Annotated in this window: 44 protein-coding genes and 3 pseudogenes; 22 read left to right on the forward strand and 25 right to left on the reverse strand. The window is 68.4% G+C overall.

Annotated elements, in window-relative coordinates; genetic code table 11:
- A partial coding sequence (locus tag BM228_RS27415; RefSeq protein ID WP_139234228.1) for a transporter occupies positions 1-642 on the forward strand: 642 nt, incomplete at its 5' end.
- Positions 643-970: 328 nt separating this feature from the next.
- Here BM228_RS27415 and BM228_RS27420 read toward each other — a convergent pair.
- Positions 971-2,407, reverse strand: coding sequence for a YncE family protein (locus BM228_RS27420; protein WP_092045614.1), 1,437 nt, complete (start codon positions 2,405-2,407; stop codon positions 971-973).
- On the reverse strand, positions 2,404-2,856 hold the full coding sequence (copM, locus tag BM228_RS27425) for a CopM family metallochaperone (RefSeq protein ID WP_092045616.1): 453 nt from the start codon (positions 2,854-2,856) through the stop codon (positions 2,404-2,406). The genes BM228_RS27420 and copM overlap by 4 nt, the downstream gene beginning before the upstream one ends.
- Positions 2,857-3,037: 181 nt before the next feature.
- Between copM and BM228_RS27430 the strand changes: the two genes are divergently transcribed.
- The 5 genes from BM228_RS27430 to BM228_RS27450 are packed head-to-tail and all read left to right on the forward strand — an operon-like array spanning position 3,038 to position 6,044.
- Positions 3,038-3,430: a COG4315 family predicted lipoprotein gene (locus BM228_RS27430; protein WP_092045617.1), complete on the forward strand. Its 393-nt coding sequence runs from the start codon at positions 3,038-3,040 to the stop codon at positions 3,428-3,430.
- A gap of 43 nt (positions 3,431-3,473) precedes the next feature.
- Complete coding sequence (locus BM228_RS27435; protein ID WP_092045619.1) at positions 3,474-3,983, forward strand: RNA polymerase sigma factor; 510 nt, start codon at positions 3,474-3,476, stop codon at positions 3,981-3,983.
- Positions 3,980-4,789 carry an anti-sigma factor family protein gene (locus tag BM228_RS27440; protein WP_092045621.1) on the forward strand — a complete coding sequence of 270 codons (810 nt, stop codon included), beginning with the start codon at positions 3,980-3,982 and terminating at the stop codon, positions 4,787-4,789. Before BM228_RS27435 ends, BM228_RS27440 begins: the two co-directional genes overlap by 4 nt.
- Entirely contained in the window at positions 4,786-5,676 is an 891-nt protein-coding gene (locus BM228_RS27445) for a LysR family transcriptional regulator (protein WP_092045623.1), read from the forward strand. Before BM228_RS27440 ends, BM228_RS27445 begins: the two co-directional genes overlap by 4 nt.
- Positions 5,673-6,044 (forward strand): YidH family protein, encoded by a 372-nt coding sequence (locus tag BM228_RS27450; protein WP_092045625.1) that lies wholly within the window; start codon positions 5,673-5,675, stop codon positions 6,042-6,044. Before BM228_RS27445 ends, BM228_RS27450 begins: the two co-directional genes overlap by 4 nt.
- Before the next feature lie 4 nt (positions 6,045-6,048).
- On the opposite strand, the gene BM228_RS27455 is transcribed toward BM228_RS27450, so the two are convergent.
- From BM228_RS27455 to BM228_RS27485, 7 genes are all read right to left on the reverse strand, one after another.
- Positions 6,049-7,134: a molybdopterin-dependent oxidoreductase gene (locus tag BM228_RS27455; RefSeq protein WP_092045627.1), complete on the reverse strand. Its 1,086-nt coding sequence runs from the start codon at positions 7,132-7,134 to the stop codon at positions 6,049-6,051.
- A gap of 78 nt (positions 7,135-7,212) precedes the next feature.
- Positions 7,213-8,196, reverse strand: coding sequence for a beta-propeller fold lactonase family protein (locus tag BM228_RS27460; RefSeq protein ID WP_092045629.1), 984 nt, complete (start codon positions 8,194-8,196; stop codon positions 7,213-7,215).
- A gap of 185 nt (positions 8,197-8,381) precedes the next feature.
- A complete protein-coding gene (locus tag BM228_RS27465) occupies positions 8,382-8,720 on the reverse strand; it encodes a c-type cytochrome (RefSeq protein WP_092045631.1) in 339 nt (112 codons plus the stop codon).
- An 11-nt stretch (positions 8,721-8,731) separates the two neighbouring features.
- Complete coding sequence (locus BM228_RS27470; protein ID WP_092045632.1) at positions 8,732-9,955, reverse strand: molybdopterin-dependent oxidoreductase; 1,224 nt, start codon at positions 9,953-9,955, stop codon at positions 8,732-8,734.
- Between the two features lie 196 nt (positions 9,956-10,151).
- The gene (locus BM228_RS27475; protein WP_092045634.1) at positions 10,152-11,291 is read right to left on the reverse strand and encodes an adenylate/guanylate cyclase domain-containing protein; all 1,140 of its coding nucleotides are present in this window, start codon (positions 11,289-11,291) and stop codon (positions 10,152-10,154) included.
- A gap of 101 nt (positions 11,292-11,392) precedes the next feature.
- Positions 11,393-12,454, reverse strand: a complete 1,062-nt coding sequence (locus BM228_RS27480) for a YeiH family protein (protein WP_092045636.1) — start codon at positions 12,452-12,454, stop codon at positions 11,393-11,395.
- 195 nt (positions 12,455-12,649) lie between these two features.
- Positions 12,650-13,252 (reverse strand): 2,3-bisphosphoglycerate-dependent phosphoglycerate mutase, encoded by a 603-nt coding sequence (locus tag BM228_RS27485; protein ID WP_208612108.1) that lies wholly within the window; start codon positions 13,250-13,252, stop codon positions 12,650-12,652.
- A gap of 470 nt (positions 13,253-13,722) precedes the next feature.
- Here BM228_RS27485 and BM228_RS35585 point away from each other — a divergent pair, with 470 nt between their 5' ends.
- Positions 13,723-14,214 (forward strand): PAS domain-containing protein, encoded by a 492-nt coding sequence (locus BM228_RS35585; protein ID WP_244537328.1) that lies wholly within the window; start codon positions 13,723-13,725, stop codon positions 14,212-14,214.
- The gene (locus BM228_RS35590; RefSeq protein WP_167367845.1) at positions 14,208-14,729 is read left to right on the forward strand and encodes a sensor histidine kinase; all 522 of its coding nucleotides are present in this window, start codon (positions 14,208-14,210) and stop codon (positions 14,727-14,729) included. The genes BM228_RS35585 and BM228_RS35590 overlap by 7 nt, the downstream gene beginning before the upstream one ends.
- Before the next feature lie 345 nt (positions 14,730-15,074).
- Here the strand turns inward: BM228_RS35590 and BM228_RS27500 are convergent, their stop codons facing one another.
- Both BM228_RS27500 and BM228_RS27505 read right to left on the reverse strand, forming a co-directional pair.
- Positions 15,075-15,710, reverse strand: coding sequence for a glutathione S-transferase family protein (locus tag BM228_RS27500; protein WP_092045642.1), 636 nt, complete (start codon positions 15,708-15,710; stop codon positions 15,075-15,077).
- Between the two features lie 41 nt (positions 15,711-15,751).
- Entirely contained in the window at positions 15,752-15,961 is a 210-nt protein-coding gene (locus BM228_RS27505) for a hypothetical protein (protein ID WP_092045644.1), read from the reverse strand.
- Between the two features lie 218 nt (positions 15,962-16,179).
- Here BM228_RS27505 and BM228_RS27510 point away from each other — a divergent pair, with 218 nt between their 5' ends.
- From BM228_RS27510 to BM228_RS27520, 3 genes are read left to right on the forward strand one after another with little or no spacing between them, the layout of a single operon-like run.
- On the forward strand, positions 16,180-17,304 hold the full coding sequence (locus BM228_RS27510; protein ID WP_092045646.1) for a sensor histidine kinase: 1,125 nt from the start codon (positions 16,180-16,182) through the stop codon (positions 17,302-17,304).
- Positions 17,288-17,713 (forward strand): response regulator, encoded by a 426-nt coding sequence (locus BM228_RS27515; protein ID WP_092045648.1) that lies wholly within the window; start codon positions 17,288-17,290, stop codon positions 17,711-17,713. Before BM228_RS27510 ends, BM228_RS27515 begins: the two co-directional genes overlap by 17 nt.
- Before the next feature lie 8 nt (positions 17,714-17,721).
- A complete protein-coding gene (locus tag BM228_RS27520) occupies positions 17,722-18,888 on the forward strand; it encodes a hybrid sensor histidine kinase/response regulator (RefSeq protein ID WP_092045650.1) in 1,167 nt (388 codons plus the stop codon).
- A 137-nt stretch (positions 18,889-19,025) separates the two neighbouring features.
- Here the strand turns inward: BM228_RS27520 and BM228_RS27525 are convergent, their stop codons facing one another.
- The 3 genes from BM228_RS27525 to BM228_RS27535 form a co-directional block, all read right to left on the reverse strand.
- Positions 19,026-19,940 (reverse strand): molybdopterin-binding protein, encoded by a 915-nt coding sequence (locus tag BM228_RS27525; RefSeq protein WP_092045652.1) that lies wholly within the window; start codon positions 19,938-19,940, stop codon positions 19,026-19,028.
- A complete protein-coding gene (locus BM228_RS27530; RefSeq protein ID WP_244537329.1) occupies positions 19,937-20,824 on the reverse strand; it encodes a cytochrome b/b6 domain-containing protein in 888 nt (295 codons plus the stop codon). Before BM228_RS27530 ends, BM228_RS27525 begins: the two co-directional genes overlap by 4 nt.
- A gap of 75 nt (positions 20,825-20,899) precedes the next feature.
- Positions 20,900-21,133 (reverse strand): hypothetical protein, encoded by a 234-nt coding sequence (locus BM228_RS27535; protein WP_092045654.1) that lies wholly within the window; start codon positions 21,131-21,133, stop codon positions 20,900-20,902.
- A gap of 325 nt (positions 21,134-21,458) precedes the next feature.
- Between BM228_RS27535 and BM228_RS34130 the strand changes: the two genes are divergently transcribed.
- The 5 genes from BM228_RS34130 (at position 21,459) to BM228_RS27560 (ending at position 28,714) form a co-directional block, all read left to right on the forward strand.
- Complete coding sequence (locus BM228_RS34130; RefSeq protein WP_167367846.1) at positions 21,459-21,644, forward strand: hypothetical protein; 186 nt, start codon at positions 21,459-21,461, stop codon at positions 21,642-21,644.
- Between the two features lie 135 nt (positions 21,645-21,779).
- Positions 21,780-21,968 carry a ribbon-helix-helix domain-containing protein gene (locus BM228_RS27545; RefSeq protein ID WP_092045657.1) on the forward strand — a complete coding sequence of 63 codons (189 nt, stop codon included), beginning with the start codon at positions 21,780-21,782 and terminating at the stop codon, positions 21,966-21,968.
- Positions 21,965-24,448 (forward strand): PAS domain-containing protein, encoded by a 2,484-nt coding sequence (locus tag BM228_RS27550; protein WP_092045659.1) that lies wholly within the window; start codon positions 21,965-21,967, stop codon positions 24,446-24,448. Before BM228_RS27545 ends, BM228_RS27550 begins: the two co-directional genes overlap by 4 nt.
- A gap of 1 nt (position 24,449) precedes the next feature.
- Positions 24,450-27,494 carry a PAS domain S-box protein gene (locus BM228_RS27555; RefSeq protein WP_092045661.1) on the forward strand — a complete coding sequence of 1,015 codons (3,045 nt, stop codon included), beginning with the start codon at positions 24,450-24,452 and terminating at the stop codon, positions 27,492-27,494.
- A 254-nt stretch (positions 27,495-27,748) separates the two neighbouring features.
- The gene (locus BM228_RS27560; protein WP_244537330.1) at positions 27,749-28,714 is read left to right on the forward strand and encodes an HWE histidine kinase domain-containing protein; all 966 of its coding nucleotides are present in this window, start codon (positions 27,749-27,751) and stop codon (positions 28,712-28,714) included.
- A 9-nt stretch (positions 28,715-28,723) separates the two neighbouring features.
- Here the strand turns inward: BM228_RS27560 and BM228_RS27565 are convergent, their stop codons facing one another.
- The 10 genes and pseudogenes from BM228_RS27565 to BM228_RS27605 form a co-directional block, all read right to left on the reverse strand.
- A complete protein-coding gene (locus BM228_RS27565; protein WP_092045664.1) occupies positions 28,724-30,952 on the reverse strand; it encodes a CHASE3 domain-containing protein in 2,229 nt (742 codons plus the stop codon).
- 169 nt (positions 30,953-31,121) lie between these two features.
- Positions 31,122-32,396: pseudogene (locus tag BM228_RS36165) on the reverse strand (ATP-binding protein); the annotation flags it as partial.
- A gap of 405 nt (positions 32,397-32,801) precedes the next feature.
- Positions 32,802-33,815, reverse strand: a pseudogene (locus tag BM228_RS36170) (GAF domain-containing protein); the annotation flags it as partial.
- Positions 33,812-34,339, reverse strand: coding sequence for a GAF domain-containing protein (locus tag BM228_RS27575; RefSeq protein ID WP_092045666.1), 528 nt, complete (start codon positions 34,337-34,339; stop codon positions 33,812-33,814). The gene BM228_RS27575 and the pseudogene BM228_RS36170, both read right to left, overlap by 4 nt.
- On the reverse strand, positions 34,336-36,252 hold the full coding sequence (locus BM228_RS27580; protein ID WP_092045667.1) for an ATP-binding protein: 1,917 nt from the start codon (positions 36,250-36,252) through the stop codon (positions 34,336-34,338). The genes BM228_RS27575 and BM228_RS27580 overlap by 4 nt, the downstream gene beginning before the upstream one ends.
- Positions 36,249-37,244 carry an ATP-binding protein gene (locus BM228_RS27585; protein WP_092045668.1) on the reverse strand — a complete coding sequence of 332 codons (996 nt, stop codon included), beginning with the start codon at positions 37,242-37,244 and terminating at the stop codon, positions 36,249-36,251. The genes BM228_RS27580 and BM228_RS27585 overlap by 4 nt, the downstream gene beginning before the upstream one ends.
- Before the next feature lie 2 nt (positions 37,245-37,246).
- A complete protein-coding gene (locus BM228_RS27590; RefSeq protein WP_092045670.1) occupies positions 37,247-37,651 on the reverse strand; it encodes an anti-sigma regulatory factor in 405 nt (134 codons plus the stop codon).
- On the reverse strand, positions 37,632-38,033 hold the full coding sequence (locus tag BM228_RS27595; RefSeq protein WP_092045672.1) for an STAS domain-containing protein: 402 nt from the start codon (positions 38,031-38,033) through the stop codon (positions 37,632-37,634). Before BM228_RS27595 ends, BM228_RS27590 begins: the two co-directional genes overlap by 20 nt.
- Positions 38,034-38,037: 4 nt before the next feature.
- On the reverse strand, positions 38,038-38,913 hold the full coding sequence (locus BM228_RS27600) for an STAS domain-containing protein (RefSeq protein ID WP_092045674.1): 876 nt from the start codon (positions 38,911-38,913) through the stop codon (positions 38,038-38,040).
- Positions 38,914-39,133: 220 nt separating this feature from the next.
- A complete protein-coding gene (locus BM228_RS27605) occupies positions 39,134-39,610 on the reverse strand; it encodes an SRPBCC family protein (RefSeq protein WP_092045676.1) in 477 nt (158 codons plus the stop codon).
- Between the two features lie 160 nt (positions 39,611-39,770).
- On the opposite strand from BM228_RS27605, the gene BM228_RS27610 reads away from it, so the two are divergent.
- The 6 genes and pseudogenes from BM228_RS27610 (at position 39,771) to BM228_RS27630 (ending at position 47,169) form a co-directional block, all read left to right on the forward strand.
- Positions 39,771-40,232 carry a MarR family winged helix-turn-helix transcriptional regulator gene (locus BM228_RS27610; protein ID WP_092045678.1) on the forward strand — a complete coding sequence of 154 codons (462 nt, stop codon included), beginning with the start codon at positions 39,771-39,773 and terminating at the stop codon, positions 40,230-40,232.
- A gap of 334 nt (positions 40,233-40,566) precedes the next feature.
- A pseudogene (locus tag BM228_RS27620) lies at positions 40,567-41,940 on the forward strand (ABC transporter substrate-binding protein).
- Between the two features lie 83 nt (positions 41,941-42,023).
- Positions 42,024-43,964, forward strand: coding sequence for a selenocysteine-specific translation elongation factor (gene selB, locus BM228_RS27625; RefSeq protein WP_092045683.1), 1,941 nt, complete (start codon positions 42,024-42,026; stop codon positions 43,962-43,964).
- 439 nt (positions 43,965-44,403) lie between these two features.
- Positions 44,404-45,462 (forward strand): hypothetical protein, encoded by a 1,059-nt coding sequence (locus BM228_RS34135; protein ID WP_139234230.1) that lies wholly within the window; start codon positions 44,404-44,406, stop codon positions 45,460-45,462.
- Positions 45,459-45,590, forward strand: coding sequence for a hypothetical protein (locus BM228_RS35940; protein ID WP_280142360.1), 132 nt, complete (start codon positions 45,459-45,461; stop codon positions 45,588-45,590). Before BM228_RS34135 ends, BM228_RS35940 begins: the two co-directional genes overlap by 4 nt.
- Before the next feature lie 226 nt (positions 45,591-45,816).
- Positions 45,817-47,169, forward strand: a complete 1,353-nt coding sequence (locus BM228_RS27630; protein WP_092045685.1) for an IS701 family transposase — start codon at positions 45,817-45,819, stop codon at positions 47,167-47,169.
- A 25-nt stretch (positions 47,170-47,194) separates the two neighbouring features.
- On the opposite strand, the gene BM228_RS27635 is transcribed toward BM228_RS27630, so the two are convergent.
- Positions 47,195-47,500, reverse strand: a 306-nt coding sequence (locus BM228_RS27635; RefSeq protein WP_139234231.1) for a transposase, incomplete at its 5' end; no start/stop codon positions are given.

The raw sequence follows: 47,500 nt of genomic DNA on the forward strand, positions 1-47,500 counted from the left end.
TTCATCTGGGCGACACCGGCAGAGGTGGTCGGCGGACGGCTGCAACTTGTCGTGCTACAGCCGATCACAGCTTCGAGCACACGGGGCGCGGCGTACCAGAGCGGGTTCGGCCAGACGCTGCTCGCTGCGCAAGTGGCCTGGAAGCTCGGTAACAATATCAACTTCAGCTACCTGCTCGGGGCCTACCTACCCAGCGAGACCAAGATCGTCATCCAAAATCCGGTTCTGCACCAACGTTTCGCCATCACATACAATGGCGATGGCTGGAACCTGACAGGCAACTTCCTGTACGGCACCTTCTTCGATACGCGATCGGCCAGCGGTACATTCTACCCCGACTTCCTCAACCTCGACCTCACGGCCACCAAGCATTTTGGCAAGTGGGAAATCGGGCCGGTAGCCTTCGGATCGACCGACCTTCCAACCAACAATCCGTCCTATGCTCGGCAAGGCCAGTTCGCAGTGGGCGGCCTCGTGGGTTACAACTTCGGCCCGGTCAATCTCCAGGCCTACGTTACGCGGGATGTTGTTCAGCGCAATTACGCAGGACTTGAGACACGCGGCTGGTTGCGCGTAACCGTGCCGATCTACCAGGATAAAGACGAGGCTCCTCAGCCTAGCCCGATCCTGCGCAAGTTCTGAAATCGTTTTGGACATGCGTTATGAGAGGCGTTCTCACCTGCGATGGATGCGCGAACGTCCCTTGCCGAGTCCTGCATGTCTGAATGGATCGGATCAAGCAGGACTCAGGGTTGGTCGTGAGCAGGAGCGGCGACCATATCCGCTTTTACGCAGTGTCGCCCAGAAGCGGGCCAGCCGAAATCTACCCTAACCAGCCCTCCCGCTTTCGACCCAACTGCGCCGTAGAAGCAGTCCGACGTCGTTCTCGAAAGCAGACATCGAAACTGGGCTCGCGCCGCCAAGGTACTCTTATGAGTGTTCGCCTTCCGAACTAGCGCCCCCCACTCGATCAATCCACAGTCTGCATCTGGACGACCCCGCCGAGTTCACCGGGCTTGCCCGAGACCACCACGAGGTAGCGCCGGCTAGCGCCGGCATCCGTGCGGGTGACCTGTCGGATCGGGCCGATCGCGTTGACGATTGCCGCGCCGGCCGGGTTGGTCATGAAGGCGGCGAGCGGCTCCAGGCCGGTCGCTCCCTTCGGATCGGCGGCGAGCGCCAGCACGAAGGGCATTTTCGCGGGCAGTCCCGTGACCGCGGCCTGCAGCGTCTGCAGCACGCCTTGGTCGAACAGGGTGACCTGCGTCGCCGGCTTGTCATCGGAACCGGTGAGCGTCAGCGCGCTGGTCTTGCCGGCAGCACCCAGCGGCTGGAGGTTCTGCTTTCCGTCGCCCTCCGGCACGGCGTTCGGGACGTAGGCGACGCCCTGCGGACCCTGCCCGATCGGCACCTCAGCGATCACCGTGTTCGACGCCGTGTCGATCACCGCCGCCATGTCGGCGTTCTCCAGGCCGACATAGACGCGGCTGCCGTCGCCCGAGGGCCAGAGCCCGTGCGGCAGGGCGCCGGTCGCGATGGTGGCGACCTGAGAGAAGTCGTCGGTGCGGAACACCTTGAGCTGGTTCAGGCCGCCGATCGTCACGTAGGCGAACTGGCCGGCCTTGGTCGAGACGATGTTGACGTGGTTGGTGATCGGCCCGGTCTCGATCGTCTTCAGCGGCGCGAAGGGCGGACGCGCCGAAAACACTTGGGTGCGGCCGACATCCTTGAGGGTGAACCACACCTGCTTGCCGTCCGGCGTCGCGGCGATGTCAGGGCAGAACGGGCTCTCCTGCTTCACGCGGCCGACGATGGTGTGGGTCTTGGTGTCGATGACGACGGTCTCGGGGCTGAAGCTGGAGCAGACGTAGCCGTAGGCGCCGTCCGGCGAGAAGATCGTCATGCCGGGCCCGTTCGGTACGGTGGTCCGGCGGGTCTCCTTGGCGGTGGCGGCATCGAGCACCGCGATATGGTCCTCGCCGCGCACGCTCACCCAAACCTCTCGGCCGTCCGGCGTGAAGAAGGCTTCGTGCGGCGAGCGGCCGACATAGGCGGTGTGGCGGACCGCGTTGGTCGCCGTGTCGATGAAGCTCACGGAGTTCGAACCGATCGAGACCGCGAGCAGGGTCCTGTGGTCCGGCGAGAAGCCCATGCCGTGAACCAGAAGCTGCCCGCGATAGAGCGGGCTCAGGTTCATCGGCGTCGGGTCGCCGAGCCGGATCACCCCGAGCAGGGTGTTGGCGGCGGGATCGACCACCGAGACCGTGTTGGAGAACTGGTCGGAGGTGTAGAACCGATCCTTGCCGCTAACCGGCACGTCCGGGGCGGAAGCTGCGCCCGGGGCCTGCCCGGCGAGCGCCGGGCCGGAGAGCAGCGCGAGGGCGAGGATAGTCAGGGCGGTCTTCATCGGCGGGTCTCCGAGGGCATGGCGGCGGGGGCCGCACCGTGGTCGTGGGAATGGGTCGCACCAGTCGATGGCTGCGGCGCTTTGGGAAGACTGGCGAGCGCACGGCGCATCACATCGATCTCCTGGCCCTGCTCGACGACGATTCCCTGCGCGAGGCGACGCAGGAACGGATCCTTGCCGTAGAGCAGCTCCGCCTTGGCCATCGCGATCGCGCCCTCGTGGTGGGGGATCATCATCGCGGCGAAATCGCGGTCGGGATCGCCCGAGGGCGGGACCATCATGTCGGCGTGCATCCGCGTCATCGACTGCGCCATCATCGCGTCGAACGACGTTGACGACGCGGCCGGAGGCTCGCTGGCGGCCAGCGTCGGGCGCATCATCATCCGGACGCCGACGAGGCCGCTCGCCATCAGCGCCGCCGTCACGGCAAATCCCAGTGATCCGCGCATGCGGCCTCCTCGCGATCCGGTATCGATGGAAGGGATGCCAGAGGACCGGCTTTATTCCGCGGCGGGGCCGAAAAAGCGTTCGCGCCGATGGGATCGCCTTTTTTCGTGTGTCAGCGGAATAAAGGCGCCCGTTCCGCATCCCTCCCGATGCGGTCATGCTCGACCGCGGGAGACTTCACCCATGCGCAATCTGCTGATCCGTACCGCCTTCGCGGCTGTCGCCTTCTCCGCCGTGGCCGCCCAGGCCGCCCAGGCCGCCGCGCCCGCCATCACGGCCGAGACCGCCAAGGGGCCGGCGCTCGTGGATGCCAAGAGCATGACCCTCTACACCTTCGACAAGGACATGGGCGGCAAGTCGATGTGCAACGGCCCCTGCGCCGCCAACTGGCCGGCCCTGACGGCTGCCTCCGGATCGGCGGCCTCCGGCGATTGGACGACGGTGACCCGGGACGACGGCACGATGCAGTGGGCCTACAAGGGTAAGCCGCTCTACACCTTCGCCAAGGACACCAAGCCGGGCGACACCACCGGTGACGGCTTCCTCAACGGTGCGTGGCACATCGCAAAGCCCTGATCGGTGAATGCCCGGATCGGCTCCCTCTGATTGGGACACGTCGTTGGACGAGATCGCCGCCCTGATCGAACCGCAGATCCCGGCCCTGCGGCGCTACGCGGTCGCGCTTCTTCGGGATCGCGAAGCGGCGGACGACCTCGTCCAGGACACCCTGGAGCGGGCATTGTCCGCCTGGTCCGGGCGTCGCCGCGACGGCGACCTGCGGGCGTGGTTGTTCACGATCGAGCGCAACCTGTTCCTCGCCGCCGTCCGACGCCGGGGCCGGCGCGGCGCCGATCTCGGCGCGGAAGCGTTGGATCAGGTGCCCGATCCGAGCGCCGACCCGGGGGCAGCTTTGGGAGCCCGTGACGTACTCTCCGGGCTCGACACCCTGCCCGAGGAGCAGCGCTCGGTGTTGCTCCTCGTGGCGGTGGAGGACCTGTCCTATGCCGAAGCGGCACAGGTGCTCGGGGTGCCGCTCGGCACGGTGATGTCACGATTGAGCCGGGCGCGCACGCGGATGCGCGGATTTTTGGAGACGGGCCGGACAGGCCTGCTGAGGAGGGTGAAATGAGCGGGGATCCGCGCCCGGTCGGCGAGGACGATCTGCACGGCCTGATCGACGGCCGCCTTGAACCGGAGCGGCAGGCGCTGGTCGAGGCGTGGCTCGCGGGGAACCCCGCGCGTGCGGCTGAAGTCTCGACGGACCGAGTTCTGCGCGAGCGCCTGCGCGCCCGCCTCGCGCCGATCGCCGAGGAGGCGATCCCGGCGCGACTGCGGGTGGCCAACATCCGCTCGCGACACCTGTACCCTGGCGCACGCTGGTTCCCCATGGCGGCTGCGGCCGTGCTCTGCCTCGCGCTCGGCGGTGCCGGCGGCTGGGTCGGCCATGCCCTGCACGGTGTGCCCGCGGCGGCGGCGGTGGCGGAGGCACCGGCGACGCAGGACGCGGTCGCAGCCTTCCGCACCTTCGTGGTCGAGGCGGTGCATCCGGTGGAGGTGCGCGCCGACGAGAAGCCCCACCTCGTGACGTGGCTCTCGAAGCGTCTCGGTCACGCGGTCGCGGCCCCCGACCTCTCGGCGCAGGGCTTCCGGCTGATGGGCGGGCGCCTGTTGCCGGCCGGCACCGAGCCCGCGGCGATGTTGATGTACGACGACGACCGCGGCACCCGGCTGACGCTCTACAGCCGCGTCGGTGACGGCGACGGCCGCACGCTCTTCCGCTTCGCCCGCGAGGGCGACATCGCTGCCTTCTCCTGGGTCGATGGTGGCATGTCCTACGTCATCACCGGCCGCACCGACGAGGCCCGGCTGCTCTCCGTCGCGCAGGCGGTCGATGCGCACGTCCGCGGCCTCGCGCCGGATCGACGGCAGCCATGACCCTCGATCAGCTTCGCATCTTCGTGGCCGTGGCGGAGCGGCAGCACGTGACCCGGGCTGCCGAGGCGCTGAACCTCGTCCAATCGGCGGTCAGCACGGCGATCGCCAACATCGAAGGGCGGCACGCGGCCAAGCTGTTTCACCGGGTTGGCCGCGGGATCGAGCTGACCGAGGCGGGGCGTGTGTTCCTCGTCGAGGCCCGCGCCGTGCTCGCCCGCGCCGAGGCGGCCGAACTGGTGCTCGCCGACCTCAGCGGCATGCGGCGTGGGACGCTGGCGCTTTTTGCCAGCCAGACCATCGCCAGCGACTGGCTGCCTCGCCACCTCGTCGCCTTCCGCCGGGCCTACCCTGAGATCGCTATCCGGTTGGCGGTGGGCAACACCACCGACGCCGCCGACGCGGTGCGCGCGGGGCAGGCCGAACTCGGCTTCGTCGAGGGGGCGCTGGACGACCCGACGCTCGCAAGCACGACCATCGCCCAGGACAAACTCGTCCTCGTGGTCGCCCCGGCCCATCCCTTCGCCGGGGCGGCTGCACTCGCACCCGAAGACCTCGCTGGGGCCGACTGGGTGCTGCGCGAAGCTGGATCGGGAACCCGCTCGGCCTTCGAGGCGACCCTGGGTGCGGCCGGCCTTGCCGCGGCCCAGCTCCGGGTTATGCTCGAACTGCCCTCGAACGAGGCAGTGCGCGCCGCCGTCGAGGCCGGGGGCGGGGCCGCCGTCCTGTCCGAGACCGTGGTCGCCGCATCGCTTCGAACCGGGACCCTGGTCCGGGCGGCGTTCGACTTACCGAGCCGGCCGTTCCGGGTGCTGTGCCACAAGGAGCGCTACCGCAGCCGGGCCGCCGACGCGCTTCTCGACCTGATCGCGACGGCGAACATCAAATGAGCGAGCCCGCGAAACTCGTGCCCCCCGACGACCCGCGGGTGAGGCTCGCCGAGGACCGGACGGTGCTGGCAGCCGAGCGTACGTTCGTGGCGTGGCTTCGCACCGGGCTCGCCTTCCTGGGCGTCGGCTTGGCCGCGCAGCGCTTCCTGCGTGAGGTGCTGGCGGTCTGGCCGCTGAAGGTGCTGTCGCTCACGTTGATCGCCTGCGCGCTCGCCTCGTTCGCCGGCGCCGCATGGCGGGACCGGGCGATCCGGGCGCGTCTCGCCCATGCCGAGATCCCGATGATGCCGCGCATCCTCACCATCGGGATCGCGGCCTTGCTGATCGCGATCTCGGGCCTCGCGGCCACCGCCTTGCTCTGGGCGTAAGGGGTCAGGCCACGGTGACCCGCACCCGGTGCCATGCGGCGCTGAGGTAGCCCTTGTAGTTCCAGGTGTCGTCCGGCGCCGCAGGCTGGGTCTGGCCGGCCGAATCCCAGGCACGCACCGCAAGTTCGTGCTCGCCGGCCGTCAGCTCGCGCTCGATCTCCCAGAACGTCCAGGCGTAGGGCGCGTCGGCATCGCGCTCGATCCGGGCCTGCGCCCAGCTGCGGCCGCCATCCGTCGAGACGTCGACGCGGGCGACCGCGCGGTCGCTGGCGATGGCATAGCCGCGGATCGCGTGCCGGCCGGCCTTCAACGCCGCGCCGCGGGCGGGCTCGCAGATCGCGCTGTTGAGCGGCATCGCCTCGATGGTGATGCCGTGGGCCGGGTCGGCGGTCTCGGCCGTCACGTCGGGCGGAAACAGCTTGTAGTCGTCAGCCTGCATCGGGTTGTCGGAGGGCCGGTCCTGAACCGAGATGCGGGCGAGCCACTTCGGGCTGCGGATACCGGCAAATCCCGGAACGACCACGCGCAGGGGGTGGCCGTGCTCGGGGGCGAGAGGCTCGCCATTCATCGCGAAAGCGAGCAACGTCTCGGGGGCCAGCGCCTTGGCGAGCGGGATCGAGGCGCCGAAGCGCGTGTCCGTGTCCGCGATCCGGTCGTGGCTCTCGAAGGCGACGTGCCGCTCGCGGCTGGCGTCGATTCCAGCGGCGCGCAACACGTCGGCGAGCCGCACGCCGGTCCATTCCGCATTACCGATGGCGCCGGGCGCCCACGGATCGCCGGAGACCGGGGCCACCGCCAGCATGTCGGCCCGGCGGTTGCCGGCGCATTGCATCACCGCGGTGACGGTGACGGGCTTGAAGCGCGCCTTGAGGTCGGCGACGGACAGTTCGAGCGGCGCGGCGACCATACCGTCGACCGTCAGGCGGTAGCTGTCGGTATCGAGGTCCGGGATATCGCCGTGGCTGCGGACGTAGAAGTCGGCCTGATCGGTGAGGAAGGCCGCGCGCAGGCGATCGAGCGGCGGCTCGGCGTTGTAGGGCGCCTCGCCGTGGACGATCAGGCGGTCCTTGCGCTGGAACAGGCCGAGCATGGGGTCTTTGTCCTGCGTTCGTGACGTGTCGACGACGAGAACGCGCCGGGGGCGATAAGGCCCCCGGCACGCGTCGTTTCACGGCTTCATCGTCGAGACGACTACGTTCTTCGCGCGATCGACCACGGCGACGCTGAGGTCGCGGTTGAGGACGTAGGCATGGACGTTGTCGGCCGAGAACGCGATCGCCTGGCGCGGCTCGTTCAGGCCGGTCACCGTGGCGACGACCTTGAGCGTGCCGGTGTCGATCACCGAGAGCGAGTTGTCCTTGAGGTTGCCCGAATAGACGAAGCGCCCGTCCGGGGTCAGCGCGGCGCCGTAGGGGTCCTTGCCCACCGCCACCTCGGAGGTGACCTTACGGGCGGCGACATCGACCACACCGATGGTGTTGCGGCCGCTGTTGGCGGCAAACATCGTCCTGCCGTCCTTGGTGATCGAGATGGCGCGCAGCTTGTCGAACCCGGCGATCTCGCCGGTGATCTTGTTGGTGGCGGTGTCGACCAGGGTGATCTTGTCGCCGAGGAAGTTCGTCACGAACACGGTCTTGCCGTCCGGCGATAGCTTCACGCCCTGGCGCGGCTGCGCGAAGCCGGGGATCACGGCCTCGGCGAGCATGGTCTTGGTGTCGAACACGGTCAGCGTGCTCGCCGCCTCGTTGTTGACGTAGAGCTTGCCCCCGTCGGCCGAGAGCACCGTGCCGAAGGCCCCGGGCCCGGCGGCCAGAACGCCGGCCTCCTTGCCGGTGGCGGTCTCGTAGGCCGTGATCCGGCCGGTGCCGCTGTCGGAGACGTAGAAGCGGGCGCCGTCCGGTGCGAACACGATGTTGCGCGGGGTCACGAAGCCATCGAGGCGGCGCAGCACGGTGCCCTTGGCGACATCGTAGACGATGACGCTGCTCTCCTCGCTGTTCGACACAGCGGCGACGGTCCCGGCGGCGTTCAGGGCCAGCGCGTTGTTCTTGATCGCGCCGTCGAAGCCGGCGGCGAACCCGGGCTGGCCCTGGGCGAGGAGCAGGGCGGCTCCGGCGAGGAGGCCGCGGAGGCTGGTACGGACGTGGGTCATGAAGCGTGTCTCTCGGGCATGCGCCCTCGTTCGGCGGCCTGGGGCCGGCCGTGCGGGCGGGTTCGAAATCGGATTGCGTCCTGCGGGACCGGTCAGGCCCTGCATCGCCTTAGAGAGATGCCAGCGAGCGCGGTCTATTCCCCGAGGCCGGCGGAAAAAGCGCGGCGGCCTCGGGATTCGGGGGTTCAGGGCGTCGGCTTCAACGCCGTGAGGTAGTCGACGATGGTCTGCACGTCGGCCTGATCGACCGGAGCCTTGTAGACGTGAACCATCTTGTTCACGGTCTCGGTCCACTGCGCCTTCGAGAGCTTGGGCTGGGTCAACACCATCCCGGCCGAGTGGCAGGCGAGGCAGTTGTTGTTGACCGCCTCGGCCCCGGGCCCGTCGGGGAAGATCCGGTCGGAGGTCGGCATCTCGATCGATTGCGAGGTGAAGCGCATCGGCTCGGGAGCCGGGGTGGCGAGCGCCACCAGGGGAGACAGTATGAGCGCGACGCTGAGGGCCGCAGAGCGGATCGGGGTCATGGCTGTTCTCCTCAAGCGGCCTGGAAGGACACGGCCTCGATGCCGTTCTGCATGAAGCCGGCCCCGTTCCAGACCCGTTCCTTGGGCTGTGCGACGCCGTTGGTGTTGGTGCAGCGGACCCTGACCGTGTGGGTGCCGGCGGCCGGCGCCGGCAGGCTGCCCTCGAAGCGACGGAAGCTGTAGGGGCCCTCGTCCACGCCGAGCTGTGCTGGAAACCACGTCGCCCCGCCGTCGCCTGAGAACTCGACCGTCTTCACCCCACAATCGCCGCCGAAGGCGATGCCGCGAACGACCACGGGCGTTCCAGCCGCCACCTTTGCGCCGTCCTGCAGGTTGGTGACGAACGAGCGTGGCACCATCCTGTTGATCGGCACCGTCTTGAAGCCGGTCTGGCCGGGCTTGATGTTGGCGCCCGGCACGTCCGGGATGCGGTAAGCGGTCTTCATCCAGTACTGGTCGTCGGGCTTGTCCAGCACCTCGATGTCGGACAGCATCTTGACCCAGTAGGTCGAGTACCAGCCCGGCACCACGAGGCGGAGGGGGAAGCCGTTGAGCAGCGGCAGCTGCTCGCCGTTCATGGCGTAGGCGATCATCACCTCACCATTGTTGGCGAGGTCGAGATCGAGCGACTTCTTGAAGTCTGGCGCGTCGTCGACCACAGGCTCGTCGAGGCCGCTGAAGCGAACCTGCACGGCGCCGGCCTTCACCCCGGCCCGTTCGAGCACGTCCTTGAGGCGCACGCCGGTCCATTTGGCGTTGCCCATCGAGCCGTTGGCCCATTGCGCGCCGGGCACTCGCGGCTCGAACAGACCGCGCGAATTGCCCGAGCACTGGTTGACCGCGGCGATCTCGAAGCGGGGAAGGCCGGCGATGGCGTCGAGGGAGAGCGAGAGTTCTTTCTCGACATGGCCGTGGACCTTCAGCCGGAAGGTGCCGGCGTCGACCTCGGTCGGGATCGAGGCCCAGTGCCAGCGCACGTAAAAGCGGTCGTTGGGGGTGAACACGCCCTCGTCGAACACCGCAAACGGCGTCTCCAGCAGCGGCGGATGGGTGCGCTGGAGGATCATCTCGCCTTTGCCGGGAAAGGCCGTGGTCAGATCCCGCACATCCGGGCCGCCGGGTAGCGGCAGCTTCACCGAGCCCGCGGCCCAGGCCGGCATCGCGGCGGCGAGGCTGCCGAGCCCGAGCCCGCCTAACAGGAGGCGGCGGTTCGTCGGTCTGTCCAATCCGTGCATGGTCTCTCCCTTCAAAGTTCGTCGGCGTCGATGCGTTCGAGGGCACCGGACCCGTGGCGATTCCTTGCGACTAGGGAGATGCTACGGGATGCGTTTTATTCCCACCAACGGTCTTTCGCGATGCGAACGATCTCCCAACGCGATGATTTGAGAATTTTGGATCTCCGCGCCGGTGGTGCTAGATATCGTCTCGACGTCAAACCGCCGGTGCTTCGACAGGCGCGGCCCTGCGATGCCCGAACAAGGCGTGACGCTCGGCGAAACCGCGAAGGGCGACAATGCCGAGCGGTTCGAGGGCATGCGCCAGGCCGTGGAGGAAGGTGTCGGTGGCGATCAGCGGCGTGTCGTAGGTCTTGCACAGGCGCTCGACGCGAGCGAGCACGTTGAGATCGCGGCCGATCGCCGTGAAGTCGACCCGGTCGCCGCCGCCGATATTGCCGTAGGCGACCTCCCCAACATGAAGTGCGACGCCGACCTCAAAGGCAGCCCTGTCACCGTCGCGCAGGGTCGCAAGCGCATCGAGTGCGGCCTCGGCGGCACGCAAGGCGGCACGGCGCGCCTCGGCCTCGTCGCGATCGGCATCGAACACGGCCAGCAGCCCGTCACCAATATACTTTAGCACCTTGCCGCCTTCCGCCTCGACGGCCGGCACGATGGCATCGAACATCCGGTTGAGGGCGGCCACGATATGGTCGGGGCTTTGCCGGTCGGACAGTTCACCGAACCCGCGCAGGTCGGTCAGCATCATCGCGGCCCGCATGAGGCGCACGTCTCCGCGCCGCACCGTGCCGGCCAGGATCTGCCGCGCCGGGTCGCGCCCGACATAGGCGCTCAGCACCGCGCCGAGCATGTCGTCGAGCGCCTTGATCTCGAACAGCAGCGAGAACGGCTCGACCAGCGCCAGCAACGTGTCGATCTCGATCGGCGTGAAGCCGCCCGGTCTCACCGTGGCCCAGGAGGCGGCGCCCATGCGTCCACGCGCGGCGCGCAGCGGCACGAGGAGGTAGTCGGTCAGACCCTCGTCGCGAAGCTCGCCGAGCACGGGAAACGGCAGCAGCCCATCCCCGTCGAGACGGTATCGGAACGGGGTACGAGTCTCGACCACGTGCTCGACGGTGTTGCCGTGGAAGGTCGGCGTCCCCTCGATGCCGTGGCGGCGACGCAGGGCTATGCTCGGCGCTCCTGGATGCCAGACGCGCATTACCCACTGGAACGAGGGATGCAGGGTCGGCGCGTGGGTGGTGGCGCGGGCCAGTTGCAGGCCGAGCCCCGAGAGGCACGCACTGAAACCGTCGAGAAGGGCTGCCGCGTCCGCCGCTTTGCGACCCGGCCCCATCAACCATCCTGTCGCCTGCGCGACCGCCTCGGACGAAGATTGGGACGAACGTGTCACGGCAGTTCTCCCATCGAGAAGTCAGATCGATGCCATAGCGCGGATCAGACAAGGCCGAGCACATGGATCAGGCCGAGGCTGACGGCGGCGATGGCAAGGAGCGAGGCGACCACCGCCAGGGTCACCCGCGCCCCGGCCTTGGCGACGCTACGCACGTCGACCCCGAGGCCGAGCGCCGCCATCGAGACCACGGTCAGCACGTTGGCGGTCTCCGACATCGGCGCGAGGGCGACCTGCGGGATCAGCCCGGCCGAGCGGAGCCCCGCGAGCGCCAGGAAGGCGAGGATGAACCACGGCACCAGGCGCTGGATCGCAAGGCCGCCGCGGGCCGGGCGGTCGCCGACTGTGACGCCGGGGGCGGCCTCGTCGGTCTCCTCGCGCAGCCGGCTCGCGCCGAGGAAGAGCACCAGGACGACCGGGCCGAGCATCAGCACCCGGACGAGCTTCACCAGGGTTCCGACCTGGACGCTGAGCGCCGCGACCGGCGCGGTGGCGGCGAGAACCTGGGGCACGGCGTAGACGGTGAGGCCGGCGAGCACCCCGTACTGCATCGGCGACAGGCCGAGCAGCGGCACCAGCAGCGGCAGGCCGAGCACCACCAGCACGCCGAGCACCGCGGTGAAGGCGATGGAGGCGGCGACGTCCTCGCCGTCGGCGCCGATCACCGGGGCCGTGGCGGCGATGGCGGAGTTCCCGCAGATCGAGTTGCCGCAGGCGACGAGGATCGCCATGCGCGGGTGCAGCCCGAGCACCCGGCCGATGCCGTAGCTCGACAGGATCGCGGCTACGACGACGCCCGCGATGCCAAAGAGCAGGCCTGGACCGGCGGCGAGGATCGTCGTGAGGCTGAGCGAGGCCCCGAGCAGAACGACCGCGATCTCCAGCACGGTCTTGGCCCCGAAGGCGATGCCGGGAAAGAAACGCTGCGACGGGGTCCAGGCGGTGCGGATCGCGCTCCCGAGCAGGATTGCCAGCACCAGGGCTTCGAGCCAAGCGCGACCGAACAGGTGCGTCTCGACGGCCTCGAAGCCGACCGCTGCGGCGGTAACTGCCACGCAAAGGCTCAGTCCTGGAAGGATGGCTCTCGTGCCGGCCAGGGCACGCATCGATCGAGGGTGGGAGACAAGTCTGGGGGCGGGCATGGATGGCTCCGATGTGATGCCGGAGAATCCCACTTCCCTTTCGTTCACTCCAACGGAATGATTAGATAATTCCCATCAACTGAATAGATGAAAGGAGGCTTCCTTTGCAGCTTGCGGAGATCCATTTTGGGGGGCCGACAGGCGCATTCAACTGTCGATCTAGCGGGCCTCGATCGTCGTATCCGCAGCAAACTCATAGATCCTGACGGAGCCCGTCGCGAGTTCGAGGTGCTCGACCTCCGCCGGGCTGAGGTCGTCGAGCGCCATAGCGAGCGCCCGCAGGCAATTACCGTGGGCGACGACGAGCACGTCCCCGCCCATGACCGCCGGTAGGATGGATCGGAGGTAGCATGGCACGATGCGGGCGAGGGTATCGCGCAGGCTCTCACCGTTCGGCGGCGCCTCGGCGTAGGAGCGCCGCCAGGTCTCGATCCGCTCCGCCCCCCAGCGCGCATCGGCGGCGGTCCTGTCGAGCCCGCTGAGGTCGCCGTAGTCTCGCTCGTCGAGCGCGGCGAAGCGTTGAGGGATTAATCCAGGTTGCCCGAGCGTATCGAGGATAAGCCGGCCGCTCACGACGGCCCGCGTCAGCGTCGAGGTGAAGGCATCGGAAAAGCGCCAGCTGCGCTCGGCCAAACGCCTCCCGGCTGCCACGGCTTCTATCCGACCCTGCTCGGTCAAGGGCGAGTCCAGCAATCCCGTGAACAGACCGGATCGGTTGGCTACGCTCTGGCCATGCCGGACCAGCACGAGACGTCGCGTGATTGGGGCTTTGCGATCGTGAATCACTCTGTCTCCCAAGGCAGAGCACTTTTGCGCCGGTCGCATCGCCTCTGATGAAGTCGGCATCCGGATGCTGCCCCGGCCGCGCAACGGATGGCGAGCAAGGCCGCACATCATATTCCTCCCTGCGACTCTTGCGTATTCGGCCTATCCGGACCTTTTCCGAGAATGGCGGCAACCTCGATCCTGGAGCGCTTTCTTCCCGCGCAGTAAGGACCATCAACGGCAAAGTTTTTTCGAACGCAGCGGCCCCAGAAATTTCGATAAGTGCGGGACGAAGGCGTCGAGGTTCTGTGTCGTCGTTCTTTCGCAATACGGCCGACGAACGACGCCGGCTTGCGACACCTCAGCCACCGACGAAACCGTCCCAGGCGCCGCAAGTTGACCAGTTCGCGGTATTCCCAGGCGCGTTCAGGCCAGGGCTCACATCCGTGATGTTAGGGACGTGGGGGATGCCGGTGCGGAGCGAGGAACACGGCCCGGGCGGTATCGCCCCCGGGTTGCTTCAGGCGGCGGTCGAGGCGTCCGGCGAGGCCATCCTGATCACCTCGGCCGAGCTCGATGAGCCGGGCCCCCGCATCGAGTACGCCAATCCTGCCTTCACCGACATGACCGGCTACGAGTTAGCGGAGGTGCTGGGACGCTCGCCACGGTTCCTGCAGGGACCGAGGACTGACCGCGCCGTGCTCGACCAGCTCCGCGCCTCGCTCCAGGCCGGTGAACCCGCACGGGGCGAGGCGGTCAACTACCGCAAGGACGGCTCGACCTACATGGTCGAGTGGCTCATCACGCCGGTGCACTGCGGCGACAGCCAGATCACGCATTGGGTCTCGGCCCAGCGGGACGTCACCGACCGCCGCGGCTTCGAGGATCGCCAATCCCTGATGGTTCGCGAGCTCCATCATCGGGTCAAAACACTCTCGCGACGGTCCAGGCCGTGCTAAACGCGACCCTGCGCTCGTCCGTCACGATGGACGAGTTCTCAAGCGCCTTCGGCGGTCGCATCATGTCGCTGGCCCGGACGCACTCACTGATCACCGAGGACCAAGCGCAGGTTGCCTCGTTTGAGGGGCTGCTGCGGGCCGAGCTCGACCCCTACGCCGACGGCGGGCGGATCTCACTCCGAGGACCGCCCCTGCTACTTCCCTCCGACCTCGCCGTGCCCGTCAGCATGGCGCTGCACAAACTCACCACCAACGCCTTCCGACACGGGGCCCTGGCGGATCCAGGCGGGCGGGTCGAGGTAACCTGGGCGGCCGAGGTCGAGGAGACGGGTCCCTGGCTGGCCTGGACGTGGAACGAGCATGACGGGCCGCCGCCGACCCTGCCGACCCGCGAGGGTTTCGGCACCCGGCTCCTCATGAAAATCCTGACCGCACAGGTCGCGGCCGAGGTCGACATCAAGTTCGATGCCGACGGATTGCGCGTCCATGTCAGGGTCCCGCTCGGACGCGGCTGAAGGACTTCCAGTCGGAACGATACCGCGATCGACGCTCCCCGCGCGGGGCCGACCGCTATTTGAATTGAGCCGCTGGTTCGGCATGAAGCGTTGCGGAGGCGACCGTATCGCGGTCGCGGCTCGTGGGCGTCGGGACGGCGTTCCGAGTAGACAATCCGCCCGTGGCCCGCGGTTCAGGGGACAAATCCGGCGATGTGGGTGCGCAGTCGCCAGTTCCCCGGCCGCATCGTCACCGTGAGCAACTCAAAAATCTTCTCAAACCCGGTCTACGAAGACACCGGCGACTTCCCGTACACCCAGGAAGCTATTGCCGCTCATGCTTCCAGGCCGCCGAGTTTCCGCGCCTCAGGTCTTCGGGACCTCCATGCCGCGTCGGACGGCAGGCCGCTCGCCGACCCGGGCCAACCACGCATGCACGTTCGGGACGTCGCCGAGCGTGCCAGCGAGTGGTTCCTTCAGGAACGACGTGGCCGCCACGGTCCAGGCGTAGCAGGCGATGTCGGCGATGGAGTAGTCCGCGCCCGCGAGGTAGGCCTCCTCGCCGAGCCGCTTGTCCATGACGTGCAGCAGGCGGTCGGCCTCGTCGGTGAACCGCTTGATCGCGAGCGGCGCCTTCTCGTCGGAGCGTACCGCGAAGAAGCCGAGCTGGCCCAGCATCGGACCCAGCCCGCCCATCTGCCAGTGCAGCCACTCCAGGGCCTTATAGCGGGCAGGCCCAGAGTGTGCGAGGAAGTGCCCGGTCTTCTCGGCGAGATAGGTGAGGATCGCACCGCTCTCGAATACCGAAAGGGTACCGCCCTCCACCTCGTCGTCGACGATGGCCGGGATCTTGTTGTTGGGCGAGACCTTTAGGAAGTCGGGGGCGAACTGCTCGTCCTTTCCGATGTTCACCGGCACCACCGTGTAGGGTATCGCGCACTCCTCAAGCATGATCGGGATCTTGCGACCGTTCGGGGTCGACCAAGTATAAAGCGTGATCATGCGCGTCCCTTTCGCTTTGCGTCCTCCGGCGGTCTGAGTCCCTATCGAAGGGTCGCGGATTCGCCGGGCTTCAGATGGGGGTCGCCACCGTCGGGGCCTCCGAGGGACACGTGATCGTTCAGGCGTCCCAGGTGCTCGAAGACGTGCTCGAAGGCATCGGTCACGGCGCGCTCGAAGGAGCCGTCGCCCTTGCCCTGTGCGTCCTTCAGGGCCGCCAACAGCGCGCGGTGCTTCTCGGTATCCGCCGACATCGTCTAATTCCTCCCTACCGGTTGCAGGCCCGGCTCTGGGAGCCAATTTTCCTGAAGCAAGGCGGTTCCCGGCGGTCATGCGGTCCACGGCTTTCGGATCCCAGAAAACTTGCCCGCCTGCGTGGCTTGGCGGCCCGGGCACGCTCCGGTGACGCGCATCTCGTCTGGGGGTATGCGGGACCGACCGCATTCCGAGCCCATCGTTAGGAGACCCGCGCGTGGAGCGTGCCGCGAACCTCACCACGGACGACTTCCGCGCCCTCGCCGACGCGCTGCCCCAGATGGCCTGGGTCGCCGAGCCGAACGGCGACATCATCTGGTACAACCAGCGCTGGTACGACTACACCGGCACCACCATCGAGCAGATGTTCGGCTGGGGCTGGCGCGACGTCCATCACCCCGATCACGTCGAGCGCGTCGTGGAGCGCATCAGCGAGGCGTTCCGGACCGGCGAGCCGTGGAAGGACACCTTCCCGCTCCGGGGCGCCGACGGCGAGTACCGCTGGTTCCTGTCGCTGGCACAACCCCATCGCGGGCCGGACGGGGCCATCCTGCGCTGGTTCGGGACCAACACCGATATCACCGAGCGCAAGGGGCTGGAGCGCCGGCTCGCCCGTCACGCCATGGACCTGCGCCGATCCAACGAGGAGCTGGAGCAGTTCGCCTACGTCGCCTCACACGACCTTAAGGCGCCGCTGCGCGGCATCGAGAACCTCGTCGGCTGGATCGAGGAGGACCTGGAGGGTTCGCTGACCGGCGACGTCCAGACCAACATGGAATTGCTCAAGAGCCGGGTGCGGCGGCTCGACAGCCTGCTCGACGACCTCCTAGCCTACTCCAGGGCGGGACGGGCCGACGCGGCGATGGACACGGTCGACACGAAGGCGCTCGTCGAGGAACTCGCCATCCTGGTCAGCCCTCCCGAAGGCTTCGCAATCACCGCAGACGACACCCTGCCGACGTTGCGGGCGGCCCGGGCCCCGCTGACCCAGGCCTTGCAGAACCTGATCGGCAACGCCATCAAGCATCACGACCGACCGGCCGGGGGGCATATCCGGGTCGAGGCCAAGCCGGCGGGGGACGAGGTCGAGTTCGTCGTGACCGACGACGGGCCGGGCATACCCGAGCAGTTCCGCGAGCGCGTCTTCGGCATGTTCCAGACGCTCAAGCCCCGCGACGAGGTCGAGGGCAGCGGCATGGGGCTGGCCATCGTGCGCAAGCTGGTCGACCGCCAGGGTGGCAAGATCTGGCTCTCCGACGGGCCCGACGGGCGCGGCTTGGCGGTGCATTTCACGTGGCCGCGAGACGGCCGGAAGGGACAGGCGGATGGGCTCGACGGTTAACATTCTGCTGGTCGACGACGACGAGGTCGACGTTCAGGGGCTCAAGCGCGCCTTCAAGAAGAGCAAGATCGGCAACCCGATCACGGTCGCCCGCGACGGCGTCGAGGCCCTGGAGATCCTGCGCGGCGAGAACGGACATACCAAGCTGCCGAGGCCTCACCTGATCCTGCTCGACCTGAACATGCCGCGCATGAACGGCATCGAGTTCCTGGAGGCGATCCGCGCCGACCAGGACCTGCGTTCGGCGGTGGTGTTCATGATCACCACGTCGAAGGCCGACGAGGACCGGATGCGCGCCTACGGGCACAACGTCGCCGGCTACATCGTCAAGCGCGACCCGGCCAATACCTTCATGGAAGCGGTGGCGCTCCTGGAGCACTACTGGAAGGTGGTCGAGTTTCCTGCATAGTCCCCATCGTGACGAACCCGACCCGCATCCTCCTGATCGACGACGACGCGGTTGACCGCGCGGCCGTGCGGCGGGCCTTGGCCAAGTCCGGCCTCGCCCACACCCTGACCGAGGCCGCCGGCGGCGAGGATGGCGAGCGCCTCGCCTCCGAGGAAACGTTCGACTGTATCCTGCTCGATTATCGCCTGCCGGGCATCGACACGTTCGCGCTCCTGAAGACCCTGCTGGCGGCCGAGGGCGAAGCGCGGGCGGTGCTGATGCTGACCGGCGAGGCCGACCCGGACCTGGCGACGCGGCTGATGCGGACCGGCGCGCTGGACTACATCGACAAGGCCGAGGTCACGCCTTCCGGCCTGGCGCGGGCGATCCGCTTCGCCGAGGCTCGACGCGCCTTCCAGGCAGAACTCGCCGAAGCCCGTCGTGAGGCGGAGGCGAAGTCCCTCGAACTCGACACGCTGAACCGGCAGAAGTCGCTGCTGTTCTCGATCATCGCCCACGACCTGCGCAACCCGTTCCAGGCGCTGCTCGGACTGTCGGAAGTGCTCGGAAAGGCCGTCGCGGCGCGCGACCCCGCCTCCATCGAGCGTCGCGCCAAAGGTATCCACGAGGCAGCGACGCAGGCCTACGCCCTGCTGGAGAGCCTGTTCTCCTGGGCGAGCCTGCAGATGGACACGTTGGCGGTCACCCTCACCGACGTCGACCTCGGCACCCTGGCAGGAGACGTCCTGAAGGGAGCCGCCGAGGCCGCCTCGGACAAGGGGCTGAGCTTGGAAGCGTCCTGCGGCCGCACGGTGGTGCGGGCGCAGCGGGACATGCTCGCCACGGTGTTGCGCAACCTCGTCAGCAACGCGATCAAGTTCACGCTGCCCGGCGGCACCATCACGGTCGCCGCCCGACGTGAGGGCGACGAGGTCGAGATCTCGGTCACGGATACCGGCGTCGGCATGCCGCCGGGCAGGGTGGACGACCTGTTCAGGCTGGACCGGCGGACGACGACGAACGGGACGGCGGGCGAGCGCGGGAGCGGCCTGGGCCTGCTGCTGTGCCGGGACCTCGTCGAGCGCCAGGGTGGCGTGCTCGAAGTCAGGAGCGCCGTCGACCAGGGGACGACCTTCCTGTTCCGGCTGCCCGTATCCGGCATCGTGCATGCCGCACCGCTCGCCACGGCATCCTGACGGTTTGATCAGAGCAGGCCTCGGGGATCGAAGTTCCAGGCGCCGCACCCCGTTGCGGCCAGTGGAGGCGCCGCGGCACGTGTCCGCCGGCTATTCCCGCCCGATAAGGTTCTCGATGCGACCGGCCCGTGTCTCTCTCAGATTCCCGCGTACCAGGCGTAGCCCTGATCCTCCCAGTAGCCGCCCTTGCCCTCCCCGATGTCGGCGAAGCTCTCGACCACCTCGATCCGCATCACGTACTTGGCCTGCTTGTAGCCGAGGTTGCGCTCGACCCGCAGGCGCAGGGGCGCGCCGTTCGCCACCGGCAGTGCTTTCCCGTTCAACTCGTAGGCGAGGATGGTCTGGGGGTGGAACGCATCCACCAAGTCGATGCTCTCGTAGTAGCGCACCGGCTCGGTGGCCGGCTCGGTGTCCGCGGCCTGCTGTCCGCCGGAGTCCCGCTTGTCCTCACCCCCGCCCGTTTGCTTGGTCATCGCGGGGTTGGCGTTTCCGCCGGACGTCGCCGCGTCCGCATCGTCCGCGTCGGTGCCGGTGTCGTCTCCCTGATCCATCGTATCGGCGCAGTGGAACACGACGTAGCGTGCCTGGGACTTGAGGCGGGTCTGGGAAAGCAGGTCCGCGAGGGGCACGCCGGTCCACTTGCCGATGGCGCTCCAGCCCTCGACGCAATCGTGCCGGGTGACCTGCGTGCGGGACGGCATCTTGCGCAAATCGGCCAGCGACAACTTGAGCGGGTCCTCGACCAGGCCGTCGACCTCCAAGCGGTAGGTCTCGAACTTGCGCCTCGCGAGCGCCTTGTACGACTTGTCGGGCGGGTCCTCGGTGCCGTTCGGCTTGAACCACGGCGAGATGTCCGCCTCGGTGAACTCGGGTGCCAGCGTGCGATCCGTCAGGAGGAGGCGCTGCACGAACAGGTTGGCGTCCTCGCCGGTCTTGAGCGTGCGCCGGAACCACTCCGCCTCGCCGAGCCGGTCACAGCCGCCGAGCATCGCGGTGCCGGCCGCAGCGGTGGCGCCAAGCAGGATTGCGCGGCGGCTGGGCGGGCGGGTCATGAGGCGCGTCCCGTGCCATCTGCGGCGGGGGCCGGCTCGACCTTGCGCTCGATCACGAACCATCCGGTGAGCATGCCGCGCATGTTGTTCCAGAAGCCCGAGAGCACGACCAAAGCGACATGGACGAGGACGAACAGGACCAGCAGGGCCGCCACGACGAAGTGGACCGTGCGCGCCGATTGCCGGCCGTCGAACAGCGTCAGGAGGAAGGGAAAGGCTGCGTCCATCGCCGGCGACATCGCCAGGCCGGCCAGCACCTGCACCGGCAGCAGCACGAACAGCACCACGGCGTAGGTCAGCTTCTGGATGACGTTGTAGCGCTTGGCCTCGTCGCCCTGCGGGAAGCGTAGGGTCAGGTGCTCCCATACCGAGGCGCCGAAGTGGCGGACTTGGTCACGCTGCGGGATGACCCGGAACCGAAGCTGCCCGCTGAGCAGGCCGTAGAGCAGGTACAGGGCGCCGTTCAGGACGAAGGCCCAGGCGAAGAAGAAATGCCAGCTGCGCCCACCGGTGAGGTCCTGGTCGCTCGGCAGGGTCAGCCACGCGGGGAAGCCGCGGTCGGCAGCCTCGCCGTCGCTCCCGGTGGACGAGCCAAGCCAGCCGGTGGTGTCGAACGTCCGCCCCAGGACCGTAGTGACACCCTTGGGCGGGTCATCCTCGGTCTGGGACATCGCCAGGAGGGGCGTGTCGAAGGTCGAGACCTTACCCCAGTACAGGGCCGGGTGGGCGTTGAAGATCTGCAGGCCGCTCATCAGCAGGACAAGCAGGCAAAGCGCGTTGAACCAATGGGTGACGCGTATGACGACCGGGTGCCGAAACATCCAGCGCCGGTGTTCGACCTCGCCCGTGTCGGGTGCGGTACGCGTCAGGTAAGTGCGGGGCACGAGGGCAGCGGATCCTGCAGGACGGGGGCGCGGCGACCGACCCGAGGATCGAGCCGCCGCGTTCATGATGGCCGCTTACATGCGGTTCATCATCATCTTCCGCTTCATCATCCGGCGCTTCATCATCTTCTTATGCATCATGCGCTTCTTCATCATCATGCGCTCGCTGCTGCTCATGCGGACCTGGGTGATGCCGGCCGGGGCGGACTGAAGGCCGTTCGGTCCCATCGGGGCCGCCGAAGCTGCGCCGGTTCCGAGCACGAGGCCGCCGAGGACCGTAGCGGCGAGCGTGAGGGTGGTGATCTTCATTCGTCGTCTCCTGTACGGGGAAGGAATCCCCAATCGCACGGGGAGGCAAGGGAAGAAACGCGTCGCAAGTTCCTGATTTTACGAATAAAATATCTGCGCCCGATGCCGGCTGGGCGCAACTTTGCCGGCGCTGAAGCAGGGCCCCACGCCGCGCCCTGGTCGGGCGTACGCCGACATGTACGGAGACTCGCTCCGGAAAGTTTTAGCCCCGGCAAGGAAAGGTGTGATGGCGGCCAATCTTATTGCCGCATCAGTGACGTCCATGCCGAGGCCGCGAGCCAATACCTGAGGCCCCAGGGCATCGCCGAAGATGCGCCAGACGGCCATGCCGACTATCAACAAGTTCTCGATGCGCAAGACGACACCAAGCGACACGCTGCCCGGGCCGGCGCAGCAAGGGCGGCTATCGAAAGGATCAGGGCTCACCCTGGTACGCGGGAATCTGAAGGTCGGCCTGCCGGTGGCGGCCTTGGTCTGGGACGGCGCGCCGCTCTTCCAGCGCCCATCGTAGCCGCGTGCGGTCTCCCGCGCCATCAAGAGCATCCCTATGCCCGGGCCGGATTGCGACGAAATCGCCCACGGCGCTGCGGACAGCTCGGCGTTGCCGATCTTTGACAGTCCATGGTCGGCATGGGACGGACACGGCATGTCGAGCACGCCGACCCGCAACATCGCCCTGACCACGGTCCCGGAGAATTACATCCGGGCGCAGGTCGCGTCCGGCCGCCACCCGAATGCCAGCAAGGTCGTCCGGACGGGGCTTCGCCCGCTCATGGAGCACGACCGAGGTTCGCCCCGCTCGAAGGCGGTGGTCGAGGACCGGCCGAGCCGATGAGCGCCCTCGCGCACGTGGCCGCCCCGCACGACTTCCAGGCCGACATCGACCTCGTCGGCGGCATCGAGGCGATCCCCACCATCCTCGCCGTCGCCTGCCGCGTGAGCGGGATGGGTTTCGCGGCCGTGGCCCGGGTCACAGAGGACCGCTGGGTCGCCTGTCGGGTCAAGGACGAGATCTCCTTCGGCTTGCGGGCCGGCGACGAGCTGGAGGTCGCCTCGACCATCTGCCACGAGATCCGGCAGAGCCGGACGCCCGTGGTGATCGATCACGTCGCCGCGGACGCCGCCTATTGCGACCATCCCACGCCGGCGCGGTACGGTTTCCAGAGCTACGTCTCGATGCCCATCGTTCTGCCGGACGGCACGTTCTTCGGCACGCTCTGCGCCATCGACCCGAAGCCTGCGTCCGTCGACCGGCCCGAGGTCGTGGGCACCTTCGGGATGTTCGCCGACCTGATCGCCTTCCACGTCGACGCCCACCGGCGCAACGCCTCGGCGAACGACGCCATCCGCAGCGAGGCGTTCGTCCGGGGCATTCTCGCCGCGAGCCCCGACTGCGTGAAGGTGCTCTCCGCGGAGGGCCGGTTGGAGTACATGAACGAGCGCGGCCTCGACCTCATCCAACTCGGGTCACTCCAAGACGTACTCGGTCAGGAACTCGCCGACCTGTGGCCGGACAGCGAGCGCGCCAGGATCAGGACGGCGGTCCGGACGGCGGCGTCGGGCGTGCCATCGCGGACCGAAGGGTACTGCCCGACCGCGAAGGGTGAGCCGCGCTGGTGGGAGGTGAGCTTCGCGCCGTTCCGTGTCGAGGGAACGGGCGAACTCAAGCTGGTCGGCGTCTCGCGCGACATCACCGAACGGGTGAGGGCCGAGGAGGAACGCCGGGAGAGCGCCGCGGCGCTGGAAGCCTTGAACGCGACCCTCGCCGACCATGTCGAGGCACGCACGCAGGAGCGGGACCGCATCTGGCAGGTCAGTCATGACATGCTCGGTGTCGCCGATGGGAAAGGGGTGTGGCTCAGCGTCAACCCGGCCTGGACGGCCATCCTGGGCTGGCAGTCGGGCGAGGTCATCGGGCGCACCTCGGAATGGCTGGAGCACCCTGACGACCGCGCGGCGACCCGAGCCGAGGTCGCGCGGCTCGCCGCCGGGCAGACCACGCTCGCGTTCGAGAACCGGTTCCGCACTCGCGACGGTGGTTACCGGATACTGTCGTGGCGGGCGGTTCCGGTCGAGGGATTGCTCTACTGCGTCGCCCGCGACGTCACCGAGCAGCGCGAGCGGACGATGCTGCTCGAACAGGCCGAGGAGGCGCTGCGGCAGTCGCAGAAGTTGGAGGCCGTCGGGCAACTGACCGGCGGGGTGGCGCACGACTTCAACAACCTGCTGACCATCATCCGCTCGTCGGTCGACTTCCTGCGTCGGCCGAACCTGCCCGAGGAGCGGCGGAACCGGTACATGGACGCGGTTTCCGACACGGTCGACCGCGCCGCCAAGCTGACCGGCCAGCTCCTGGCCTTCGCGCGGCGCCAGACGCTCAAGCCCGAGGTGCTGGAAGTCGGCGCCCAGCTGCGGGCGGTTGCCGACATGCTCGACACGGTCACCGGCGCGCGCATCCGCGTGGTGACCGAGGCGCCGGACGCGCCCTGCTTCGTGCGCGCCGACCTCAGCCAGTTCGAGACGGCGCTGATCAACATGGCGGTGAACGCGCGCGACGCCATGGAGGGCGAAGGCACGCTGACCTTGCGGCTCGACTGCGCCGAGGGCATGCCGCCCATCCGCGGCCATGCCGCGGCGCCGGGCTTCTTCGCGGCGGTCTCCGTCGTCGACACCGGCTGCGGCATCGCCGCGGAGCAGGTCGGGCGCATCTTCGAACCGTTCTTTACGACGAAGCCCGTCGGCCAGGGTACCGGGCTCGGCTTGTCACAGGTGTTCGGGTTCGCCAAGCAGTCGGGCGGCGACGTCGACGTCGCGAGCGAGCTCGGCCGTGGAACCACCTTCACCCTCTACCTGCCCGAGGTAGAGGGGGTGATCCGCGACGAGCCGTCCGAGGTGCGGGACGGCGAGGCATTCCCGACCGGCGACGGACAATGCGTGCTCGTCGTCGAGGACAACGTCGAGGTCGGACGCTTCGCGACCCAGATCCTGGAGGATTTCGGATACCGCACGACCTGGGCGGCGAACGCGGAGGAGGCGTTGGAGAAGCTTGGCCCGGACGGGTCCGGCTTCGACGCGGTGTTCTCCGACGTGGTGATGCCCGGCATGGGCGGGTTCCAGCTCGCGAAGATCCTGCAGCGGCGCCTGCCCCACCTGCCGGTGCTGCTGGCCTCGGGTTACAGCCACGTCCTCGCCCAGGACGGACCCGACGGGTTCGAGTTGCTTCACAAACCCTACTCGGCCGACCAGCTCGGGCGTATCCTCGGCAAGATCGTCCCTTCCCAGGTCCGCCGTGGCTCCTCATCGGAATCCCGCTAGGATGGCACCCCACGGATACAGCGCCCCCCGCGACGAGGATCGTGCATGCACCGGCGGGGATGAGGCCGCCCGCCTCCGCGCCCTCGCACGCTACCGCCTGCTCGACACCCCACGCGAACGGGACTTCGACGATATCGCCGAGGCCGCCGCCGACCTTTGCGAGACGCCCATCGCGGTGGTGAACCTCGTCGGCGACGGCCGCCAGTTCTTCAAGGCCGAGGTCGGACTCGGTGTGCGCGAGACCCCGCTGGAGACCTCCTTTTGCCGGCAGGCGCTTCTGCAGGAGGAGTTCCTGTGCGTTCGCGATGCGTCGCTCGACCCGCGCTTCGAGGGCAACCCGCTGGTGACGGGCGAGCCCGGCCTGCGCTTCTATGCCGGCGCCCTTATGAGGACCGCGGAAGGGCATCCGGTCGGCACGGTCTGCGTCCTCGACACCAAGCCGCACGAGCTCGCGGAGCGGCAACGCCGGGGCCTGATGCGACTCGCCCGCCAGGCCATGGGGCAGATGGAGTTGCGCCGCTCGTTGCGGGAGCAGGCGGAGCAGCGCCTGCTGCACGAGCGCATCCTCGACAGCGCCACGGATTACGCCATCGTCGCGACCGACCCGCAAGGCCTGGTCACCCGCTGGAACTTGGGCGCCGAGCGCATCCTGGGCTGGACCGAGGCCGAGATGCTCGGGCGGACGGTCGAGGCGTTCTTCACGCCTGAGGACCGTGCCAGGGACCGGGCCGGGACCGAGATGCGGCTGTCGCTTGAGCACGGCAGCGCCTCGGACGAACGATGGCACATGCGCAAGGACGGCAGCCGGTTCTGGGCCTCCGGCGAGATGATGCCGCTCAAGACCGAAGCGGGCGGGACCATCGGCTTCCTCAAAATCCTGCGCGACCGCACCGAGCAGCGCGAGAGCGGCGCCGCCCTGGAGGCGAGCGAGATGCGTTACCGTTCGCTGGTCGAGGTCAGCCCGCAGGTGGTCTGGTTCGGCGACGAGGCGGGCAACGTCACCTACTGCAACGCCTATTGGTACGACTACACGGGCCTGCCTGCCGGCGAGACCGGCGAGGCGAGCTGGTTGGGGGCGATCCACCCCGACCACCGCGAGGCGACCCGCGCGGCCTGGCTGGCCGCGGCCGGATCGGGGCGGCCCTACGAGGTCGAGTTCCCCCTGCGCCGAGCCGACGGGCAGTACCGCTGGTTCCTGTCCCGGGCCCAGCCCGTGCATGGCGCGGACGGCTCAGCACGCAGTTGGATCGGCACCTCCATCGACATCCATGAGCGCAAGTTCGCCGAAGAGCGGTTCAAGACGCTCACCGAGCTCGCCCCGGCCATCATTTGGTTCGGCAACCCCGACGGCAGCCTCAGCTACCTCAACGACCGCTGGTACGCCTACACCGGCCAGACCCCGGAGCAGGCGCTGCCGCTCGGCTGGGGCGAGGTCATCCATCCGGACGACTTGCAGCGCCTGCTGGACGTTTGGGAGCATGCCCGCACGAACGAGGTCCTCTACGATACGGAGGCTCGGCTGCGCCGCCACGACGGCGAGTACCGTTGGTTCCTGATCCGGGCCGAACCGATGCGGGACGGCGCCGGTGCGGTGGTCGGCTGGCTGGGCAGCGACAGCGACATCCACGACCGCCGCCAGGCCGAGGACGACCTGATCCGGGCGCGGGAACAGTTGCGCTTGGCGGTCGGGTCCACCGGGATCGGGATCTTCGACTACGATCTCGTCTCGGACACGCTAGTCTGGGACGCGCGCACCCGCGCCCTGTTCGGCCTGCCGCCCAACGCGCCGGTGAGCTACGACGTATTCCTCGCCGGCCTTCACTTCGACGACCGGGACTGGGTCGACGCGGCGGTGAAGGCTGCCATCGACCCGGATGGTCCCGGCACCTACGACATCGCCTTCCGCGTCGTCGGTCTCGAAGACGGCATCGAGCGCTGGGTGGCGGCCAAGGGACAGGCCTTCTTCGAGGGCGGCCGCACGCTGCGCTTCATCGGCACGACGCGGGACGTCACCCAGAGCCGTCGCGCCGATCAGGCCCTGCGCGAAGCCGAGGAGCGCTACCGCCTCGCCGCGCGCGCTACCAACGACGCGATCTGGGACTGGAACCTCGCCACCAACCATGTCCTCTGGAACGAGGCCCTCGGGGAGGCGCACGGGCATGTCCCGGATGCGGTCGAGCCGACCGGCGATTGGTGGATCGCCCATATCCATCCCGATGACCGCGCCCGCGTCGACCGATCCATCCACGCGGTCATCGACGGCGTCGGCACGGCCTGGGCGGACGAGTACCGCTTCCGGCGTGCGGACGGCTCATACGCCGACATCCTCGACCGAGGCTACGTCATCCGGAACGGGACCGGGCAGGCGGTGCGGATGATCGGGGCCATGCTCGACATCACGCGGCGCAAGCAGGCCGAGGAGCATCAGCGCCTGCTCACCGGCGAGCTTCAGCATCGGGTGAAGAACACCCTCGCGCTGGTCCAGGCAATCGCCAGCCAGACCTTCCGCAACGCATCCGACCTCGGCGCGGCGCGCGAGGCCTTCGCCGAACGCCTGATCTCGCTCGGGCGCGCCCACGACATCCTGACCCAGGCGAGTTGGACCCAGGCGCCCATCGCCGAAGTCGTCGAGGGGGCCCTGGCGGTCCACCGGGGCTCCGGCGCCTCCCGCATCCGGTCCAGCGGCCCGGACGTGGCGCTGGCCGCCAAGCCGGCCCTGGCCCTGGCTTTGGCCCTGCATGAGCTCGCCACCAACGCGGCCAAGTACGGGGCGCTCTCGAACGCTTCCGGCACGGTGGACCTGCGCTGGCACGTGGTCCACGAGGCGGGCGAGCCCCGCTTCCGCCTGTCCTGGTCCGAGCAGGGCGGCCCCCCGATCCTGGCGCAGCCGTCAAGGCGCGGCTTCGGCTCGCGCCTGATCGAGCGCAGCTTCGCCGCCGAGGTCGGCGGCGAGGTCAGGCTCACCTACGCCCCGACCGGCCTCGTCTGCCGGCTCGAAGCGCCACTCGCCTCCATGCAGGAGGCCGGCGACGAGGCAGCGGCGTGACGGCGGCAGAACGCCCGGTCGCGATGGGCGCCGCGGCGCCTCGCGATTGCCTGACCAAGCCCAGCCCTCACTAGCGCCTTCCCCTTGGACCAGGCTGGGGCGAAGGGGCGCGGCAACCCTGGTCACCGCCGTAGGTTAGAAAACGTGCGACCGGTTTCGGGCGGACGAACTCGGGAGCCGCCCTATGCCGGCTGATCCTGAAGGATTGGTAAGTCGTGCGAGACGAGACGGGTCAGGGGACCGCGGACCCGAGGTTGCTTCGCGCCGCCGTCGAGGCTTCCGGGGAGGCCATCGTCATCACATCGGCGGAGCTCGAAGATCCGGGTCCCCGCATCGAATACACGAACCCGGCCTTCAGCCGCATGACCGGCTACGAGGCGCATGAGGTCGTCGGCCTGACGCCGCGCCTCCTGCAAGGGCCCGGAACGGACCGGGCCATAATCGACCGTATGCGGGCCGCATTGCTCGCCGGCGAACCGTTCCAGGGCGAGGCGTTGAACTACCGGAAGGATGGCTCGACCTACATGGTGGAGTGGCTGATCACCCCGCTGAGGGATGCCGGCGGTTGCATCACCCACTGGGTCTCGGCGCAGCGCGACATCACCGCACGGCGCGCCGGCGAGGACCGGCAGGCGCTGATGGTGCGCGAGCTGCACCACCGGGTGAAGAACACGTTGGCCACCGTCCAGGCCGTGGTGAACGCCACCGCGCGATCTTCCCCCACCGTCGCGGAGTTCACGCGGGCCTTCTCCGGCCGGATCGGCTCGCTCGCCCGGACTCATGCCCTCATCACGGAGGACTTGGCTCAAGCGGCGTCGTTCGAGGCGCTGCTGCGGGCCGAGCTCGACCCCTACGACGAGCGGGGGCGCCTGACCCTGGGCGGCCCCAGAGTCGTGCTGCCGTCGGAGCTTGCCGTGCCGGTCGGCATGGCGCTGCACGAATTGACGAGCAACGCTTTGCGGCACGGGTCCCTCGCGGCTCCGGGAGGCCGGCTCGACGTGGCCTGGAAGGTCGAGGACGGGCCTGCCGGGCGCACCTTGCTCTGGACCTGGAGCGAGCACGACGGCCCGCCCGCCCCCCATCCCACGCGCGACGGCTTCGGCCACCGCCTGCTCAAGAAGGTGCTGGCTCCCCAGACCGGGGCGGAGGTCGACGTGGACTTCGCGCCTGACGGGCTACGGGTCTCCGTGCGGATGCCCTTGTCCGCCGGTTCCGCCTGACCGGCTAGGCTAGGCGTCAGGCCTGGGACGCAGCGCCACGACGTTTCCGGCCTCGGCGACCGGGGCGAACTCGGCCCCGAGCGTCTCGGCGACCTTACGGGCGAGTTGCTCGCGCTTGAACGGCTTCCCGATGAGTTGCACGCCGTCGTCGAGACGACCGTGGTGGACGATGGAGTTCTCGGTGTAGCCCGACATGAAGAGCACCTTCACCTTCGGCCTGAGCGCCTGGATGCGCTCGGAGAGGTCGCGTCCCTTCACCTTGCCCGGCAGGATCACGTCGGTCAGCAGCAGGTCGATGGCGGCCGTGTTGTCCCCGAACACCCGCAGGGCCTCCTCGCCGTCGGCGGCCTCCAGCACGCGGTAGCCGAGGTCTGAGAGGATCGCGCAGGCGATCTCGCGGACCGCCGCCTCGTCCTCGACCACCAGCACGGTCGCCGAGCCGCGAGGGAGATCGACGGGCGGCGCGCTCCGTTGCCCGATTGCCACCAAGGCGCCGACCGCCCTCGGCAGATAGATCTTCACGGTCGTTCCCTCGCCTGGCTCCGAGTAGATCTTCACGTGGCCGCCCGACTGCTTGACGAAGCCGAACACCATCGCGAGGCCGAGCCCCGTGCCCTTTCCGTCCGGCTTGGTCGTGAAGAACGGCTCGAACACCCGCCGCACCACGTCCGGCGTCATGCCATGCCCGGTGTCCGAGACCGCAAGCATCGTATAGTCGCCGGCCGCGACCTCGGCGTGGTCGCGGGCGTAGGCGTCGTCGAGGACCTTGTTGCCGATCTCGATGGTGAGCCGGCCCCCGCCCGGCATGGCGTCCCGGGCGTTGAGCGCGAGGTTCAGGACGGCGCTCTCCAATTGCGCCGGGTCGGCCATCGCGGGCCAGAGGCCGGCGCTCTCGACATAGCGCACCTCGATGTGCTCGCCGAGTGTCCGACGCAGGAGGGGGACCAGGTCCGGCATGGTCGCCGCGAGGTCGATGGCGGCCGGCGCCAGGGGTTGCTTGCGGGCGAAGGCCAGGAGCTGGCCCGTGAGCGTCGCCCCGCGCTGGGCGGCCCAGGCGGCGCGCTCGATCCGAGACTGCAGCTTGCCGTCGCCGTCGAGCTTCGCCCGGACGAACTCAAGGTTTCCGAGGATGACCTGCAGCAGGTTGTTGAAGTCGTGCGCGATGCCGCCGGTCAACTGGCCGATGGCCTGCATCTTCTGTGCTTCCCGAAGGACACCCTCGGCTTGGGCGCGCTTGGTCATGTCCGAGATGGTCAGGACGAAACCGCCGTCGGGCATCGTGGTGCGGCGGATCTCCAGGTGATGGCCATCGGCGCGCGTGCGCTCGTACACGGTCGCCTCCCGTGGGGCATTGCTGCCGTGTCGGACCTGGTCCCACGTCTCCAGCGCGGGCCCGCCCGCCTCGGCGGTGTGTTCCGAGAAGGCGGCGTAGGACGCGCCCGGCCGCACCATCGCCTTCGGCAGGTCAAGCAACACCAGGAAGCAGGCGTTCCAGTTCGTCAGCGTGCGGTCCGGCGCGAACACCGCCACGCCCTGGCTGAGGCTGTCGAGCGTCGTCCGGAGCCGAAGGGCCTGGGTGCGCTGCTCCGCCTCGGTCAGGTACGAGCGCGACCACGCCTGGTTCAGGAGGCGGGCGGCCCAGAGAAGGGTCAGGATGGCGAGGAGCGATCCTCCCAACGTCGTCCACCGGACCCAGGCGGCGCGCGCGTCGTTCTCTCCGAGGCGCCGGGCGAGCCGCGCTTCCTCCTCGCCGAGCATGGCCGCGAGCGTCGCCTCCGCCTCCTTCATGAAGCCGCGGCCGGCATCTGTGTTGACGAGGCGCCGTGCCGCCTCGACCCCGACGTCGCGGCGCAACTGCACCGTCTGGGCGAGCTCCTCCAGCTTGTGTTGGATGATCGGGGCGAGGGCGCGCAGGCGGTCCTGCTGGACGGGGTTGTCCGCCGTGAGCTTCAGGAGCTCGCCCTGAAGGACGCCGAGGCGGTCGCGCGCGGAATCGTAGGGCGCGAGATAGTCGTCCTTGCCGGTGATGATGTAGCCCCGCTGGCCGGTCTCGGCATCGCGCAGGGCGATGCCGAGATCCTTCATCGCGGCCAACACGCGGTAGCTGTGCTGCGACCACTCCCGCGCCTCCCGCGTGGCGTTCAGGCGCTCCCACGTCACGACCCCGACGAGGGCGAGGATGGCGAGCAGCACGCCGAAGACGAGGAGGTTGGCGCGCGCGACGATACGCTTCGACATGTTGACGGGGTCCGCCGCCTGCCCGCGCCCCGGGTCGGGTCGCGTCTCGCGGAGCTTGCTCGAACGCCGATGACCTGGGGTCACATGCGCGCTCGCAGGTACGTCGTAGCACGGTGGACCGCGATTGCGCGTCTTTTGAGGAAGCGTCGCCGTTAGGGGCCGAGGACGGCTAGGCGCCCAGGATGCGCTTGCGGCGTTGCCAAGTGGCGACCTTGCGCAGCAACCGCGAGAGCTGCTCGACCGAATACGGCTTGTGCAGCAGTTCGAAACCGTAGGTGCCGTTCTGCGCCAGGACGTGGCTGTAGCCCGAGGCGAGCAGCACCGGCAGGTCGTGGTGCTCCTCGCGGATGCGATGCGCGAGGTCGATGCCGTTCATGCCAGGCATCACGACGTCCGAGAACACCACGTCGAACCGGTCCGCGTCCTCGGCGAGTTCCGCAAGGGCCTCCGCGGCATTGCCGGCGAGCACCGTCACGTAGCCCAGGTCGGTCAGGGTCTGGACCGCAAAGGTGCCCACCTCGGCATTGTCCTCGACCACGAGCACGCAGGTCCCGTGGCCGTCCATGAGAGGTTCGGGCTCGCCGGTGTCGGACCCTTTCCCCGCCTCCGAGACGCGCGGCAAGTAGAGGGTGAAGGTGGTGCCTCGGTCGACCTCGCTCTCGACCGTCACCTCGCCGCCCGATTGCTTGGCGAAACCGAACACCTGGGAAAGTCCGAGCCCCGTGCCCTGGCCGACGCCCTTGGTGGTGAAGAACGGCTCGAAGATCCTTTCCAGCCGCTCGGCCGGGATGCCGCTGCCGGTGTCGCTGATCGACACGGCCACGAACGGGCCCGGGACGGCCGGGTGGGACCGCATCGCCGGCATCGTCTCGACCGGCCGTACGCGGATGGCGAGCCGCCCCTCGCCGTCCATGGCGTCGCGGGAGTTGACGGCCATGTTGACGAGCGCCGTGTCGAACTGGCTCGGGTCGGCATGGACGAAGCAGGTCCTGTCCGGCAGGTCGGTCGAGATCTCGATGCGCGAGCCGGTCAGCGTGCCCATCATGTCGGAAAGCGCCCGCACGCTGTCGCAGACGGCGAACGTCTCCGGCTTCAGGGCCTGACGCCGGGCGAAGGCAAGCAACTGTCCGGTCAGCTTGGCGGCCCGGTCCACGGTGTCGGAGATGGCCCCCACGTAGCGGGCGCGGCGTTCCGGGGCGAGGTTGGGACGCTTCAGAAGGTCGGTCGACGACTTGATCACGGTGAGCAGGTTGTTGAAGTCGTGCGCGACGCCACCGGTGAGTTGCCCGATTGCCTCCAGTTTCTGGGACTGCCGCAGGGCCTCCTCCGCGGCCATCAGCGCGCCGGTGCGCTCCTCGACCCGCTGCTCCAACGTCTGGTTCGCCTGCCGCAGGTCCGCCTCGGCCTGCCTGAGGGCGGTGATGTCATTGAAGATGCCGACCATGTGGCGGTGGCCGGAGGCGTCGTCGACCGGATGGCCGGCGCTGAGGACCGAACGGCGACTGCCGCCGGGCAGGACGACCGTGTAGCCGGTATCGACGCGCGCGCCGTTCCGGAAGCCGGCCTGCGCCGTGGCGAGCACGTCGGCGAGCTCTTCGGGCGCAATGCGGGCGAACACGTCATCCTGGGAGATGGCGACTTCCGGCGGCAGCCCGAAGATCTCGCGGCTGCGCGCGTCCATCGCGACCTCGCCCGTGGCCGTGTTCCAGTCGAAGGTGCCCAGCCGCGCGACGTCCAGCGCGACGGAGAGCCGGGTCCGGCTCTCCTGCGTCGCCGCCAGAGCCTCTTCGAGGCGCCTGGCACCATCGGCGAGACCGGCCTCCGCCCGCGCGCGCAACAGGGCGGTGTGTATCCGCCCGGCGACGTCGCGCACCAGAGCCTCGTCCTCGTCGCACCAGCGACGCGGGGTGGACTGGTTGACGAACACCGACGCCCACAGGCGTCCCTCCACGACCAAAGGCACGGATAGGACAGCCCGCAAGGCGCCGACCTCCTCGTAGGCCGCCGCGTGGGCCGTCGTGCGCGGGTCGGAAGCGACATCGTCGACCCGGAGGCTTCGGCCGGCGCGCAGCTCCCCCACCACCGCCTCGCCGAAATCGGCCATGCGGTGGATTCCGGCGAGGCTCGGCATCGTGCCGTCGGTCCAGTCGCGCTCGACCCTATAGTGGACCCCGTCGGCATCGGCCTCGCCGAAGCCGCAACGCTGCGTGCCGAGATGCCGGCCGAGCATGCCGCAGGCCATCGCGATCAGCGCATCCGGGTCGTCGTGGACGCGAAGGGCATCGCCGAGAGCCAGCAGGAAGGCGCTGCGGCGTTCCTGCTTCACCTTCGCGGTCGTCTCGGTGCAGGCGCAGAACATCCCCTGCACCGCGCCGTCCTCGCCGCGGATGGGCGAGTAGGAGAACGTGAACCACACGTCCTCCGGATACCCGTTACGCATCATGACGAGGGGCAGATCCTCCATGAACGTGGCCGCACCGGCCATGGCCCGCTCGACGAGGGGACGGATGTCGTCCCAGATCTCGGACCAGACCGTCTCGAACGGGCGTCCCAGGGACCATGGGTGCTTGGCGCCGAGGATCTCGACGTAGGCGTCGTTGTACAGGAAGCCCAGGCCAGGGCCCCAGGCGATGAACATCGGGAAGGCCGAGTTCAGCATCAGGCTGACGCCCATGCGCAGGGCCGCCGGCCAGGTCGTCGGGGATCCGAGCGGGGACGCGGACCAGTCGTGGCCGCGCATCAGCGCCCCCATCGCGCCGCCGCCCGAGAGGAACGGGGGAGCACAGGCTCCGTCCTCGTGCACGGACGCCTGCTCGGGACCGGGAAGCCGCGCCCCGCCGAACGCCGACCGATGCGAGCTCATGGTTGAGCCATCGCCGCGAGGGACCGCCGCATGTCGAGCTGGGTCATGACCAGAGCGGCGAGGACTTGGAGACACTCCCGCTGCTCCTCGGTGAGGCCGAGCGGACGCGGCTCGGTGTCGATGACGCAGACCGAGCCCAGCCCATGCCCGTCCGGTGTCACCAAGGGAGCGCCCGCGTAGAAGCGCAGGTGCGGCTCCCCGGTCACGAGGGGGTTCCCGGCGGTCCGGGCGTCGCACGACAGGTCGGGGATCACGAGCAGGTCGCGCCTGCCGAGCACGTGCTTGCAGACCGAGGCATCGAGGTCGGTCCCGCATTCGGGGAAGCCGGAGCGCGCCTTGAACCATTGCCGCCCGTCGGCCACGAGGCTCACCAACGCGACCGGGGCGGCGCAGATGGCGCGCGCCAGGATGACGATGCCGTCGAAGCCGGGCTCGGGCGCGGTGTCGAGGACGGCGTAGCCGTCGAGGGCGTCGAGGCGTCCGCGGCCGGCGAGGCCGGCCGGTGCCTTCGGGCGGCGTGTCATGGGACCCGTCCTCGGTTGCGGACGGGGGGTGGAGAGGCGGCGATGACCCGTCCCAGGACCCGTCCGATCTGCGCGGCCGAGTACGGCTTGTGCAGGAGCTCGAAGCCGTGGCTGTCCTCACGCGCCAGGACATGGCTGTAGCCAGAGGCCAGCACCACCGGCAGGTTGGGAATGCGGATGCGGAGAGCCTTCGCGAGTTCGATGCCGCCCATGCCGGGCATGACGACGTCGGAGAAGACGGCCCGGAAGCCGGAGCCGTCGGTGCCCAGGCGTTCGAGCGCCTCCTCGGCGTTGACGACCCATACGGGCGCGTAGCCGAGGTCCTCCAGGATCTGGGCGCAGAAGCGCCCGACCTCCAGGTTGTCCTCGACCAGAAGCACCGGCTGGCCCTGGCCGGAGGGCGCCACCCCGGCATCGCGGTCGGGGACGGGCATCCGGGACGGCCCGTCCGAGACCTCAGGCAGGTAGAGCGTGAAGGTCGTACCCTCTCCCACCGCGCTCGCCACGTCGACGTCGCCACCCGACTGCTTGGCGAAGCCGAACACCTGGGAGAGCCCGAGCCCGGTGCCGCGGCCGACGGCCTTGGTCGTGAAGAAGGGCTCGAAGATGCGCCCGAGGACGTCGGCGGGGATGCCCGAGCCGCTGTCGGTCAGGGAGACGGCCACGAACGGCCCCCGCGATCCGCCGTGCCCCCGGATGGAGGGCATTGGCTGCCCGGCGAGCACCCGCATCGTCAGCGTGCCCACGCCGTCCATGGCGTCCCGCGCATTGACCGCGGCGTTCACGACCGCCGTCTCGAACTGGTTGACGTCGGCGCGCACCAGCGCGGCCGCGTCCGGAACCTCGACCCTGAGGCGGATGCGGGCTCCGGTGATGGTGTCGAGCATGTCGGCGACGCCACGCAGGCGCTCGCCGGCGTCGAACACCTCGGGCCTGAGGGATTGCCGGCGCGCGAAGGCCAGGAGCTGACCGGTCAGCTTGGCCGCTCGGTCGACCGTGTCGGAGACCGCATCCATGTATCGCTTGCGCCGCTCCTCGGGCAGGTCGGGGCGACGCAGGAAGTCCACGGAGGAGCGGATGATGGTCAGCAGGTTGTTGAAGTCATGCGCGACGCCGCCGGTGAGTTGGCCCACGGCCTCAAGCTTCTGCGATTGCCGCAGGTCCTGCTCCATGCGCTCGCGCTCGACCGCCTCGGCGAGCAACCGCGCATTCGCTTCCGCGAGCTCGGCCGTCCGCGCGGCGACCTGGGTTTCCAGCGAGGCCCCGACCTCTCGCAGCCGCTCGGCCTGGGCCTCCAACTCGGAGTGGAGGGCGACGACGCCGCGATTGGTCTCGGCGAGTTCCCGGTTGAGGCGCTGCGCCTCCTCCTCGCGCTCGGCCAGCTCGGCGAGGCTGCGCAGGAGCTCGCGGTTCTGCTCGCGCAGCGCGACCAGCGGTTCCTCGGTCCGCGCACGGGCGACGTCCTCGGCGAGGGTAGCGAGCCGCTTTCCCGTGAAGGATTCCGTGCCGGACGGCAGCCGCTTGGCGAAGGTGGCGACCGTGCCCTTGCCGGGGTCGGTCTCGATCTCGAAGCGGTCCATCAACCGGCGGGAGCCGGTGATGCCGATGCCCAGGCCCGTCGTCGAGCGGTAGCGGCCTTCGAGGATCTCGTCCAAGTGCGGGATGCCGGGGCCCTTGTCGATCACGCGGATGACCAGGGATTGGCCGCCATTCTCCTCGTCGAGGCCGTACTCGACCCTGCCGCCGCCGGCGTAGCCGTAGGCGTTGCGCGCGATCTCGGACACCGCGGTGGCGATCCGCGTCTGGTCCTGGATGCCGAAACCGAGGTGTTCGGCCAGCCTGCGCACGCGCTGGCGCACGGTGACGATGTCGTCCTCGTGCTCGACGCAGGTGGCGAGGAGTGGCCATCTCATGATGCGTCACCCCGCACGACGAGCACGGTGGCATCGTCGCGGGCGCGGGCGAAGTCGCGGTAGATCAACCCGGCGACGAGCGACGGGTGGGCCGCAGCGATGCCGGGATAGGCATCCAGGGACCATCCGGTCGCGATCCCGTCCGAGCACAGCACGAACACGTCGTCCTGCCCCATCGGGTATTCGAACTCCTGGATGCGCCGGGCCGCATGTCCGGCCGTTCCGGCAAGGCTGACCGTGCGCTTGGTCACTGCGCCGGAGACGACGGCTCCCAGGACGTTGCCGATGCCCGCGAACGTGAGGATGCCGGCGTCCCGGTCGAAGCTGGCTACGGACACCGCACCGCCTCGGGTCTGCGGCAGTCCAGCATGGATGGCGGACAGGATCGCGCCGGGAGGCTTGTCCCGATGGTGATGGAATAGGCTCAAGGCCTCCTGCGACGCCTTGGCGGCCTCCGGTCCATGGCCGAGGCCGTCCGCCACGATGGCGGTCCATCCGTCGAGCCGCTCGCGCACGGCGTAGGCGTCGCCGTTGGCTGTCTCGCCCCTCAGAGGCACCGTGACGGCCCCGAAGGCCGCGGAACCATCAGCCGTGGCCGGCCGGACGCCCGATAGACGGGCCAGCACAGCAGTGCCTGTGCCGGGCCGGGACGCGATGTCGAAGGCGTCGGACAACCGACGCACGGCTCCGAGGCCCTCGCCGGCGCTGCCGCCGGTGGAGTGGCCGTCGCGCAAGGCCGAGCCCAGGTCCGAGAAGCCCGGGCCCTTGTCCAGCGCCAGGATCTCGACGCCCGAGCCCGTCGCGTCCTCAAAGGTGCCGACCAGGATCTCGCCTGGCACCCCGTACTTCACGATGTTGGTGGAGAGTTCGGTGACGACGAGGGCCACTCGTCCAGCCGCGGTTTCGTCGAACCCGATGGCCTGCGCCGCGGCCACGGCACGCCGCCGCGCCTCGGCCACCTGGCTCGCCTCAGTGATGGTGACCCGGTCCATGGCTACTTCCACCGCGCGATGGTCACGCGGGTGCCTGAACCGGGCGTCGACTCGATGTGGAACTCGTTCGAAAGCCGCTTGGCTCCGCCAAGCCCCAGCCCGAGCCCCCCTCCGGAGGTGTAATGGTCGGTCATCGCCTGCTCGATGTCGGCGATGCCCGGTCCTTGGTCCTCGAAGGTCAGGCGCAGGCCCTTGCGCGTCCCCGCCAGCACGGTCTCCATGCGGACGTCGCCGCCGCCACCGTAATCGAGGGTGTTGCGCGCGAGTTCGCTCGCCGCCGTGATGATCTTGGTCTGGTCTACGAGGCCGAGGCCGATCTCCACGGCGAGCGCGCGCACGCGCTGGCGCACGCGGACGACGTCGTCGCCGGATCGGACAGGTAATGCCTCAGTCTTCGTGACGGTCACGGTCGCTCCCGTGCCCGTCGTCCTCCTCGGAGAGCCGAACCTGGATCAGCGCCATGCCCCGCTCGACGTTCAGTGCGGTCTTGATGCCGGTGAGTTCCAACCCGAGCTCGACCAGGGTGATGGCCACCGCCGGGCGCATCCCCGCGACCACGGTCTCGGCATCGAGGACGCGCGAGACCGCCGCGATGCTCACCAGCATGCGACCGATGAAGGAATCGACGATCTCAAGCGCCGAGATCTCGATGAGCACGCCGCGCGCGCCAGTGCGCGCGATCATCGCCGTCAGGTCCTCCTCCAAGGCGAGCGCGAGGCGGTCGTGCATGTCGACCTGGATGGAAACGATGAGCGCGCCGCCCAGCTTGAGGATCGGGATGCGGTCCATGGGGTCAGCGGCGCTCCTCGGCCGGGGCTTGCTGGCGCACCACCTTGCGGCCTGTGCGCTTGAGGGCGACGGCGAAGGCGTCCGCCAGGGTCGCCTTCGAGACGACGTTGAGCTCGACGCCCAGGTGGACCATGGTCTGCGCGATCTGCGGGCGGATGCCGGACACGATGCAATCGGCGCCCATCAGGCGGGCCGCGGCGACGGTCTTGAGGAGGTGCTGGGCCACCAGGGTATCCACGGTGGGCACGCCGGTGATGTCGATGATGGCGATCTCGGCCTCCTCGTCGACGATGGCCTGGAGTAGGTTCTCCATGACGACGCCGGTGCGGGCGCTGTCGAGGGTGCCGATGAGCGGCAAGGCGAGAATGCCGTCCCAGAGGCGCACCACCGGGGTGGAGAGCTCGGCGATCTCCTGTCCCTGCCGCCCGATGACCTCCTCGCGGCTGGCCAGGAACACCTCCATGGTATGCAGGCCGAGCCGGTCGAGCACCTTGCCGGCCGCCCACACGCCGGCCGCCAGCGTCGACGCGTCCACATCGGCGCTCCGCCTAAGTGCTTCGAAGATCGGCTCCTTGAGCGAGAACACGAAGTTGGCGGTGTCGGTGGGCGTAAAACCTTGGATCGCCCGCGACCGTGAGATGTCGGCGAGCGTCTCGCGCAGCGGTGCGAAGCCCTCGCCGTCGGCATCGAGGCTGTTCGAGGCGAGAGCGTCCCGGAGCTGGCCGAGCACGGCCTTTGCCTGGGTCCGGAGCTCGGCCTCGCGGATGCGGCCGCCCTGCAGGGAGGCACCTTCCCGAAGAGCAGTGTTCCAGGCATCGAGGATGGCGGCCTCGTCCTCCGTGAGGATCCTTTCCAGGACCCCGGCGCCGTCCGTGCTCATCCACTCATCCTTGTCTTAGGCATTCAGGGTTTATTCTGGTTCGTGCACGTTCGATAGGCGTCGTCGTTGCGGCTGGCCCCGCTACGGCAAGTTGTTCCTGGCCTTAGCGAACCGGTCGCCGCCCAACCTGCCCACGGCAGCGGGGCGCACGGCGAACATGCCGTCGGGCAAGCCGGAACGCGCCCGAGCCGGTCGCACCCGCCGCCGCATGCAGCAGGGGCTACTTCGCCTTTTCGGCGATGCCCTTGAGCCCACCCTCATAGATACCAGCGACGACCTCCTCGGCCTTGGCGTCGGGCGCGCCCTTGGCCTTGAAGCTGCCGGTCCAGGTCAGCTTCGATCCCTTGCCGTCGGGCGCGACCGAGAGGGTCGACTTGTAGCCCTCGACCGGCAGCGGGCTCTCCAGGATGGCGTAGGTGTAATCCATCTTCCTGTCGTCGCGGGCGACCTGCTCCTCAACGATGGTACCGCCGCCCTTCAGGGACAGCGTGCGCACCTTCTTGCCACCCTTCTCGGAGAGGACGCACTTCTCGACTGCCGGGTGCCAGTCGCCGATGCCGCAGAATTCGCCGATGGTCTTCCAGACCGTGGCCGGGGGCGCCGCGACCGTGGCGGTCCGGGTCACGTCGAGCGCGAGCGCGGGGGTGGCCGATAAACCGGCGAACGTCAGCGCGGCGAACAGGATCTTGCTCGTCATGTCGTTTCCTCTCCGTTGGCGGACCCTTGTGTCAGGTCTCGCTCGATGCGGACGATGCCGGATCGTCGGCGGGGTCGGCGCCTCGCCAATCGTGAGGACGCGACAGGTTGACAGCATCGTTCGCGCATGAATGATTAAGGTCTGAACGGAGCATCGGTCAATGGCGACATCGACGAAGGGCCCCGGGCTCAAACTGGACGACCAACTCTGCTTCGCCCTCTATGCCGCGACGAACGCGGTCGTGCGCGCCTACCGGCCGCTGCTGGGCGAGCTGGGCCTGACCTACCCGCAGTACCTCGTCATGCTGGCGCTCTGGCAGGACGGCGTGACGGCGGTGCATGACCTGGCCGCCCGGCTACAACTCACGTCCAGCGCGATCACGCCCCTCGTCGACCGGCTGGAGACGGCAGGCTTCGTCACCCGCGCCCGAGCCGCGGACCGACGCATCGTCCTGGTCGCCCTGACGGAGACTGGCCGGCTCCTGGAGGACAAGGTCGCGGTGGCCCAGCAGGCCGTCGTCTGCCGCACCGGCTTGGGCGAGCGCGACCTCGCCGACCTCCGCCAGGAACTGAAGGATCTCGCCGGGCGCGTCGCCGATGACGTCATCGCGCCGACCGACTGACGCTTCCGGACGCCCAAAGCGTCCTGAGGCCCCGACACTGCAAATGCTTTCCGCCGAGGGGCCAAGCAGCGATGCAAGAGGCTTATCGAGCCCACGGTCCCTTGGTGCCGACAGACACAGAGACGGCGATGCGGCGGCGCGCCGGCGTTCGACCAATTCGGCTCATGTCGAGCCGGACGCCACCCGCACGCCATGCGGGTCATGACAACGAGGAGGAGACATGGACGCGCAAGCGACCGGGGATCCGGGGGGCGGCCAGCCCTGGGGCCCCCACAACACGGTGACGGTCGTCGACCCGTCGCCGGTCAACTGGCTCTCCATCACCTGGAACACGATGGAGGAAGCCAACCGCGTCGACCATGACGGCATCGGTCAGCCGAGCCTCGCCGAGAGCTGGCGCTGGCTCGACGGGGAGACCCTCGAACTGACGATGCGCGAGGCCGTCTACCAGGACGGCGAACCGTTCAACGCGGCGATGTTCAAGCTCGGCTTCGACAAGGTCCAGGAATGGACCAACCCGCACCCGCCGGGCGCCTTTCTGAACTTCGCCCGGGACGTCACATGCGAGGCGGTCGACGACCGCACCGTGCGGATGCGTTTTCCCGGTGGTGATTCCGCGGCGCTGATGAAGCTGCGCGGCATGCACCTGCCGTCGACGCGGTTCTGGAACGAGTGGGGCTTCGTCGACCCGAAGACCGGGTCGGCGGAAGGCCATTGGTGAGTCATCGACGCGCCTGGTCCGTGGGGGACTGGCCCGTTCGTGCTCACCGAGGGCGTCTCGCTCATCGATAGCCGCTCCGACCGCGTGGTCATGGAGCCCAACCCGACGTACTGGAACCCGGCCCGCAGGCCGACGGTCCGGATCGTCTACGACAACGTCATCGGCAAGGCCGAGGGCATCAAGTCGGTCGCGGCCGGTGACGGCCGGGTCGACGTGGTGTTCGACCTCACCCCTGACGAAGCCAAGGGCTTCCCCGCCTCCGATAAGGGGAGGATCCAGACCAAGAAGGCCAAGACGATCCTGACGGGCGTCTTCAACGAGAACCGGCCGGAATCGCCCTGGCGCGACCCGGAGGTGCGCAAGGCGCTCAACCTCGCCATCGACCGGCGGGCTATCCTCGACCAGGGGGCGCATGGCTACGGCACGGTGATCCCGGCCTTCATCCAACCCGGCCGCTACGGCGCGGATCCCGGCATGACACCCCTTCCGCACGATCCCCAGGCCGCGAAGGCGGTGCTGGAGAAGGCGGGGCTCGGGGGCCGGGACCTCGTGTTCGTCTCGTCTCCCGCCTGGAAGGGCGTGGTCGAGGCGATTGGCCGGAACCTGGCGGAGATCGGTCTCTCGGCCCGGTTCGTCAGCGACCGGGGCGACCTGCCGGACGATTTCGACGTCAAGCTCGAATGGTACTTCGACTGGACGCCGCAATATCCGGTCGCCTGCGTCCATCGGGAGTTCTTCGGGAAGGACGCGACCCTGCGCCAGGGTCCGGAGGACCCGGCGTTCGATGCCCTCTACGACAAGCTCCTGCACGCGACGGGAGAGGATGTGGAAGGCGTGACCCGAGAGGTGGAGCGGTACGTCCAAGACAGGTCCAAGGCCCTGTTTCTGTACTCGCCCTTCACCCTGTTCGCGGTCTCTGACCGGGTCGCCTTCACGGCCTACGACACCTGCATGTCGGAGCTCGCCGAGACCCGGATCAAGGGTTGAGGGCTCTGGCCTGAGAACGAAGCCGGCGCGGTGACACCCGCGCCGGCCCCTCCAACCCGGATGCCGCTCGGTCGAGGCACACCATGATCGTCGCGACCGCCGGGCACATCGACCACGGCAAGACAGCCCTGGTGAAGGCATTGACGGGGGTCGACGCCGACCGGCTGCCCGAAGAGAAGGCCCGGGGCATCACCCTCGATCTCGGGTTCGCCTACGCGCCTGAGGGCGGTCTCCTGCGGGTCCCGCTCGGCTTCGTCGACGTGCCCGGCCACGAGCGGCTGGTGCGCACCATGGTCGCGGGCGCCACCGGCGTGGCCTGCGCGCTCATCGTCGTCGCCGCCGACGACGGGGTGATGCCGCAGACCCGCGAGCACGTCGCCATCCTCGACCTCCTCGGCATCGACACGGGCGTCGTCGCGGTGACGAAGGCCGACCGGGTAGGCCCGGACCGCGTCGCGGCGGTGACGGCGGAGATCGGTGCCCTCCTGGCTGGCACTAGGCTCGACGCAGTGCCAATGGTCGCCTGTTCCGCGCTCACGGGCGTGGGCGTCGACGAGCTCGCCCGGCTCTTGGAAGCCGCGGCCAACCCTCACGTCCCGGACGACGCGGGGCGCGGCTTCAGGCTTGCCGTCGACCGCCGGTTCACCGTGTCCGGGGCCGGCCTCGTCGTGACCGGCGCGGTGCACGCGGGCACCGTCCGTGTAGGCGACCGGCTGCTCGTCTCCCCGGGCTCATGCGAGGTGCGGGTACGCGGCGTGCGCGTCCACGACACGGTGGCTGACACCGCGCGCGCCGGGGAACGCTGCGCCCTGAACCTGGCCGGCCCGCGATTGTCCCCTGAACAGGTCAGTCGCGGCGCCTGGATCCTGGCGCCGGACCTGCACGGACCGGCCACCCGCCTCGACGTGTCCCTGCGCGTGCTGCCCCACGAAGTTCGGTCCCTGCGCCACCGCACCCCCGTCCAGCTCCACCTCGGCACAATCGCGGTGACTGGGCGGCTGTTGCTCGCCGGGGGCGAGGCGGTCGAGCCCGGCGCAAGCGCGCACGCGCTGATCACGCTCGACCGCGAGGTCGGCACCCTTGCAGGGGACCGGTTCGTTCTGCGCGACGTCTCGGCCACGCGAACGCTCGGCGGCGGTCGGGTGATCGATGTGGACGGGCCTCGCCGCGGACCGTGGACGCCCGGCCGTCGGGCGGTCGTGGCCGCGATGGACACCCCGGATGACGCGAAGGCGCTGCACGGCCTTCTCGGCGCCTCCGAGGCCGGGGTCGACCTCACCCGCTTCGCCCGCCTGCGCAACCTGCCGGCGGCGACCCTGGACGCCCTCGTCGCCGAGGCGGGGGCGGTCGTGGAGCCCGGTCGGCGGATCGCGTTCCAGGGTGCGCGGGTTGCGGCATTGGCCGCGGGGGTCGTGTCGGAGCTCGCCCGGGCGCACATGGCGCAGCCCGACAACCCCGGGCTTTCTCCCGACGAGATCGCGGCGGCCGTACCAGCCTCCGAACGCCCGGCCCTTCCGGCCGCCATCGACGAACTCGTCCGGACGTGTCGGCTAGCGCGGCGCGGACCACTCCTGCACCTGCCCGACCATGTGGCTCGTCTGCGGCCGGCCGATGCGGCGCTCTACGAGGCCGCGCGCGCCGTGCTGGAGGAGGCGGGACTGGACCAGCCCCGCCTCACCGTCGTGGCCGACCGCCTCGGCCGCGAAGCGGACGATCTCCGCCACTTGCTCGACAAGGCTGGTCGCCTCGGTTGGCTCCTTCGCATCTCGAAGAGCTATTACGTGCTGCCGGAGGCCGCCATCGAACTTGCGCGGATCGCGGACGCCGTGGCGAACGCGCATCCCGAGGGCCTGCTTACGGTCGGACGCTTCCGCGAGACAGCCGGCATCGGGCGCAACATGACCATGCCGCTTCTGGAGTTCTTCGATGCGCATGGATTCACCGTGCGCATCGCGGAGGGACGGCGTATTCGTGGTGATTGGCGCGCCTTGGTCCCCTCGGAAGGACGTCCCCCGGCACATTGAACGCCCCAGCTTGTTTCTGGGGACACGCCTGCGCCGATTATAGTTCTGCCGTCTGTTGGTCTGCACCCTACCAAGTTAGCCGATCCGGGAACGTCGTATCACGGATAGCGACACGCTCCATTTGTGACGACCTATCGCTTTCCTCCGGTAACACCGCGGCTCGGGATGGCCCGGAACGCTTCCCCCGCGGGGGGGGGGTGTTGAGGAGGCCCTCATCCTTGGCGAAAATTAATTTATTTCGCCGCAATTTGAATGAAACCCAAATCACATCGTTCGTAGAATTGTGTGATGATTTCGTATCATTCATTTGAGCAGTGTTGCGCTGATGTCCGTAACTTGGTTGGATTGGTTTTCATGGACGCGTTGCGAGTTACAGCGGCGTGTTTACCGGGAAGCGGGGCACTCACTGCCGGACGGGCTAAAAACGCCTGAGGGTGCGATGCGTGTCATCACCCAACAATGCGCCATGAAAGCTATAGACGCTCAACGTGAAGGCAGGCCAATGCCTGAGACGGAGAGGCTGCTTTCAATTTTATTTCCCTTTTTTATGCCCTTGGTTCCTGTGCCAAGTGGGAATTTGCCCTGTAATATGCGGCTTGAGCGCTCTATCGTGGCGCCACTCATCGATATGGCCTCTCGCAACCCAGCCATCATAGAATGGCTGGAGGAGTGCCACGAGGTGCCGCTTATCTACATTGATCTGCCTCGCAATGCTTGGATGGTCTCCGAAACAGTACAAGTTCAAGCTGTCTTCGTTGATAACGGTATTGGTACGACAGATGATGTCATGCTATTCTTCAAAGATGAGCCACGCTCAACTGTGACCGTTCTGCTTGCACCAAAAAACAAGCGCTGCAAGCGTCGACTTGTATGGGCTATGGGTACTGATGAGTTCCACAACGAGTTGCAAGGCGGAACTCCGGACGATCATGACGGCAATATACCATCTACGCTTGACTTGATCGAGACAACAGGACTGAGCGTCCACGAATTTTGCCGCCGTGTAGAAGGCATGATCGCGGCTGCACTATTCCAGCAGCATTCGCTCCGCGCGGCCATGTTGCCAGCAGCGTATGCAGCCGGTTTGCCGGCAAATCCTATACGACGTTCCGCGTACATACGCGAATATGATGGGGCGGATAGGAAAGCTGGGGATACCGACGAGGCACGGTCTTTGTTTCGCATCGAGCGCGTTGGACCTGTACCAGAAGAGGTGCGGCGATGCATGCCCATAGAGGCAGTAAGAAACGAGCATGGTCCTTTGCTTTGTTCCGTTTGGGTCAGAGGACATTATCGCAATCAAAGGTTCGGACCCGGTCTTAGTCAAACTAAACAAATTTGGGTTGAGGCTCATCGGAAGGGGCCGGATGATATTACGTTACGGCATCCGATGAATTTAATTGGACAACTGTCCGACGTCAGCACCTGTGGGACAAATGGAAATTCTTCACGAACGGAGGATGGCAGGTTCATCGTAGCCCCTGAGGAGCAAAGATGAAGCAGACATCCGGACCGGCCAAGAAGCTGGTAGAATCGGTGATCAACGACATCCGTCGGGCCAAACGTCGGCAGTTCTCGTTCGAGGAGAAGATCCATGTGATGCTGGAAGGTGTGAATCGGCGTTAAAGCATGATCTCGGTAAAAACCTGGCAAAGGCTCTCTCCGAGCTGCGAAAATCAAGATCGAGGTAGGGTCACGATCGGCACGGAAGGTGACCCTACCTCGATGAAAAACTTCCTATATATCCCAACGTAATAAGCTCGACTTTGGCCAATCGGACGGGCGGTTGGGCGGCAGGTGACGAAGCGGGCATGACGGGTAGGCTCGGTGTGTCCCGACCAAGAGACACCCAATGCCTGATCTGCCCGCCCGCTTCGCCGGGCTCATCCTGGCGTTCGCGCCGCTGTTCGTCCACCGCTCGTGGCGACACGCGCAACTGCTGCTAATCGGTGCGATCCTGACCCCGGGGCGGCGCACGGTGGCGAGTGCCCTGCGCATCATGGGTCGCGCGCAGGATCGGCGGTTCGTGAACGTTCACCGCATCCTCAACCGCGCCGCGTGGAGCCCGCGTGCTGGCGGCCGTATCCTGCTCGGGCTGCTGATCGCCGCTTTCGCTCCGCGCGGTCCCGTCGTCATGGCTCTCGACGACACGATCGAGCGCCGCCGCGGCAAGCGGATCGCCGCCAAGGGCATCTACCGCGATCCGGTTCGCTCCTCCGACAGCCATTTCGTCAAGGCGAGCGGCCTGCGTTGGATGAGCCTGATGCTGCTGGCCCCAATCCCCTGGGCGGGGCGCATCTGGGCGCTGCCGTTCCTGACCACGCTCGTGCCGTCCGAACGCGCCTGCCGGGAGCGCGGACGCCGGCACAAGCCTCTGCTTGACGTCGGGCGTCAACTCGCCCTCCAGGCGCGGCGCTGGCTGCCGAGCCGCGATCTCGTGCTGGTCGGTGACGGCAGCTTCTCCGCCCTGCTGTTCCTCGACGCGATGCGCCGCGCCCGCATCACGGCGATCACCCGCCTACGGCTCGACGCGGCCCTCTACGAACCCGCCCCGCCGCGGCTGCCGGGCACAATCGGACGCCCGCGGACCAAAGGCGCGCGGCTGCCGACGCTCGCCGCGACCCTCGTGGCCAAGGACACGCGCTGGCATGCGGGCGTGGTGTCGGGCTGGTACGGGTCAGCCCAACGCGGCATCGAGATCGCCTCCGGCACCGCGGTCTGGCGGCACGGCGGGATGCCCGTCGTGCCAATCCGCTGGGTGCTCGTGCGCGATCCCGCCCACCGCTTCGAGGCCCAAGCCCTGCTCTGCACCGATCTCGCCTGCGACCCAACCCAGATCGTGTCGTGGTTCGTCCGCCGTTGGAGCGTCGAGGTCACCTTCCAAGAGGTGCGCGCCCATCTCGGCGTCGAGACGCAGCGGCAGTGGTCCGACACAGCGGTTGCCCGCACCACGCCCTGCCTGCTCGCCCTGTTCTCGATCGTCACGCTGCTGGCTGCGCAGCTCCCGGCCCGCCAACGGCAACGGATCGCGGCCGCCGCGTGGTACCCCAAACCGCGTCCGACCTTCGCCGATGCTCTGGCCGCCGTGCGCTGTGCGATCTGGCGCAAGGGGACTTTGGCAACATCACCGCGCCGACGCGCCCGAACAAAACCCCGCTTCCGTTTGCCAACGCCCTGGGCCTATGCCCTCTGCCACGCCGCATGATTGGCCAAAGTCGAGATAAGAGCGCCTAACAGAACCGTCTGATCTGGTTGAGTGTGATGAGGCTGGCAGCGAGGCTGGTGAAGGCTTTGTAGATGTCTGCACGTCGCTCGTAGCGCACGGGCAGCCGACGGAAGCGATTGAACCAAGCGTGCGTGCGCTCCACCACCCACCGATGCCGGCCTAGCCTCTCGCTGCTCTCGATGCCGCGGCGTGCGATGCGCGGTACAATCCCACGCGCCCGGCACTCGTGTCGGCGCGGTTCAGCGTCGTAGGCTTTGTCGGCGTGCAGTTTGTCCGGGCGGTGTCGCGGCCGGCCCCGCCGACCGTTGCG

The sequence above is a fragment of the Methylobacterium pseudosasicola genome (assembly GCF_900114535.1).
Taxonomy (GTDB): Bacteria; Pseudomonadota; Alphaproteobacteria; order Rhizobiales; family Beijerinckiaceae; genus Methylobacterium; species Methylobacterium pseudosasicola.

Bases quoted from the DNA above. Each gene is read 5' to 3' on its own strand.
- BM228_RS27420 (WP_092045614.1), bottom strand. From the start codon at position 2,407: ATGAAGACCGCCCTGACTATCCTCGCCCTCGCGCTGCTCTCCGGCCCG.
- copM (WP_092045616.1), bottom strand. From the start codon at position 2,856: ATGCGCGGATCACTGGGATTTGCCGTGACGGCGGCGCTGATGGCGAGC.
- BM228_RS27430 (WP_092045617.1), top strand. From the start codon at position 3,038: ATGCGCAATCTGCTGATCCGTACCGCCTTCGCGGCTGTCGCCTTCTCC.
- BM228_RS27440 (WP_092045621.1), top strand. From the start codon at position 3,980: ATGAGCGGGGATCCGCGCCCGGTCGGCGAGGACGATCTGCACGGCCTG.
- BM228_RS27445 (WP_092045623.1), top strand. From the start codon at position 4,786: ATGACCCTCGATCAGCTTCGCATCTTCGTGGCCGTGGCGGAGCGGCAG.
- BM228_RS27450 (WP_092045625.1), top strand. From the start codon at position 5,673: ATGAGCGAGCCCGCGAAACTCGTGCCCCCCGACGACCCGCGGGTGAGG.
- BM228_RS27455 (WP_092045627.1), bottom strand. From the start codon at position 7,134: ATGCTCGGCCTGTTCCAGCGCAAGGACCGCCTGATCGTCCACGGCGAG.
- BM228_RS27460 (WP_092045629.1), bottom strand. From the start codon at position 8,196: ATGACCCACGTCCGTACCAGCCTCCGCGGCCTCCTCGCCGGAGCCGCC.
- BM228_RS27465 (WP_092045631.1), bottom strand. From the start codon at position 8,720: ATGACCCCGATCCGCTCTGCGGCCCTCAGCGTCGCGCTCATACTGTCT.
- BM228_RS27470 (WP_092045632.1), bottom strand. From the start codon at position 9,955: ATGCACGGATTGGACAGACCGACGAACCGCCGCCTCCTGTTAGGCGGG.
- BM228_RS27475 (WP_092045634.1), bottom strand. From the start codon at position 11,291: ATGGGGCCGGGTCGCAAAGCGGCGGACGCGGCAGCCCTTCTCGACGGT.
- BM228_RS27480 (WP_092045636.1), bottom strand. From the start codon at position 12,454: ATGCGTGCCCTGGCCGGCACGAGAGCCATCCTTCCAGGACTGAGCCTT.
- BM228_RS35585 (WP_244537328.1), top strand. From the start codon at position 13,723: ATGCCGGTGCGGAGCGAGGAACACGGCCCGGGCGGTATCGCCCCCGGG.
- BM228_RS27500 (WP_092045642.1), bottom strand. From the start codon at position 15,710: ATGATCACGCTTTATACTTGGTCGACCCCGAACGGTCGCAAGATCCCG.
- BM228_RS27505 (WP_092045644.1), bottom strand. From the start codon at position 15,961: ATGTCGGCGGATACCGAGAAGCACCGCGCGCTGTTGGCGGCCCTGAAG.
- BM228_RS27515 (WP_092045648.1), top strand. From the start codon at position 17,288: ATGGGCTCGACGGTTAACATTCTGCTGGTCGACGACGACGAGGTCGAC.
- BM228_RS27525 (WP_092045652.1), bottom strand. From the start codon at position 19,940: ATGACCCGCCCGCCCAGCCGCCGCGCAATCCTGCTTGGCGCCACCGCT.
- BM228_RS27535 (WP_092045654.1), bottom strand. From the start codon at position 21,133: ATGAAGATCACCACCCTCACGCTCGCCGCTACGGTCCTCGGCGGCCTC.
- BM228_RS34130 (WP_167367846.1), top strand. From the start codon at position 21,459: ATGCCGACTATCAACAAGTTCTCGATGCGCAAGACGACACCAAGCGAC.
- BM228_RS27545 (WP_092045657.1), top strand. From the start codon at position 21,780: ATGTCGAGCACGCCGACCCGCAACATCGCCCTGACCACGGTCCCGGAG.
- BM228_RS27550 (WP_092045659.1), top strand. From the start codon at position 21,965: ATGAGCGCCCTCGCGCACGTGGCCGCCCCGCACGACTTCCAGGCCGAC.
- BM228_RS27555 (WP_092045661.1), top strand. From the start codon at position 24,450: ATGGCACCCCACGGATACAGCGCCCCCCGCGACGAGGATCGTGCATGC.
- BM228_RS27565 (WP_092045664.1), bottom strand. From the start codon at position 30,952: ATGTCGAAGCGTATCGTCGCGCGCGCCAACCTCCTCGTCTTCGGCGTG.
- BM228_RS27575 (WP_092045666.1), bottom strand. From the start codon at position 34,339: ATGACACGCCGCCCGAAGGCACCGGCCGGCCTCGCCGGCCGCGGACGC.
- BM228_RS27580 (WP_092045667.1), bottom strand. From the start codon at position 36,252: ATGAGATGGCCACTCCTCGCCACCTGCGTCGAGCACGAGGACGACATC.
- BM228_RS27585 (WP_092045668.1), bottom strand. From the start codon at position 37,244: ATGGACCGGGTCACCATCACTGAGGCGAGCCAGGTGGCCGAGGCGCGG.
- BM228_RS27595 (WP_092045672.1), bottom strand. From the start codon at position 38,033: ATGGACCGCATCCCGATCCTCAAGCTGGGCGGCGCGCTCATCGTTTCC.
- BM228_RS27600 (WP_092045674.1), bottom strand. From the start codon at position 38,913: ATGAGCACGGACGGCGCCGGGGTCCTGGAAAGGATCCTCACGGAGGAC.
- BM228_RS27605 (WP_092045676.1), bottom strand. From the start codon at position 39,610: ATGACGAGCAAGATCCTGTTCGCCGCGCTGACGTTCGCCGGTTTATCG.
- BM228_RS27610 (WP_092045678.1), top strand. From the start codon at position 39,771: ATGGCGACATCGACGAAGGGCCCCGGGCTCAAACTGGACGACCAACTC.
- selB (WP_092045683.1), top strand. From the start codon at position 42,024: ATGATCGTCGCGACCGCCGGGCACATCGACCACGGCAAGACAGCCCTG.
- BM228_RS34135 (WP_139234230.1), top strand. From the start codon at position 44,404: ATGCGTGTCATCACCCAACAATGCGCCATGAAAGCTATAGACGCTCAA.
- BM228_RS35940 (WP_280142360.1), top strand. From the start codon at position 45,459: ATGAAGCAGACATCCGGACCGGCCAAGAAGCTGGTAGAATCGGTGATC.
- BM228_RS27630 (WP_092045685.1), top strand. From the start codon at position 45,817: ATGCCTGATCTGCCCGCCCGCTTCGCCGGGCTCATCCTGGCGTTCGCG.